This window comes from Candidatus Gastranaerophilales bacterium, assembly GCA_028693235.1.
GTDB lineage: Bacteria > Cyanobacteriota > Vampirovibrionia > Gastranaerophilales > Gastranaerophilaceae > JAQUVW01.
In genome coordinates, this window is record JAQUVW010000006.1 from 1 (window position 1) to 52,448 (window position 52,448).

56 protein-coding genes and 1 tRNA gene are annotated in these 52,448 nt (G+C 34.4%); 31 read left to right on the plus strand and 26 right to left on the minus strand.

Annotated features, from left to right (window positions below; genetic code table 11):
• Window positions 1-661, plus strand: a 661-nt coding sequence (locus PHV37_09885; GenBank protein ID MDD3238390.1) for a glucosaminidase domain-containing protein, incomplete at its 5' end; no start/stop codon positions are given.
• Window positions 662-1,431: 770 nt separating this feature from the next.
• On the opposite strand, the gene PHV37_09890 is transcribed toward PHV37_09885, so the two are convergent.
• The 4 genes from PHV37_09890 to PHV37_09905 form a co-directional block, all read right to left on the minus strand.
• A tRNA-Leu gene (locus PHV37_09890) sits at window positions 1,432-1,515 on the minus strand.
• A 741-nt stretch (window positions 1,516-2,256) separates the two neighbouring features.
• Window positions 2,257-3,669, minus strand: coding sequence for a DUF4127 family protein (locus PHV37_09895; GenBank protein ID MDD3238391.1), 1,413 nt, complete (start codon window positions 3,667-3,669; stop codon window positions 2,257-2,259).
• Window positions 3,669-4,604 (minus strand): hypothetical protein, encoded by a 936-nt coding sequence (locus tag PHV37_09900; GenBank protein ID MDD3238392.1) that lies wholly within the window; start codon window positions 4,602-4,604, stop codon window positions 3,669-3,671. Before PHV37_09900 ends, PHV37_09895 begins: the two co-directional genes overlap by 1 nt.
• A gap of 173 nt (window positions 4,605-4,777) precedes the next feature.
• Entirely contained in the window at window positions 4,778-5,545 is a 768-nt protein-coding gene (locus tag PHV37_09905) for a WYL domain-containing protein (GenBank protein MDD3238393.1), read from the minus strand.
• 161 nt (window positions 5,546-5,706) lie between these two features.
• Between PHV37_09905 and PHV37_09910 the strand changes: the two genes are divergently transcribed.
• The 3 genes from PHV37_09910 to PHV37_09920 are packed head-to-tail and all read left to right on the plus strand — an operon-like array spanning window position 5,707 to window position 7,850.
• The gene (locus tag PHV37_09910) at window positions 5,707-5,985 is read left to right on the plus strand and encodes an ACT domain-containing protein (GenBank protein MDD3238394.1); all 279 of its coding nucleotides are present in this window, start codon (window positions 5,707-5,709) and stop codon (window positions 5,983-5,985) included.
• A 17-nt stretch (window positions 5,986-6,002) separates the two neighbouring features.
• Window positions 6,003-7,370 (plus strand): PFL family protein, encoded by a 1,368-nt coding sequence (locus PHV37_09915; protein ID MDD3238395.1) that lies wholly within the window; start codon window positions 6,003-6,005, stop codon window positions 7,368-7,370.
• Window positions 7,371-7,391: 21 nt separating this feature from the next.
• The gene (locus PHV37_09920) at window positions 7,392-7,850 is read left to right on the plus strand and encodes a dCMP deaminase family protein (protein MDD3238396.1); all 459 of its coding nucleotides are present in this window, start codon (window positions 7,392-7,394) and stop codon (window positions 7,848-7,850) included.
• A 210-nt stretch (window positions 7,851-8,060) separates the two neighbouring features.
• Here the strand turns inward: PHV37_09920 and PHV37_09925 are convergent, their stop codons facing one another.
• From PHV37_09925 to PHV37_09940, 4 genes are all read right to left on the minus strand, one after another.
• Window positions 8,061-8,531, minus strand: a complete 471-nt coding sequence (locus PHV37_09925; GenBank protein ID MDD3238397.1) for a YbaK/EbsC family protein — start codon at window positions 8,529-8,531, stop codon at window positions 8,061-8,063.
• Window positions 8,532-8,533: 2 nt separating this feature from the next.
• Window positions 8,534-9,562, minus strand: a complete 1,029-nt coding sequence (gene csaB, locus PHV37_09930) for a polysaccharide pyruvyl transferase CsaB (GenBank protein MDD3238398.1) — start codon at window positions 9,560-9,562, stop codon at window positions 8,534-8,536.
• Entirely contained in the window at window positions 9,555-10,496 is a 942-nt protein-coding gene (locus tag PHV37_09935) for a sugar kinase (GenBank protein ID MDD3238399.1), read from the minus strand. Before PHV37_09935 ends, csaB begins: the two co-directional genes overlap by 8 nt.
• Window positions 10,497-10,590: 94 nt before the next feature.
• Complete coding sequence (locus PHV37_09940; GenBank protein MDD3238400.1) at window positions 10,591-11,364, minus strand: tetratricopeptide repeat protein; 774 nt, start codon at window positions 11,362-11,364, stop codon at window positions 10,591-10,593.
• Window positions 11,365-11,645: 281 nt separating this feature from the next.
• Here PHV37_09940 and rplU point away from each other — a divergent pair, with 281 nt between their 5' ends.
• The 4 genes from rplU (at window position 11,646) to PHV37_09960 (ending at window position 14,022) form a co-directional block, all read left to right on the plus strand.
• Complete coding sequence (gene rplU / locus PHV37_09945) at window positions 11,646-11,999, plus strand: 50S ribosomal protein L21 (GenBank protein MDD3238401.1); 354 nt, start codon at window positions 11,646-11,648, stop codon at window positions 11,997-11,999.
• 34 nt (window positions 12,000-12,033) lie between these two features.
• Entirely contained in the window at window positions 12,034-12,288 is a 255-nt protein-coding gene (gene rpmA / locus PHV37_09950) for a 50S ribosomal protein L27 (GenBank protein ID MDD3238402.1), read from the plus strand.
• A 108-nt stretch (window positions 12,289-12,396) separates the two neighbouring features.
• Window positions 12,397-13,659, plus strand: coding sequence for an ATP-binding protein (locus PHV37_09955; GenBank protein ID MDD3238403.1), 1,263 nt, complete (start codon window positions 12,397-12,399; stop codon window positions 13,657-13,659).
• 9 nt (window positions 13,660-13,668) lie between these two features.
• Window positions 13,669-14,022, plus strand: a complete 354-nt coding sequence (locus PHV37_09960) for a response regulator (protein ID MDD3238404.1) — start codon at window positions 13,669-13,671, stop codon at window positions 14,020-14,022.
• 145 nt (window positions 14,023-14,167) lie between these two features.
• Here PHV37_09960 and PHV37_09965 read toward each other — a convergent pair whose 3' ends face one another.
• The 3 genes from PHV37_09965 to PHV37_09975 form a co-directional block, all read right to left on the minus strand.
• Window positions 14,168-14,299, minus strand: a complete 132-nt coding sequence (locus PHV37_09965) for a hypothetical protein (protein ID MDD3238405.1) — start codon at window positions 14,297-14,299, stop codon at window positions 14,168-14,170.
• An 85-nt stretch (window positions 14,300-14,384) separates the two neighbouring features.
• Window positions 14,385-15,038, minus strand: a complete 654-nt coding sequence (locus PHV37_09970; protein MDD3238406.1) for a hypothetical protein — start codon at window positions 15,036-15,038, stop codon at window positions 14,385-14,387.
• Between the two features lie 4 nt (window positions 15,039-15,042).
• Window positions 15,043-15,606: a hypothetical protein gene (locus PHV37_09975; GenBank protein ID MDD3238407.1), complete on the minus strand. Its 564-nt coding sequence runs from the start codon at window positions 15,604-15,606 to the stop codon at window positions 15,043-15,045.
• Window positions 15,607-15,717: 111 nt separating this feature from the next.
• Here PHV37_09975 and PHV37_09980 point away from each other — a divergent pair, with 111 nt between their 5' ends.
• The 4 genes from PHV37_09980 to gltA are packed head-to-tail and all read left to right on the plus strand — an operon-like array spanning window position 15,718 to window position 20,169.
• Window positions 15,718-16,752: a PfkB family carbohydrate kinase gene (locus PHV37_09980; protein ID MDD3238408.1), complete on the plus strand. Its 1,035-nt coding sequence runs from the start codon at window positions 15,718-15,720 to the stop codon at window positions 16,750-16,752.
• 10 nt (window positions 16,753-16,762) lie between these two features.
• Window positions 16,763-17,392 carry a DUF4330 domain-containing protein gene (locus PHV37_09985; protein MDD3238409.1) on the plus strand — a complete coding sequence of 210 codons (630 nt, stop codon included), beginning with the start codon at window positions 16,763-16,765 and terminating at the stop codon, window positions 17,390-17,392.
• Window positions 17,393-17,417: 25 nt separating this feature from the next.
• Window positions 17,418-18,791 carry an O-antigen ligase family protein gene (locus PHV37_09990; GenBank protein ID MDD3238410.1) on the plus strand — a complete coding sequence of 458 codons (1,374 nt, stop codon included), beginning with the start codon at window positions 17,418-17,420 and terminating at the stop codon, window positions 18,789-18,791.
• Between the two features lie 4 nt (window positions 18,792-18,795).
• On the plus strand, window positions 18,796-20,169 hold the full coding sequence (gltA, locus tag PHV37_09995; protein ID MDD3238411.1) for an NADPH-dependent glutamate synthase: 1,374 nt from the start codon (window positions 18,796-18,798) through the stop codon (window positions 20,167-20,169).
• A 90-nt stretch (window positions 20,170-20,259) separates the two neighbouring features.
• On the opposite strand, the gene hydF is transcribed toward gltA, so the two are convergent.
• From hydF to PHV37_10015, 4 genes are read right to left on the minus strand one after another with little or no spacing between them, the layout of a single operon-like run.
• A complete protein-coding gene (gene hydF, locus PHV37_10000; GenBank protein ID MDD3238412.1) occupies window positions 20,260-21,462 on the minus strand; it encodes a [FeFe] hydrogenase H-cluster maturation GTPase HydF in 1,203 nt (400 codons plus the stop codon).
• A gap of 17 nt (window positions 21,463-21,479) precedes the next feature.
• Window positions 21,480-22,478 carry a lysylphosphatidylglycerol synthase transmembrane domain-containing protein gene (locus PHV37_10005; GenBank protein MDD3238413.1) on the minus strand — a complete coding sequence of 333 codons (999 nt, stop codon included), beginning with the start codon at window positions 22,476-22,478 and terminating at the stop codon, window positions 21,480-21,482.
• 7 nt (window positions 22,479-22,485) lie between these two features.
• Window positions 22,486-23,451 (minus strand): alcohol dehydrogenase catalytic domain-containing protein, encoded by a 966-nt coding sequence (locus PHV37_10010; GenBank protein ID MDD3238414.1) that lies wholly within the window; start codon window positions 23,449-23,451, stop codon window positions 22,486-22,488.
• Between the two features lie 36 nt (window positions 23,452-23,487).
• Window positions 23,488-24,042 carry a tetratricopeptide repeat protein gene (locus PHV37_10015; protein ID MDD3238415.1) on the minus strand — a complete coding sequence of 185 codons (555 nt, stop codon included), beginning with the start codon at window positions 24,040-24,042 and terminating at the stop codon, window positions 23,488-23,490.
• A 428-nt stretch (window positions 24,043-24,470) separates the two neighbouring features.
• Here PHV37_10015 and PHV37_10020 point away from each other — a divergent pair, with 428 nt between their 5' ends.
• The 3 genes from PHV37_10020 (at window position 24,471) to PHV37_10030 (ending at window position 27,612) form a co-directional block, all read left to right on the plus strand.
• The gene (locus PHV37_10020; protein MDD3238416.1) at window positions 24,471-26,441 is read left to right on the plus strand and encodes an adenosylcobalamin-dependent ribonucleoside-diphosphate reductase; all 1,971 of its coding nucleotides are present in this window, start codon (window positions 24,471-24,473) and stop codon (window positions 26,439-26,441) included.
• 204 nt (window positions 26,442-26,645) lie between these two features.
• A complete protein-coding gene (locus PHV37_10025; GenBank protein ID MDD3238417.1) occupies window positions 26,646-27,317 on the plus strand; it encodes a helix-turn-helix transcriptional regulator in 672 nt (223 codons plus the stop codon).
• Between the two features lie 52 nt (window positions 27,318-27,369).
• Window positions 27,370-27,612 (plus strand): hypothetical protein, encoded by a 243-nt coding sequence (locus PHV37_10030; GenBank protein MDD3238418.1) that lies wholly within the window; start codon window positions 27,370-27,372, stop codon window positions 27,610-27,612.
• Window positions 27,613-27,726: 114 nt separating this feature from the next.
• On the opposite strand, the gene rpsT is transcribed toward PHV37_10030, so the two are convergent.
• Together rpsT and PHV37_10040 are read right to left on the minus strand one after the other, a co-directional pair.
• Window positions 27,727-27,996 (minus strand): 30S ribosomal protein S20, encoded by a 270-nt coding sequence (rpsT, locus tag PHV37_10035; GenBank protein ID MDD3238419.1) that lies wholly within the window; start codon window positions 27,994-27,996, stop codon window positions 27,727-27,729.
• 179 nt (window positions 27,997-28,175) lie between these two features.
• Complete coding sequence (locus PHV37_10040) at window positions 28,176-28,349, minus strand: hypothetical protein (protein MDD3238420.1); 174 nt, start codon at window positions 28,347-28,349, stop codon at window positions 28,176-28,178.
• 107 nt (window positions 28,350-28,456) lie between these two features.
• On the opposite strand from PHV37_10040, the gene PHV37_10045 reads away from it, so the two are divergent.
• Entirely contained in the window at window positions 28,457-28,660 is a 204-nt protein-coding gene (locus tag PHV37_10045) for a helix-turn-helix transcriptional regulator (protein ID MDD3238421.1), read from the plus strand.
• Window positions 28,661-28,753: 93 nt separating this feature from the next.
• A complete protein-coding gene (locus PHV37_10050) occupies window positions 28,754-30,334 on the plus strand; it encodes a hypothetical protein (GenBank protein MDD3238422.1) in 1,581 nt (526 codons plus the stop codon).
• Between the two features lie 31 nt (window positions 30,335-30,365).
• Here the strand turns inward: PHV37_10050 and PHV37_10055 are convergent, their stop codons facing one another.
• The 5 genes from PHV37_10055 to nagZ all read right to left on the minus strand — a co-directional run bounded on the left by PHV37_10055 (window position 30,366) and on the right by nagZ (window position 33,833).
• Window positions 30,366-30,836, minus strand: a complete 471-nt coding sequence (locus tag PHV37_10055) for a pyridoxamine 5'-phosphate oxidase family protein (protein ID MDD3238423.1) — start codon at window positions 30,834-30,836, stop codon at window positions 30,366-30,368.
• 75 nt (window positions 30,837-30,911) lie between these two features.
• Complete coding sequence (gene rdgB / locus PHV37_10060) at window positions 30,912-31,505, minus strand: RdgB/HAM1 family non-canonical purine NTP pyrophosphatase (protein ID MDD3238424.1); 594 nt, start codon at window positions 31,503-31,505, stop codon at window positions 30,912-30,914.
• Window positions 31,495-32,235, minus strand: coding sequence for an isoprenyl transferase (locus PHV37_10065; GenBank protein MDD3238425.1), 741 nt, complete (start codon window positions 32,233-32,235; stop codon window positions 31,495-31,497). The genes rdgB and PHV37_10065 overlap by 11 nt, the downstream gene beginning before the upstream one ends.
• A gap of 156 nt (window positions 32,236-32,391) precedes the next feature.
• A complete protein-coding gene (locus PHV37_10070; GenBank protein ID MDD3238426.1) occupies window positions 32,392-32,745 on the minus strand; it encodes a hypothetical protein in 354 nt (117 codons plus the stop codon).
• Window positions 32,746-32,816: 71 nt separating this feature from the next.
• Complete coding sequence (nagZ, locus tag PHV37_10075; protein ID MDD3238427.1) at window positions 32,817-33,833, minus strand: beta-N-acetylhexosaminidase; 1,017 nt, start codon at window positions 33,831-33,833, stop codon at window positions 32,817-32,819.
• A gap of 81 nt (window positions 33,834-33,914) precedes the next feature.
• Between nagZ and PHV37_10080 the strand changes: the two genes are divergently transcribed.
• The 4 genes from PHV37_10080 to PHV37_10095 all read left to right on the plus strand — a co-directional run bounded on the left by PHV37_10080 (window position 33,915) and on the right by PHV37_10095 (window position 36,085).
• The gene (locus PHV37_10080) at window positions 33,915-34,334 is read left to right on the plus strand and encodes a hypothetical protein (GenBank protein MDD3238428.1); all 420 of its coding nucleotides are present in this window, start codon (window positions 33,915-33,917) and stop codon (window positions 34,332-34,334) included.
• Between the two features lie 157 nt (window positions 34,335-34,491).
• Complete coding sequence (locus PHV37_10085) at window positions 34,492-35,193, plus strand: M48 family metalloprotease (GenBank protein ID MDD3238429.1); 702 nt, start codon at window positions 34,492-34,494, stop codon at window positions 35,191-35,193.
• Window positions 35,193-35,636, plus strand: coding sequence for a hypothetical protein (locus tag PHV37_10090; GenBank protein ID MDD3238430.1), 444 nt, complete (start codon window positions 35,193-35,195; stop codon window positions 35,634-35,636). The genes PHV37_10085 and PHV37_10090 overlap by 1 nt, the downstream gene beginning before the upstream one ends.
• Window positions 35,636-36,085, plus strand: coding sequence for a hypothetical protein (locus PHV37_10095; protein ID MDD3238431.1), 450 nt, complete (start codon window positions 35,636-35,638; stop codon window positions 36,083-36,085). The genes PHV37_10090 and PHV37_10095 overlap by 1 nt, the downstream gene beginning before the upstream one ends.
• A 3-nt stretch (window positions 36,086-36,088) precedes the next feature.
• Here the strand turns inward: PHV37_10095 and PHV37_10100 are convergent, their stop codons facing one another.
• Window positions 36,089-38,377 (minus strand): hypothetical protein, encoded by a 2,289-nt coding sequence (locus tag PHV37_10100; protein MDD3238432.1) that lies wholly within the window; start codon window positions 38,375-38,377, stop codon window positions 36,089-36,091.
• 215 nt (window positions 38,378-38,592) lie between these two features.
• Here PHV37_10100 and PHV37_10105 point away from each other — a divergent pair, with 215 nt between their 5' ends.
• The 9 genes from PHV37_10105 (at window position 38,593) to PHV37_10145 (ending at window position 48,616) form a co-directional block, all read left to right on the plus strand.
• Window positions 38,593-39,825, plus strand: a complete 1,233-nt coding sequence (locus PHV37_10105; protein MDD3238433.1) for a hypothetical protein — start codon at window positions 38,593-38,595, stop codon at window positions 39,823-39,825.
• Window positions 39,826-40,035: 210 nt separating this feature from the next.
• Window positions 40,036-40,329: a hypothetical protein gene (locus PHV37_10110; protein ID MDD3238434.1), complete on the plus strand. Its 294-nt coding sequence runs from the start codon at window positions 40,036-40,038 to the stop codon at window positions 40,327-40,329.
• A 3-nt stretch (window positions 40,330-40,332) separates the two neighbouring features.
• Window positions 40,333-41,157: a 16S rRNA (cytidine(1402)-2'-O)-methyltransferase gene (gene rsmI / locus PHV37_10115; GenBank protein ID MDD3238435.1), complete on the plus strand. Its 825-nt coding sequence runs from the start codon at window positions 40,333-40,335 to the stop codon at window positions 41,155-41,157.
• 102 nt (window positions 41,158-41,259) lie between these two features.
• Complete coding sequence (locus tag PHV37_10120; protein MDD3238436.1) at window positions 41,260-41,496, plus strand: hypothetical protein; 237 nt, start codon at window positions 41,260-41,262, stop codon at window positions 41,494-41,496.
• Between the two features lie 49 nt (window positions 41,497-41,545).
• The gene (locus PHV37_10125; protein ID MDD3238437.1) at window positions 41,546-42,961 is read left to right on the plus strand and encodes a radical SAM protein; all 1,416 of its coding nucleotides are present in this window, start codon (window positions 41,546-41,548) and stop codon (window positions 42,959-42,961) included.
• Window positions 42,962-43,057: 96 nt separating this feature from the next.
• The gene (gyrB, locus tag PHV37_10130; protein ID MDD3238438.1) at window positions 43,058-45,505 is read left to right on the plus strand and encodes a DNA topoisomerase (ATP-hydrolyzing) subunit B; all 2,448 of its coding nucleotides are present in this window, start codon (window positions 43,058-43,060) and stop codon (window positions 45,503-45,505) included.
• Between the two features lie 83 nt (window positions 45,506-45,588).
• On the plus strand, window positions 45,589-46,650 hold the full coding sequence (locus PHV37_10135) for a tetratricopeptide repeat protein (protein MDD3238439.1): 1,062 nt from the start codon (window positions 45,589-45,591) through the stop codon (window positions 46,648-46,650).
• Window positions 46,651-46,664: 14 nt separating this feature from the next.
• Window positions 46,665-48,155 carry a GGDEF domain-containing protein gene (locus PHV37_10140; GenBank protein MDD3238440.1) on the plus strand — a complete coding sequence of 497 codons (1,491 nt, stop codon included), beginning with the start codon at window positions 46,665-46,667 and terminating at the stop codon, window positions 48,153-48,155.
• Window positions 48,156-48,229: 74 nt separating this feature from the next.
• A complete protein-coding gene (locus PHV37_10145) occupies window positions 48,230-48,616 on the plus strand; it encodes a septum formation initiator family protein (protein MDD3238441.1) in 387 nt (128 codons plus the stop codon).
• A gap of 94 nt (window positions 48,617-48,710) precedes the next feature.
• Here the strand turns inward: PHV37_10145 and PHV37_10150 are convergent, their stop codons facing one another.
• From PHV37_10150 to PHV37_10160, 3 genes are all read right to left on the minus strand, one after another.
• Window positions 48,711-48,866: a hypothetical protein gene (locus tag PHV37_10150; GenBank protein ID MDD3238442.1), complete on the minus strand. Its 156-nt coding sequence runs from the start codon at window positions 48,864-48,866 to the stop codon at window positions 48,711-48,713.
• A gap of 156 nt (window positions 48,867-49,022) precedes the next feature.
• A complete protein-coding gene (locus PHV37_10155; GenBank protein MDD3238443.1) occupies window positions 49,023-50,021 on the minus strand; it encodes a ribose-phosphate pyrophosphokinase in 999 nt (332 codons plus the stop codon).
• A 42-nt stretch (window positions 50,022-50,063) separates the two neighbouring features.
• Complete coding sequence (locus PHV37_10160; protein ID MDD3238444.1) at window positions 50,064-51,368, minus strand: sugar phosphate nucleotidyltransferase; 1,305 nt, start codon at window positions 51,366-51,368, stop codon at window positions 50,064-50,066.
• 538 nt (window positions 51,369-51,906) lie between these two features.
• Between PHV37_10160 and PHV37_10165 the strand changes: the two genes are divergently transcribed.
• On the plus strand, window positions 51,907-52,448 hold a 542-nt coding region (locus PHV37_10165), incomplete at its 3' end, for a hypothetical protein (protein ID MDD3238445.1).

The window sequence follows — 52,448 nt, forward strand, 5'->3', positions numbered from 1 at the left end:
TGAAAAAGACAAATTGCTTGATACAATGGCAAAAGAGCACCCTGAAATAAAGGATAAATTAAACAAAGTAGAAGAAAAAACAAAAGAAATAAAAGAAGAAACCGACAAGAATATCAAAGAACTTGAAACAACAAGAGATACAAAAACCGATGGACTGAACGGTGAAATCCAAACTCTTAAAACAGAGCTTGCTCAAGCTGAACAAAAAGAAAAGACGGATAAAGTTATCGGTGATAATTCAACAACAGACGGCAAATTGTCTGAAAAATTAAACTCTGTTCTCAAAGGTGTTTTAGAAGGAAAAGCTGACCTTATACAAAAAGTGGCTGAAGAAAATGGTGTTGAGCCGGCACTCTTAGCGTCTATAATCTGTAATGAAACCGGTTATGGAACTTCATCAGCAATAAAAAACAAAAATAACCCCGGTGGTTTGATGGATCCATCAACAGGTTGTAGCACTTTACAAGAATTTAGCAGCTTAGAAGACGGCTTGAACGCAATGGCTTCAAATCTAAAGAAGAACTATATTGACCAAGGTTTGACGACTCCAGAAACAATCGGTCCTAAATATTGTCCAGTAGGAGCTGCAAATGACCCCACAGGTTTAAATAGCAATTGGATTCCAGGTGTAAAAAAATTATATAACGAGTTTTTAGGTTGATAAATATTGTAAAGTTTGAAACATTTGTATTGATATCGAATAAACTTTGAGATGGAGATGTCAAAAATATTTTATCGTGCCAAGTGAACCGAAGTAATCGTTGGAAACCTGCTACTGTTTTGAATTTCCCCCATTCTCTCTCAGATGAACCCGTTTGTCGTAAATTTCAGATTTGCGTCGGTCTTGTGTTGCTGAGTTGTCATATATAAAAAACGCATATTAGTCTTTAACCTTTGATATGTTTGAGTTACAGACACTTACTGAGGTGCCTTTTGATATTTTTGAATTACCCTAACAATTACCTGAAGTTAAAACTTCCTGCCGAAGTAGGAAGTGCGTCGAGAAAGGCAACAAGAGGGTTTTACCTAGTTTTAGTTGGGATTTACTTTCTTCTCACTTCGGGTAATTTAAATGAGTAATCTCAAAGTAATTGTAAAGAATAACTTGATTTCGTCAAAAAAACGACTCGCTTGGTGTGGGGTAGCGGATTACGGGCAGAGTGCGAATGGGCAACGCGTTAAGTCTTGCCGTGCAGACACGTTTAAGGCGTGCAATCAAGAATTGTTATAAATTCCAATTTTCTAGTGCAATTCTGTGCAAGAAAACGGAAGTTTCGGAACTTTTCTCTCACTAAATCTCAACACTGAAAACAAGCCTCAATTAGCATAAACGAGTCACTCTTGCCTCTAAAATTCCCATCAAAATGCCCTAGAAAGGTTATACCCTGACACACAACAGCAAAAAAGAAGTCGTAAAGACTTCTTTTTTAATGGTGGGCGTGAAGAGACTCGAACTCCCATGCCAAAGGCGCTAGATCCTAAGTCTAGTGCGTCTACCAATTTCGCCACACGCCCATTTTGTATTTGTTTTTTATCCTTAAATGAGAAACCGTAATGCTTTTTGTCAATACTCAAGCTGATTTTCATTTTTAGAAAATTCTATAATCTTTATATTGATAAAGATTACCCTTATAATTTAACCCAATCAAGAATTTGCGTCAAGTAAAATTTAATTCAGTTGTAATTAACCAGTTAAATGATATTAGATTAAGCGTGAGATGGAGTTGTAATTAAAATTTAGTAATTTTATAGTGTGCTCATTTGTCAAGACAAATTTTTACTGCTTGCTTGAATTCTTGAACTTAGATTTTATCCGGTGTTGAATTATGCTGCTTGATTATTTCCGAACCTTGAAGATATTTTCCTCACTAAAACAGAAATATTTGCCGGCGGCACCTGATATTTTGAGGCTATCTCAGCTTGTGTTCGTTTTTGCCTAAGAAATTCGAGTACTACTTTTGTCTTAACTTCAGCTGTGTATTTTTTACTTTTCTCTTTTCCATAACTTAACCTTCCTTAAGCGTCAATTTTTATTTAAGCGAACTCTCTTTTTGTGTCCAATTTTATGGGATTAGCATAATCTTCAAGCAATCACCTCAATGTAATCAAATTTGTTGCTCTCAAATATATTGCGTCATATTTAGAAGCCAATTTCAGAATGAGATGGACACCAAACCTCAACGCTCTAAATTAGCCCCATTTGTCATAAATGTGCGATATTTCTTGGAAAACTTCTATCAAAAAGTGCAAGAAAGGTTATGTCAGTATTATTTCTATTTCAAAAGTTCTATTCCATGGGAATGAGTATTGATAGCTATTTGCAACTTTCCCAAATTTTTTTTCGAGTTTAGCTTCATATTTTTGCATTTTTCTTGCTATATAGTCTTTTTCGATGGTGTTGAATTTGTCTTTGATTTTTTTTCTTAAATTTGCTTGATAAGCCCAGTCGTCTAAAAATCGAATTGTTTGTAATTTTTTAAAGGCATCGAGGTTTGGATTTTGGGTTGTGAATTTTGTTATTGCGGCACAAATCGCACTTCCGAGGGTATTGCCGGTTGTATTCCAAGCGGCAAAGCCGTAGAAGTTGTTGCAATCGATATCATTCTCCAATAGCGAATCGACAAAACTATTATCAGCACCGTTTGCGTTTAATATGTCAGCTACAAAATATTTAGAGCTAGCAGGCTTAAAACCTCTGTTGTTAAGGGGCTCGTAGGTATCCATCACAAGCTCACCCTGCTCATTTTTGAAGTTATTAACATACAATATTAAATCGGCAGAATTTGGGGTTGAATATGTCCCTCCTGCGAGTTCAATTTGTGATTTTACAGATTCTATGACAGAAATATCTTCATATTTTGAGATTTTGCCTATAGAAATCGGCATTAAAAATGAAGGTGCGATTTTGATAATTTTTCCGTTGCTAATTGCCCGAGATAATAAAGCGAGAGGTATTTCATCAGCACCTGTTTTGACAAAGGCATTGATTTTTTTGTCTAAAATATTTTGTTTCAGGATGTTAGCTTCTTTTACGTTTAATCCGAATTCTGCACAATCGTCTTTTGAAAAGACCAAAGTATCAAATAATCCTGTTTGAGCGTATTCAAGGTAGAGTTTGTTGATTTTAAAGTTTCTGTTTCTTGTCATTAGATAGTCATCAAGGATATCTTGAGGGATTTTTGTTGAGATGCAGTTGCATTTTTGGTTCAAATATTTGTCATGAGTAACTTCCATTTTGTGGAGATTGAATGAGTATTCAAATATATCTTTGCCAAAACTAGCCCAATAATCTTTTTCTTCTTCGTTAAAGTTGTTGTTTGAAATTCGCATTATAGAAGAGAATGCGTATATTTTGCAATTTCTATTTTTCAAGATTTTATAAAGCAGCTCAATTCTGCATTTTATGGCTTCAAATGAGTCAGAGCTTCTTCTTGAGGGAACGAGTCCTCCATAGGCGATTGTATCGAGCGACAATATAATTGCGTCAATATTTTGAGTTTTTTCAAGCCAATCTAATATTGCGAAGGCGTTGGCAGAAGATGTCAAGCCTCCTAAAAATTTTTTATCGGGTAGAATGAGCTCAATATCAGGATTAATCGCCGAGATTTGTAGAGGCAAATCGTAGCAAACAGGTCTGTTGTCAATAGGGACAAGGGCTATCCTTTTCATTAATCAGCTCCTTTAAGATTAAAAATCATTTTGTCAATCATCTCAGCGAACTCAGTTTGAGCTATTGAAGAATGTAAAATTTTACAATTTTCTCCGTATTTAAGCAATCGTCTATATAGAATATTTTTGTCTTCTTGGTCGTTGGAAATTATTAATTTCCCATAGCGAGAATCAACAATTCTTTCGCCGTCTTTGAGTTTGTAGGAACGGGCTAAAGTGTCTTTCAGCTCAAAAACAACTGAGTTTGTAAGGATTTGAGCACCTGCTTTTTGAGGTAATTGGACTACTTTTACTATGTTGTTTATTAAGAGTTTTTGATTTTGGTTAAGTACGGGACTGTATGCAAGAAGGTAAGTTCTTTTATCTTCAAAAATTACGGACTTGGGTTCTACGATAAAGATTTCCGTGAGTTTTTTTGATTGGCTTACGTAGCTGACTTTTAGTTTTTGTCCGTCGATACAGTAGGCTTCAAACTTTGCGAGCAAGGAAGATTGGCAAAGTCTTTCTATGTCTGATTTTATGACAGAATTAGAAAGCATGGCTTTGTAAGTAGTTGATGTTTGATAAGAAAGACTGTTTTCTATTTTTTTAAGAATTTCATTAAATAGAGTGTTTGTTTTTGCGTTCAGCGAAAGTTTTACATAATTTTGCAGGATACATAGTGCCTTGATTTCGTTGGGCTCCAAATCTATTTCTATGGGCAATTTTTTCAATGAATATTTGTTATCTGATTTTCTTTTTACAACAATGAGCCCCATTAAATCAAGAGTTGCAAAATATTTATGTAGAGTTTCTTTAGCGTAAATATTTTCTATATTTTCTTTGTTTTCGAGTTTATGCATAATGTCTTCAATTGAAGCAGCACCTTGCAACAGTATTTTCAATACTTCAAGTACTCGGAGACCGGAATCATTTTTTTTGAGTATTTTAGGCATTTGAGTACTCCATTTTTATTTTTTTTAATTTTTTTAAGACGGTTTCTTTTAAAGATTCCGGTGCAATACTGTGCAAATCATTACCAAAGCTGAGAAGTCTTTGAATAAATCTAAATTCGTTATCTACAAGAGTATCGACGATGATTTGATTTTCATCTTGATGAAATATTGTTTCATTTGGTTTTTTTTTCGAAAGTAAGAACAGAATCGCCTTTGATTGTGTATTTTGCCAAATAGCTTTTTTGTACGTAAGCACCGGGTTTGATGCCTATACCTTTAATTTGTTTGATTTTGTCCAGTCTTAAATATGCAAATTTTTGATATTTTTCGCAGTAACATTCGACATATAATTTTAAATTTTCATAAAAGACTTTTTTGGGTATTATATATAAATCTTCAAGCCCGTTTCGTACAGAATTATATTCTATCAAAACATTTTTGCCTAGGACAGAATGATTGTTTAATGTTTCCAAAATTGATTTATTAACCTCAGAAAGCGGTTCATTATCTTTAAATGCTTCAATTGTAGTGTTGTCGTGAGATTTTAATGCGATTTTGTTAAAAAGATTATTGAGATCAAGTATGTATTGCCAATCCTCAATATTTGTAAGATTTCTTCTTAATGTATTAAGGCAATTAATTTGTTCTTTAGAGAAAAACAAACCGAAAGGGTGAAATGTTAAAGAATAATTGAAATTGTTTTTTTGAGTAGGACGAGAGATGATGCATCCTGCTGCTTTTAAAGTATTTAAAGTTACACGCAGGGTATCTTCTGAACAAGCACGAGAAGTGATTTTATCATTTTTAAGAATTTGTAGAATTTCACTTTTTGTATGAGGACTTTCAATCAAAAATCCCAGCACAAGCAAAGCCCTATATGCGGTCATACTGATATTGACTTCTTCAGAAGTATTTGTTTTTGAAAAACTGTTTTTAGCCATGTTAATCCTGGCAGTTTCATATCCAGACTTATTTTACCCAATAGTAAAAAATAAGGCAATTATGTAATAGCAATCTGCAAAAAGTAATTTTAATAAAAGACCGGATTATGATACAATGTAGACAAGGATGTGAGAGAAATACAAATAATAGTGAGGCGAAAATGGATAACGAAAAGATTATAGTGACGCTTTCAGGCTGCGACAGAATTGGTATTGTTGCTGAGCTTACGGCGGCGTTAGCAAAATACAGTGTTAATATTGAGGATATAAAGCAAACTATTATGCAGGATTATTTTGTGATGTTTTTGCTGGGTGATATCAGTAAGTCTGAATATTCATTTAAAGATATAAAGCAAGGGCTTCTTGATGTTGGAGAAAAGCTCGGAATGGAGCTTTGGGTTCAAAAGAAACAAATATTTGATAATATGCACACAATTTAGTTAGACAGGAATAAAAAATGAGTTTTATAAGTTCTGATTCGATTTTAGAAACTATTAATATGATAAAGGTGCACAACCTCGACATAAGAACGGTTACTTTGGCGTTGAGCTTGAGAGATTGTGCTAGTGAGGATGTAAAAGTTACCGGTGAAAAAATTTATAATAAAATTTTACGGTATGCAAAAAATCTACGAGTTTATGCAGAAGAAATTGAAAATGAATATTCAATTCCAATTGTAAATAAAAGGATTGCGGTTACTCCTATTTCTTTGGTCGGAGAATCTTGCAAAAATCCTGATTATGTATATCTCGCAAAAGTTTTGGATAAAGCAGCAGAAGAAGTCGGCGTTGATTTTATTGGCGGATTTGGTGCTTTGGTTGAAAAAGGCTGCACAAAAGGTGACTTGATGCTGATAGATTCAATTCCTGAAGCTTTGACCCAAACAAATAAAATCTGTTCTTCAATAAATGTTGCTTCATCAAAGGCCGGTATTAATATGAATGCTGTTTTGAAAATGGCTGAAATTGTTAAAAAAACAGCTGACTTGACTGCAAATGCCGATGGATTGGGAGCTGCAAAACTTGTTTGTTTTTGTAATGCACCGAGTGACAATCCTTTTATGGCTGGTGCTTTTCACGGGATAGGTGAACCCGAGTGTGCTTTAAATGTCGGAGTTTCAGGACCTGGTGTGGTTAGAGCTGCAGTTGAGGCACTTCCAAAGGATGCGGATTTGAGTGAAGTCGCTAACAAAATTAAAAAAATTGCATATAAAATCACCTCAACAGGCGAACTTATCGGGCGTGAAATGGCTGAAAAATTGGCTATTCCTTTTGGTGTTATTGATTTAGCCCTCGCTCCTACTCCTGCTATCGGGGATAGTGTTGCAGGGATTTTTCAAGCTATGGGGCTTGAACATGCAGGTGCCCATGGTACTACTGCCGCTCTTGCGATGCTCAATGATGCCGTAAAAAAAGGTGGAATTATGGCAAGTTCACATGTCGGCGGACTATCCGGTGCTTTTATTCCGGTTTCTGAAGATGCAGGCATGATTGAAGCTGCGAAAAAAGGTGTTTTGACTTTCGATAAACTGGAAGCTATGACCTCAGTTTGCTCTGTTGGGCTTGATATGATTGCAATCCCGGGGGATACTCCTGTCGATACTATTGCGGGGATAATCGCTGACGAAATGGCAATCGGTATGATAAATAAAAAAACCACTGCTGTTAGAGTAATCCCTGTTCCTAATAAAAAAGTCGGTGATTATGCTGTTTACGGCGGATTATTGGGAGAAGCACCGATAATGCCTGTAAACGGGCTTTCTTCAACAGGATTTGTAAGAAGAGGTGGCAGAATTCCTGCTCCGATTCATAGTTTAAATAATTAGTAAAGAGTAAAGGCAAAAAATATGGTAAAACCTTGGAATGATTACTTTTTAGAAATAGCAAAAACATGTGCTTCCCGTTCAAATTGTTTAAGAGCTCAAGTTGGGGCTGTAATTGTCGGTGATGACAAAAAAATCAAAGCAACAGGTTATAACGGCACCCCTTCAAAAGTTATTTCTTGTGCAGAAATCGGCAAGTGCTATAGGATTGAAAACAATATTCCGTCAGGAACAAGATACGAAACTTGCAGAAGTATTCACGCAGAGCAAAATGCTATAATCCAAGCAGGGCAAGACCGTTGCAAGGACGCTACGATGTATATATACGGTCACAATTTTATTTGTATTTTGTGCAAAAGATTTATTGTTCAATCAGGTATCAAAGGCGTTTACCTCAAAAAAAATGACAATTCTGATGTGTCTTTCGTATCAGTTGAAGATATAAAAAAAGAGCTTTCAGACGTTAGTATTCCTGTTTCTTAGGCTCTTTTGAAAAAAATTGAAACTGTTTGCTTTTGACAAAATCAGCGTTAATTATTACAAATACTGATTTTTCAGAGGTTTTGTCATAAATATTTTTGTATTAATTTTTGCCAAACTCTTGTGATAACTGCTTTTTCAAGAAAATACACATAGTGTATCAGGTAAAAGTCTTCAAAAAGCCTGCTATAAGAAGGTTCTGCTTGCCAGAGGCTAGCTCCAACCTTTGCAGATGTCAATCCACGATTTTGAATTTGAATATTTTTCAAGTTCGTCCATTGTCAACTCGATTGCACTGTTACTGCTTCCGCAGGCGGGAAAAATTGTATTAAAACGTTTCATTGAAATATCAAGATACACGTCAACGCCATCTTTTATTGCAAACGGGCAAACTCCACCAATCCCGTGTCCTATAAGGTTTTCCACTTCTTCAAAATGGAGCATTTTGGCTTTTGTGCCAAAAAAAGATTTGTATTTTGGATTATCTATTTTTGTGTCACCTGCAGTGACTATCAAAATCGGTTTTTCGTCTATTTTGAAAGATAATGTTTTAGCAATTCTAGCTGGTTCACAGTTTAAAGCGTGGGCTGCAAGCTCTACTGTGGCACTGGATTCGTTGAATTCTAAAATTTTATCTTCAACATTGAATTTTTTAAAATAATCTCTTACTTTTTCAATTGACATTTTTATTCCTCGATAATATCGAAAATCGGTTTGAAATCGAAATGTTTTTCTTCGATTTTTTTCTTCACTTTTTCGCAATCAAACATTTTTAATCCTTCGACTGCATTTTTTAAATTATCTCCATCAGGAAGTGAGATGTAAGGTATTTCGAGCTCTTTTGCAAGTTTTTCAACCTTTTCATCATAGCTTACCGGGAGTGTGGGGATACCGTATTTTAAAGCCAAAATGCAGGCGTGATAACGCATTGCGATTAAATAGTCAAGATTCATAAAAGAATCAATCATTTCTTGATTTGTTCTTTGATAGATAATTACAGGTTTTGTTTCTTGGTCTAATAAAGACAAGAAATTTTTAAATTTTGTGCAAACTTCATAATCCTGTGAGTCTTGGAAGGAATAAAGATATATTTCATATCCTTTGAAGTTTTCATTGACTTTGCGAGCCAAAGAGTTGATGAACTCATCAGATAGGGTTTTCCAATCTCTGAGCTGAATTCCTATTCTGTTTTTCGGTTCTTTTTCTAAAAGCTCTAAGCTCCACATCGGGTCGTTTACAAGCTCAGGATTTATCCCCCAACCTCTTAGCAAGTACAAACTTTTTTCATCTCTTACACTTGCGTAAGAAACTTTTTTCAAGAGTGTTTTTGTGATAAATCTTGCAATCGGGTTGTTAATAGGTCCGATTCCTTGTGCGAAGATTATAACTTTCTTTTTATAAAACAAAGCCATAAAAATAACCCATAGATAATATGCAAGGCTTTTTACGCTGGTGGCATCTTGGAGAAGGCTTCCGCCACCTGAAATTAACACATCAGAATCTTTTAGGGTATCAATAACTTTTGGTACATTAAAATTTTTAACTGATTTGACATCATATCTTTTTGCGGTTTTTTCAGGATTTGATGAAAGCACTGTTATTTCGAGGTTCTCGATATCCATATTTTTTAAGTTTTTTACGAGAATACCTAAAATTCCCTCATCGCCAAAATTGTCGAAGCCGTAGTAGCCGGAGATTACTATTTTTTTACTCATGATTGCCCTTATAAATTGAGTAGACATCTTTTTTGAACGGAATTGATTTTATAGCTCCAATGCCTTGAGATTGCAATCCTGCTACGATTGCTGCGATATGGGCTGATTCAAAAGGGGTAAGCCCTGATGCAATTCCGTGCATAAACCCGCCGTTAAAGGCATCGCCGGCACTTGTCGTGTCAACAATCGTATCTGCATAAAATTCCGTAAATAAAACCTCACCTTGATAGCCGGTATAATATCCTTTTTCTGCGTGCGATTTCACGACTATTATGGAAACTCCTCTGTCCCAGAAATATTTCATTAACTTATCAATCGAGCATATTTCAAGTAATTTTTCAGAATCGTATTTTAAGTTCAAAAACAATATATCGATATTGTCTTGGACTTCTTCAAAAGCTTGTTTGGCTTCTTCTTTAGACCACAATTTTGGGGCATAATTCGGGTCATAAGCTGTCATTACATTGTTTTGTTTTGCAATAGTGAAAGCTTTGTTTACAGCTTCTTTTGCTGAAAGCGAAAGCGATTGAGTGACTCCTGTAGAATAAACAATACCTGCATTTTGGATGTATTCAGCTGATATGTCATCAATCGAAAGATTGGTTGCAGCTGTTTTTTTTCTATAGTAGGCAAATTCTTTTTCTGAGCCCGTCGGGCGAGCAATAAAATAAAGTCCGTTGAAGCCTTCAATAAGTTTTATTTGAGAGATGTCAAGCCCTTCAGCTTGCCAACTGTCGAGCAAAAAATCTTTAAAATGGTCCATTCCGACTCTGGTAATGTATCCGACTTTTGAACCCATACGTAAAGCCGCAATAGCACTAACCAAAGTGTCTCCGCCATAATATTTATCCAAAGTGTCTGAATAAGTAAGGCTTTTTTCGCTCGATAGCTCTATAAGGCTTTCGCCTATTGATATTATGTCTAATTTTTCCATTTTTTAAAGCTTCTATCGCAGTAAAACTTGACGTCTCTGAATAAGTTAGCAGAAAACTGCAAATTGGTCAAATTTTATCGCATTCATGCCACTTTTATACTACTTTTAAAAAAGTTTCACGTGGAGTGTATTCATATTTTATTACCGCAAGTCGTTTTTTGACATCTTTTGAGTTTTTAGAGCGAGGTTTTAGTTTTAAAAACTTCTTATAATATCTCACGGCGTCGACTTTTTTGTCGAGTTTATCGCAACAAATCCCGATTCCTAAATAAGCTCTGTAATAATCGGGGTTTATTTTTAGTATTTGTCTAAATGTTTGAGCCGATTCCAAATATTTTTCAGAATTCATATATAAAGCAGCTTTTTGTGCGTAGGCTCTTATAAAAGATGGCGAGGTTTCTATGATTTTTTGATAAATCATTAATGCCATATCCTCTTCTTCAATCATCTCATGAGCAATCCCCAGTTGGATTTGAACATCAATATTAGATGGGTCGAGTTTTATTGAGTTGACGAAACTTTTTATTGCTCTACACATTTCTCCGTTGACTAAATAACATATCCCTAATTCGTAATGGATTTTTGCGTCAAAAAGGCTCAATGCCTTCGCCTTTTCGAGTGCATCAATCGCTCTTTCGTAGTCCCTCAAATGTTTATACGCAATCCCTAATCCATAATACGCTTTTGCGTTATTCCTCTTGACCAAAATAGAATTAAGATATTCTTTTACGGCTTCTTTGTGCAAATTGTTCAATCTCAATGCGTCGGCTTTGACAAATAATTCGTATGCCAAGCCCTCATTAGGCTTTGAACTTTTGTGTGTTATTGTACTGAAGTCGGGCTTTTTTCCCTCGTATCTTAATGCCAAAATTGTACTCTCCCCATCTGTCTATTAATATTCTATTTGTTATCCCGATGGAATGTATCAATCTCGGGGTCAATTTTTATTGACCTTTTGGTCAATCTTCTTGCGAAGTTTCTACCTCTCTGCTTATTAATTTACGTAACAGGCATGCTGAGCAGGATTGACAATAAATTTTGTCAACGATACACTATTGTAGTGGTGATTTTTGTCGCCATAAAGTGTTAGATAGGTCGGCCGTTCTTAAAGTCTTATGGCTACGGTCCCTTAAATGAAAGGATACTCAAATGTACGCAATCGTTGAAACAGGCGGTAAACAATACCAAGTTGAAGAAGGCCGTTATGTTGATGTTGAATTATTAGGTTCTGAAGCTGATTCTAAAGTCGTTTTTAAAGAAATCGTTATGATTGTAAACGGCAAAAAATCTAAAGTAGGACAACCTTATGTCGCTAATGCTAGTGTCGAAGGCGTTGTTGTTAAAAATGACAGAACTAAAAAAGTTATTGTCTACAAACAAAGAGCTAAAAAAGGCTACAGAAAAAAACAAGGTCACAGACAAGGTTTTACAAGAGTTATGATTAACAAAATCAGAACTACTGCAGCTAAAGCTAAATCTGAAACTGTTGGCGAAGAAGCATAATTACACATAATATAATTACAAGGAGAATATAAAAATGGCACATAAGAAGGGCGTCGGCTCATCAAAAAACGGTCGTGACAGTGAAAGTAAACGACTCGGCGTTAAAAAATTCGGTGGAGAAATCGTTTCTGCCGGCAATATTATTGTTCGCCAAAGAGGTACTAAAATTCACCCAGGTAACAATGTAGGTATCGGCAAAGATGATACTCTATTTGCTCTTGTTGACGGTGTGGTTAAGTTTGAACCTCACAGACGTGACAGAAAACAAGTCAGCGTTTACGCTAACTAATTTAATTTTAAATTGATTTTTAAATAAAATACCTGTCTTTATTAAGGCGGGTATTTTTATTGTTAAAAGTTTGCCTTGTTTTTTCTTCAAGAATATAATTTTATTATTATGGAAAATAAGTATAAAAAAGCTGTATTGAATTTTTCTCAAGTCCTTAATTCGGCACTTGAGTCTGAAAAAAGTTTTTCTAAATTATTAGATTCACTCAACGAAATTATAAACTTCGATTATGGTGCTTTGTTTTATGTTAATGCTGACAGATTGAATTTGAAAGCAGACAAACAATTCGGGCAAAAAGCTCCTTACAGCGGTGAAAAATTGTATTTTGACGTGTCTGAAAAAACTCGAGAAGATTTATATTCGGCAAAATTACTTTCATTTGGTGTAAATTCATATATTGCAAAAGACTTGGAGTTGGATAAAGGCGTCGGAAATTATATCCTCGCAAAATTGATTATTAGAGAAACCATCTTCGGGTTTATTCTTATCGCTAAATTTGACGGGTCTAAATTTAACGACGACGATAGAGAAATATTGAACTCGTTTTCTTCTGTTGCCGCCTACTCAATTAAAGACAGTGAACTTTCAAATGTTTTCAAGCTTCAACTAAAGGCACTTCAAGAAAGTATTGTTGAAAAAACTCAGGCTTATAAAACTATAAAAAAACAAAATGAAAAAATCCTTGAAGCTGATAAGGCTAAAAATGAGTTTATCGCTAATATTTCCCACGAATTGAGAACTCCTCTTAACGCAATTATCGGATTTTCTGATGTTTTGAAGTCTAAATTGTTTGGAGATTTGAATGATAAACAATCAGAATATATTTCTGATATAAACGCTTCCGGCGTACATTTGCTCGGTATGATTAATGAGCTTTTGGATTTGGCTAAAATTGAGGCTAAAGTGCTTAAGCTTAACAAAAAAGATTTTTCTGCTTCTCAATGTATTAACGAGGTCATTAATATTATCAGACCGCTTGCTGATAAAAAACATATTTCTGTTGAGAAATCGATGGAAAATGATTTGATGCTAAATGCGGATTATCAAAAACTTCAACAAATTTTGTTTAATCTTTTGAGTAATGCGATAAAGTTTACGCCTGAAAACGGAAAAGTTGAAATAATTCTGGCTCAAAATGCCAAAAAAACTATCATTAAAGTGAAAGATAACGGGTTTGGTATAGACAAAAAATATCAAGGAAAAATTTTCGGTAAATTCGTTCAGCTTCATAGTGCCTATACTAAATCAGAAAGTTCTACAGGATTAGGGCTTACTATTACTAAAGAACTTGTGGAGCTTCACGGTGGCAAAATATATATTGAAAGTAAGGTCAACGAGGGCAGTACTTTTATTATAGAATTGCCTAATTAGGAGTATCAAATGAAAAAAAATATTTTGGTCGTTGAAGACAATGAGCTGAATATGAAGTTGATGGTCGATATCCTTACTCAAATCGGATATTCCGTTCAAAAGGCTTTTGATGGCGAAATGGCTCTTGATATTCTTGAAAAAAATGATTTTGATTTAATGCTTTTAGATATCCAACTCCCAAAAAAATCAGGCTATGATGTTATCAAAGAAATGAAAAAAAAGGTCCCAACAGTTATTGTTTCAGCTTGTTGCACTGAAGATGAAATCCTTAAAGCTAAAGACAAAGGCTGTTTGGATTACATTACAAAGCCTATTAATATTTCTGAATTTATACAAAAAATCAACGCTTATTTTTCAAAATAAGCGTTGACCAAACCCTAATCTAGTAGCTGTTTTAAACGGGTGCTCATGTGATTTTTGATTTCGCATGTCACCGTGAGATTCTTGTTCGAAAAGTAATTAATTCCTCAAATAGAATCGTTTATCGAATTGCTTTTGGCAATGGTTTTTATGCCAGTTTGCTTTCTGTTTCTTCGATTTTCTTTAACACTGTATCCACATAACTACGGAAGGCGTTTAAAAACAGCTTTATTTCGGATTTAAAACTATAATATCCGGGCCATACTGAATAATATTGCATAACTCATTCTCCTATACCTTACTTTATATAGGTCGGTGTTTTTTAGTTCAAACTTTATAAATATAGAATAAATGTAACTTTTTTGTTACAAAAGTGTTGAATTGGGCTCAAGTCCTAATACTTCTAATTCTTCAAATTCATATAAAGTTTTGTAGTCGATGTTTTCTTCTCCGAAAGCTAATTTGTGGGCTAAAAATGCACCCATAATAGCTTCAAGTTGTGCAACGGGGAGCATATTTGTCGGTAGCTCTCTCATTCCATATTCCATTTTTAATGTGTTTTGAATTGCTTTGCAGTCAGTAGGCGTACGGTTTTTAAAGGGAGCGGAATGTCCCATTTCCTTTTTTACGTTGTCGAGGTCAAATCTGAAAATATCAAGACCTTCTGTATATAAATTCTTTAAAAATTCAGAGCCTCTTGTCGAAAATCTGTCAGACCAGTTGTTTACGTTTTTAATAGGTGAATTCAAATTGACAGGCTGGTATGTACGAGAGTTGTATTTCCACTTGCTGCTAATCATAGTTTCATTTTCGGGGATTGAAACAGTGACTATAGAGTTGTGTTTTGATGGTAATGTTGTTAGAAAAAATTCAACATCTGCCATTGAAAACAGTTTATCGAGTTTTATAATTTTTAAATTCTTGTCAAGCACTGCGGCAGCTGACTCTGTCGTTGAAAGTGCGGAAAGCGAGATTCCGATAAACGAAATCTTTTCTTGTTTATTTATATCCCTTTTCATTTGTTTAATATTTTTCCATTGCTTTTTGTTGGTACAATCTCTCAAAGTTTACTTGCATATATTTATAGCTATTGATAGTGCTTTTTATTGACGAATTGACTATGAAAAATATAATAGGAAATCCTATTACTATCGTCAAAAGAATTATCAAAAAGTGACGTAAGAATTTTGCAACAACTTTTTTACGTTGATTTTTTGCTTTATTGTCAATTTCCGATTTTAAGAAACCGTTAATTAATTTTGAACGGCTGTCGGTAGATAGATTTTCAAAATAATCTACGTATTCTTTTTTTACATTGATGACAAATTTTTTATAATCTTTAGGTGCAATTTCAATATTGTTCTCATCAAGAACTTTTTGCATATCTTCAGAATTTTCAGCTTTTTCTTCCTTTGGCTTTTCTGCATCTTGCGGAGTTTCAGGAGAATGACTTTTGATTAATTGTTCAATCAAATCTTGTTCACTCGGAAGTTTTTCAGCTGTATATTCTTCTTGATTTTGGTCACCAATTTGCATAGATTCTTCTTGTGGTTCTTGACCTTCAGGTAGTTGTTGATTGTCGTCCATTTTAGTCCTTTTTGAAATTTTGTATCGTTATTGTTTTCAATTAGTTTGTGATAATATAATTATAGTATATTATAGGTAGCTATTTTAATCAAACAAATAACGGAGATTTTAATGTTTTCATTTGATAAAGAGGATTTAAAAGCTAAACTCGCAAAAATTATGGAACCCAGTGTATTGGTAGTAGGTGATTTAGCTATTGATGAGATGATTTATGGCAATACTGCGAGAATGTCAAGAGAAGCTCCCGTCTTAATTTTGCGTCACTACGATACAAAAGTTATATTGGGTGCTGCTTCTAATGCTGCTCATAATATTTCGGCTTTAAATAATGGAAAAGTCAGTGTTATCGGCACTTTCGGAGATGATTTGTATGCTCCTATCTTGATTGATGCTTTTAAAAAAACAGGCGTAAATACTGATTACATGGTTCAAGACAAAGATAGAGCAACTACTGTTAAAACAAGAATTTCAGGCTCTTGCTCTCAATCTATTACTCAACAAATCGTTAGGATAGACAGAGAAACTACTGCTCCTTTGTCTGCTGATATTGAAAATAAAATTATTCAAAATCTTGAAAAAGCTATACCTCAGCACGATGCGGTCATTTTATCAGACTACAATATCGGAATGATGACGCCTAATGTTATTTCGCAAACTATTTCGATAGCTAAAAAATACGGCAAAGTCGTTGTTGTAGATGCTCAAAAAAACTTGGAAAGATACAAAGGTGCAACTGCGATGACTCCAAATCAGCCAGACACCGAAGGCTTTATCGGTTATTGCATTAAAGATGAAAATTCACTTGCTCAAGCAGGAAAAGATATGCTCTCTAAAACCGAAAATGATATTGTTCTTGTTACAAGAGGTGGTGACGGAATGTGCGTTTTTGAACAAAACGGCAAGATGTCCAAAATTCCTGTGTTTAACAAAACAGATGTATTCGATGTAACAGGTGCCGGTGATACTGTTGTAGCTTCATTTACTTTGGGCTTGGCTGCAGGTTTGGCTCCTAAAGAAGCTGCTATCGTTGGCAATTTGGCTGCCAGTATTGTTATAAGACATTTCGGCTGTGCTACAACAAGCGTTTCTGAAATATCAAAAACTTTAGACAAATTAAATATGGATGACTTTACTATAAAAGTTTAGGAGAATAAAAATGAACTTTAAAGAATTTAAAAAAACTGATTGGTTGATTATTGGCTTGGTTATAGCTTTCATAATCATTGCTGTTTTAGCATTCGTCGGCAAAAATACTTTCCTCTCAAAATCACCTGTGAATTCTGAAGAACAAGTCGCTTTCCAAGTGTTTTTCCGTGGTATAACTATTACCGACCAAGATAGCCCATTCAAACCTAATGATGAAACCTTCATCACTATAAGAAATGTGCCTTATGCAAAATTGAAAATTTCTGATGTTAAATTTGACAGAAGAAAAATCGCTCTCCCTGCTCCAAGTACAAAAGAAAAAGTTATGATTGTTGATGATGTTTCATCTCCTTTCCAATTCGATTTCTTAGTTACTTTGGTTGATAAAGCAAAAATTACTGATGACGGTGCTGTTGTCGGTGGCAATAAATTGAAAATAGGCGTACCTATTATTTTAGAGGGCAAGAATTATAAATTGAACGGTACCATTTCTAACGTTCAAGTTTTATCTCAAAATCAACAAGTTCCTCAAGGAGCTCAAGGTGCACCTCAGGCTAATGCTCCACAACCTCCTGCTCAAGGACAAAGACCTATGCCTCCTGTGCAAGGTCAACAACCTCCTATGCCTGTTAAAAGATAATCACATAAATTAAGATTAGAGAAAAATGAATACTGTTAATTCTTCAATTTTAAATACGATAAACAATTCTTTTGCCTTTGTGCAAGATAAGTTTCAAAATATAGTCGAAAATAGCTTTATACTAAGGAAAATAGATGCAATTATATTTGCATTTATTTCTTTGGTATTGATTTCTTCATTGTTTTTGCCCAGTGAAATGATTGGGCTTGTTGCTTGTGTTGTTATTGGGCTTACCGTTTTTAAATTGTTTTTGATAAAGGGACAAAACATAAACCTTGCTGTTTGTAATGTTTGGATATTCGGTTTTATTGCTTTTTCAATTTACAGTGTAGCAAATTCAACAGAGCCGAGTTTAAGTTTATATGGCTTTACAAAAACCCTAATATATATGGGGTTCTATTTTTCTTTAATTCAGTTTTTCAGATATAACAAAGATAAATTTTTACCTGTTATATATTTAATCGGAATATTGGTTTCTATTGAAGCTGTAATAGGTTTGTTTCAAAACACATTGGGGCTTGAAAATATCTCAACTTGGCAAGATACCAGCTATGTGAACCCAGAAGATGTATTATCAAGAGTTTATGGTACATTGCAACCGTATAACCCCAATCTTCTCGCTGGGTATATGATTTCAGGTTTTTCTGCAATTTTAGCGTTTATATTTGTTTCTTTAAACAATAAAAAATACCAATCTGTTATATTGGGCTGTGTGCTTGCTTTGCTTTCTTGTTTAACCATATTTTTTACAGGCTGCAGAGGGGCTTATGTCGCTTTATTTGCTATCTTTATAGGCGTTGTGCTTGCTTCTTGGCAAGTGATTTTTAAAGAATGTTTGTTCGGCGAAAAACTTAAATCGTATTGGAAATATGTTGTTTCTTCTGTCGGTGGGGCTGTTGTGCTTGTTATGGTTTGCACGCCTGCTATTTTAAAAAGAATTTTATCTATTTTTATTTTAAGAGAGGATTCTTCAACCTCATTCAGAATGAACGTTTACAAATCAAGCTTGCAAATGTTTCAAGACAACTGGCTTTTAGGTATCGGAACAGGCAACAAAACTTTTAGAGAAGTCTATGGGCTATATATGGTCTCAGGCTTTGATGCGTTAAGCTCTTACAACGTGTTCCTTGAAATCGCCGTAGAGAGCGGAATTTTCGCCCTTATTGCTTATGTTGGCTTCTTATTCGTGTTATTAAAAAATGCGGTTTTAGATTTTATAAATTCAAAAGAAATTTTAACAAAAATATTAATTTTTACTACGGCTATAAGCGTAGTCGGTATAATGGTTCACGGCTTATTTGATACTATTTATTTTAGACCTCAGGTTCAGTTCGTTTTCTGGACGATGGTTTCAATTTTGGTTGTGATTTTGCAAAATAAAGAAGAACAAGAAGGATAGATTAATGGAAAAACCTAAAAGACAAAGAGTTCAAGAACAAGATAAAATTCAACGTAGAAGCAATTTTGACGCTGTTGAAAGTAATTTGACTTCGGAGCAAGCTAAAATAGAAGCAAATCGCTGCTTATCTTGCAAAAACGCAAGATGTATTCAAGGTTGCCCCGTAAATATAAATATACCAGAATTTATAAAAGCTATAAAAGAAGATAATCTTGAAAAAGCCGGTGATGTAATTAGAGAATCAAGCTTCTTGCCTTCTGTTTGCGGACGTGTTTGCCCTCAAGAAAGACAATGTGAAGGTAAATGTGTAATGGGTATAAAAGGCGAAGCCATTGCAATAGGTTGCCTTGAAAGATATGTCGGCGATAATACGGACGCTAAAGTCGGAGAGATTAAAAATTCCGGCAAAAAAGTTGCTGTAATAGGCTCAGGTTGTGCGGGAATTTCTGCTGCTGCAGATTTGAGAAAAGCCGGTCACGAGGTGACTGTTTTTGAAGCTTTGCACAAATTAGGCGGCGTTTTAAGATATGGCATCCCTCCATTCAGACTTCCGAGAAAATTCTTAGATAGAGAAATTGAATCTTTGAAAAAAATCGGTGTGAAATTTGAAACAAATGTCGTTGTAGGAAAATCCATCACCATCAAACAACTAAAAGATGACGGTTTTGATGCAATTTTTATTTGCTCTGGTGCCGGACTTCCAAAAATGCTTGGGGTTCCGGGTGAAAACTTGAACGGCGTATATTCAGCTAATGAATTTTTGACCCGTGTAAACTTGATGCAGGCAAACGAACCATCTACACCTACACCTATAAAAATTGGTAAAAAAGCCGCTATTATTGGTGGGGGCAATGTAGCGATGGACGCTGCTCGTGTCGCTGTAAGAGTCGGGTTCGAAAATGTCTATATCGTCTACAGAAGAACAGAAGCTGAATTACCTGCTCGTTTGGAAGAAATTAGACACGCTAAAGAAGAAGGTATTGTCTTTAAATTGCTTCATAGCCCTACTGAAATTATGGGTAAAGACGGATATGTTGCAGGCATGAAGCTTGATGTAATGGAGCTTGGTGAACCTGATGAATCAGGTCGTCGCCGTCCTGTTAAAACCGGAAAAGTTGATGAAATGGATATCGATACTGTTATTGTTGCATTAGGTACCGGTCCAAATCCTATCATTCAACGTTCGGCTGAAGCTGATAACATGGAGCTTGGAACTGACAATAAAGGTTATATTGTAATTGACGCTGAAACCGGAAAAACAAACCTTGAGGGTGTTTTTGCAGGTGGTGATGTCGCTCCGAGTGGTGTCTCAAATGCAATCAATGCTATGGGGGCAGGTAAAAGAGCTGCAAAAGCAATTAATGAATATTTAGCATAGTTATTTTAATTATAAGTCAAAAAGAGCTCCATTGGGGGCTCTTTTTTCGTTGAATTTTAACATATCAGGCTCAATGTTTGGCAATAAACTCTATTTCATAAACATTTCGGTTGCTCTATCAAGTATTCCGAGGCAGTAGGCTATTGTTACTCCGTAGTTTGTAATCGGGACATTTGCGTTTTTGCATTTCAAAATTCTTGAAAGTATTTCACGCCTGTTTGTCATGCAGCCGCCACAATGAATTATGAGTTTGTAGTCTTTAATATTTTCTGCAAATTGATGTGAAGAATAGTATTCAAATATCAGATTTTTACCTGTCTTTTTTCTTAAAAAATTAGGAATTTTTACTTGCCCGATATCATCTGCAATTTGGTGGTGTGTGCAACTTTCGCAGATGAGGATTTTGTCCCCGTCTTGGAGTTCTTTTATTGTTTTTGCACCTTCTATAAATGTTTTTAAGTCACCTTTTAGTCTTGCAAAAAGTATTGAAAAAGAGGTCAAATTTATATTTTCAGGCACAATATCATTGACTTCTTTGAACGCTTGAGAGTCCGTTATCACAATTTTGGGAGGTTCTTTTGTCATTGAAAGAGCCTTTTTTAGGCTTTTTTCAGTAACGACTATTGTTTGGCAATTTTTATCCAGCAATTCCCTCAAAACCTGAACTTCAGGCAATATAAGTCTTCCCTTTGGTGCTTCTTTGTCAATAGGTGTCACAAGAATTGCATTTTCACCATCTTCAATAGCACCTTCTACTACAGATGGCGGGGTGATAAATTCTTCAGGCACATTGTTTATAAGCTCTTGTTTTATTTTTATAATTATATTTTCATCACTTTGGGCTGATGTTTTAACAATAGAGTTAGTTTTTTCTTTAATATAGTCAAATTTTTCTTGAGATATTTCTTTCAAATCAGTTTTATTAATCACTGCGATTGTAGGGATTTTTATTTCTTGAAATTTTTTAAATAATTCATTTTCAAATTCGTCCCAGCCATCTTTATCGCAGACTATAATTGCGATATCGGTTCTATCTATGACTTTAAGGGTCTTGTCGACTCTTTGTTTTCCGAGTTCTCCGATGTCGTCAATCCCTGCTGTATCTATAAAAACAACAGGTCCTAATGGGAGCATTTCCATTGTCTTTTCAACGGCATCTGTCGTTGTACCTGCTACATTTGAAACTATTGAAATATTTTGGTGTGTAAGTTTATTGATTATTGAGGATTTCCCAACATTTCTACGACCGAATATACCAATATGTAATCTGAGTGCTTTTGGTGTTTTTTGCATTATTTTCTTCTTTCCTTTTATTTTTTAACGATTTCTTTTACATTAAATCCGTTTCGTAGGAAGAAGTATGTCGCTATCACGCTCACAATTATAATCGTAATAAACTGTTGTGTAAAGGCAACGGCAAGAGCTTGTGATTTGTTTATGGAATACATAGCTAAAGCCATTATATAGGCATATTGATAGGGTCCTATATAAATCGAAGTTGAGGGAATAATGGTTGATAGTGCCGTAAGCCCTATGACAAAAAATGTCGCAATCAGTCCTGCTTTTAGGTTGAAACCTACAAAGAGTAAAAGAGGCATAAGACATTCAAGTCCCCACACTGCAATGCTGTATAGCCCTATTTTAATTGCTTTTTTCGGCTCTAAAATATTTTTAAATCCTGTTATAAACGAATTTACCAACTCCGACATTCTTTCAATAAAAGATGTTGCAATTTTTTGAAATTTTTGAGGTAACAATTTTGTTTTGTTTTTAAAGAAAAGTTTTATAGCTTCTGTTTTATTGTATTTTAAAATTAGTAATGAAACAAAAAGGGCGGTAAAAAATATTAATCCGCCTGTTATTGTCAAATCTACAATCCAACCTTTTGTTTGAGAAAATAAAATGGCAATGATTAAAAGCGAAACCACTGTTATACCGTCAAAAATTCGTTCTAAAACTATTGAGCCTAAAACTTCCATTTTGCTGATATTTTTGGCTTCTCCAAGATGGTAGGCTCTAAAAAAATCACCTGCTCTTGCGGGCAAAAATATATTCAACGCCGCACCTGTTGTATATATTTGCCAAAGTTCGTTTTTATTGCAACCAGAGGCGTTAGGCAATATTTGTTGCCACCTTGCACCTCTTACAAAATAAGAAAATGTATAAACGGGCACCAGTAGCCATAAAATATTCAAATTAAATGACTTAATCGTATTTAACATGGTTTTAATATCGATATTTTTAAACACCAATATTAAAAATAATATCGTTACTGCAAGAGCAAGAACTCTTTTTTTTGTTAATTTCATTTCGCTTTTATTTACTTATTTTAATAAGAATTTTTATTGTATCTTTGTCTTTGTTTTTTTCAAAAGCTTCAAGTGCATCATCCATATCGTATATGCCTGAGACAAAAGGTTTGAAGTCTATTTTTTTTTGTTCTAAAAATCTTAAAGCAGGTTTGAATTGTCCGCATCTTGAACCTAAAACTGTTATTTCGTTAATTACAATCGGGGCAAAATTAAATTCTTTAGAGGCCGCAATGGTACTTTTGAGAACCAGTATTCCTCTTGGTTTTACAGATGCAATAGATGTCTCAAATCCGCTCAATGAGCCTGTCGCTTCTACAACTACGTCATAGATATTGCCTTCTGTCAAATCTGCAAGCAATTTAGTTTTTACGTTTTGTTCTTTTGCTATATCAAGTTTGTTTTGGTGTTTGCCGACGAGAGTAACGTCAAGCCCAGCAGAAGTTAATGCTATAGCTGTTGTAAGCCCTAGTTTGCCGTCGCCCAACACCATCACTTTTTTGTATGGTGGAATATGTAATTGTTCAAGTATTTCAAGCCCTGCAGCTAAAGGTTCGACAAAAACAGCTTCTTCATTGGGTACATTTTCAGGCACTTCAATCAAGTTTGAAAGCGGCATTGTGACGTATTCTGCGAAACATCCATCTTTTTGCCAAATCCCTAAAGTGCTTCTATTCGGGCAATGGCGTTGCAAGTCTTTTGCACACCATTCGCAGTTGTTACAGCCGAGGTTGATTTCTCCTACAACACGTTTGCCTAAAAGTGATTTATCTTTATCGTTTATTTTTTCAACTATTCCGACAAACTCGTGTCCTAGAATCCCATTGTAGCCCATATAGCCTTTGGTGATTTCGTAGTCTGTGTTACAAATCCCTGCAAGCACGACTTTTACAAGTGCTTCTCCTTCTTTAGGTTCAGGAATTTTATAGTTTCTATCAAGTTTTAATTCGCCATCAAATACAATTGCTTTCATATCAACCTCACTTTCTGTTTAATCATATCATCAATATTATGAATTAATAAGTTTTAATGAGTTTGATTTTATTCTGTTTTGCAAAGCGAGTTTGATGTTCAAAGCTGTTTTTTGTGGGATTAGGTTGAAAAAATCTTCCATTGTAAGAGCTTTTTCTGCCTTTTTTATAAACAATCCAGCTTTTGTATATTTTTTTTCATTTAGTAAATTTGATATTTTTATCTCATATAGTGATGAGTATAATTCTTCATTGTCACAGTTGATATTTGAAAAAGCTCGATCGCAGTATAGGATAGCTTTTTGAGGGTTTGAGATGTAAGAATAACAATTTGCAATTCCGCCTAAAATTTTTGCGTTATCAGGTCTTAATTCGTTTGCCTGCAAATAATAATTGAGTGCTTCTTTCGTTTTGCCTTGTATAAAGCGTATGTCGCCCATTAAAATAAGGCTTTTAGCGTGATTTGGAGTCAGCTTTAGTGCGGTGTTTAAATTTCTTACAGCTTTTTTTAGTTTATTAAAATAGAAAAAATTGTCTTCTGCTTCTCGATATAAAATTTCAGATTTTATATTTATAACATCTGCGTTTATCATTTATAAAATTATCCCCAAGTGATTATTAAAGTATAAAAAAGTTTACTTTATTTATTTTAAAATCTTGTGCCGAATAGGTCTACATCTCAACTGCTACAAGCGTCATGGAAAAACATGCTAAACCCATGTGTGTCATGGATTTACATGATATAAAATTTAACTTTACATAATGTTACGCAAAAACTTACGTAGCAAGCCTTTTGCCCCAAAATCCATGTGGCACATGGATTTACACTTAGTTAAAATTTGTTAATATTTTCCTTTAGATTTCCTTTAAATAATCTTCGCATGACTTCGTAGTTTACCCACATTGGCTGATTGATTGAAAATTGTCAAATGCTTTTTTCCTACCAAATAACCTTTTACGGGCATGGGGTTTTTAAGGTACAATATTTTCAATAAGTATAATATTAAGAAGGGGTTTAAAATTGTCTTTGAATTTACAAGAAAAAATAAGTTTGTCACCTAATGCGATTAAAGTTTTAGAAAAAAGATATTTAAAAAGAGGTTCTGACGGTGCTCCTGTAGAAACCCCGCAGGATATGTTTTTTAGAGTGGCTTCTACGTTAGCTTCTGCAGACAAGTCATTCGGGGCAACTGATGATGAAATCAAAAAAACTACAGAAGAATTTTATAGCTACATCACAAATAGATATTTCATGCCTAATTCACCGACTTTGATGAATGCAGGTCGTGAATTGGGGCAGCTTGCTGCTTGTTTTGTTCTTCCTGTTGAAGATTCTTTGGAAGGTATTTTTGAAACAGTTAAAAATACTGCTTTAATCCATAAATCAGGTGGTGGAACAGGTTTTTCTTTTTCAAGATTAAGACCAAAAAATGATGTTGTTCGCTCAACAATGGGTGTTTCGTCAGGTCCTGTAAGCTTTATGGAAGTATTCAATGCTGCAACTGAAGCCGTAAAACAAGGCGGAACTCGTAGAGGTGCAAATATGGGCATTTTGAGAGTTGACCACCCTGATATTTTGGATTTTATCAATTGCAAATCTGATAATAATAAATTGAATAACTTCAATATTTCCGTAGCTATAACAGATGAATTTATGGAAGCTTTAAAAGAAGGCAGAAATTATAATTTAATCCACCCTAATACTAAAAAACCGGTTGGGTCAATGAATGCAAAAGCTGTTTTTGACTTGATTGTTGAAGGTGCTTGGAAAAACGGTGAGCCCGGTATAGTTTTCATTGACAAAATGAATTATGATAATCCGACACCAAATATTGGTGCTATAGAGTCTACAAATCCTTGTGGTGAAGTTCCTTTGCTTCCTTACGAAGCTTGCAACCTCGGCTCTATCAATCTCGGTTTGATGATTAAAGATGAAAACGGAAAAAAAGTTGTAGATTGGGACAGATTGAAAGATACTACCAAAATGGCTATCCATTTCTTGGATAATGTTATTGTAATCAACAATTATCCGTTGCCTCAAATTGATGAAATGGTAACAAATAACAGAAAAATCGGTTTAGGCGTAATGGGTTGGGCTGATATGTTAATGCAAATGGAGCTATCTTACAGCTCTCCGGAAGGCACTAAACTTGCTTCTCAAGTTATGGAGTTTATCGATTATCATTCAAAAGTTCAATCTATTGAATTTGCTAAATCTCGTGGCAAATTTAACAATTTTGAAGGCAGTATTTATGACGGACAAAACTTCTTATACAACAAGTACAAAGGAAAATCTGCAGGAATTATCACCGATGATATGTGGGCTGATTTAGATGAACAAATTGAAAAATTCGGTATAAGAAATGCAACAACAACTTGCATCGCTCCAACCGGTACTATATCAATGATAGCAAGTGCTTCAGGTGGGGTTGAGCCTTTATTCGGTTTAGTGTTTATGCGTGACGTTATGGACGGAACCAGAATGCCTGAAGTTAATCCGACTTTTGAAAAATATGCAAAACAACATAATTTCTACTCAACCGCTTTAATGGAAAAAATATCTGAAGACGGAACTTTAGCTCACTGCGATAATGTATCCGATAAAGCTAAAACAATATTTGTAGCAGCACACGACGTTACCCCTGAGTGGCACGTGAAAATGCAAGCTGCTTTCCAGCTTCATACCGACAACGCTGTTTCAAAAACTGTAAACTTTGTCGAATCTGCAACAAGAGAAGATGTCGCTGAATCATATATGTTAGCTTATGATAATAATCTTAAAGGGATTACCGTCTATAGAAATAACTCAAGACAATTCCAACCAATGAATCTTGAAAAAAAAGCTGATGATAATATGCCAAAAGTGGAAGAAGTTGTTTCTCAAGAAAATCAAGAAGGTAAAGAACACCGATGCCCTGAATGTGGCAAGGTTTTGGGGTATGGCGAAGGCTGTTTTATCTGTTTAGAATGTGGTTATTCAGGTTGTTCGTAATTAGCCTTTTTTGACAATTTTAAGAAATGTAAAATACTTATTAGACAAGGGAAAGAAACTGAATTTTACAGGTTTTTTCCCTTCTCTATTTTGATTTATTTTGCATTATGTAATATAATCTTGTATGTATTATTGCTGTTATATTTGAAATAATGAAAAATTTTTAGTGTGAAGAAAATTGGAAAAGAATAGTGAGGAAAAAACATGTTAGAATTTAAACTCCGTTATAGGGAATTAAGGAAAACTCTCGGTATTACATTGAGAGAAATGTCAAGTGATTTATCAATACCTTTGTCTTCAATCAGTAAATATGAACAAGGTTTGATTAAGCCAGGTGTTGAAATATTATCCAGAATCGCAAAAGCATATAAAGTGAATCTTAATTGGTTGATAACCGGTGAAGGTCCAATGTTTTTATTGCAAAATGAATTATTGATGATAGGTGGTACTGACGCTCTTCGAGTTCGCTATGCTAAATATGAAGACAAAGTTAAAATCCATCCTTTGTCAAATGAGCTCGTAGATGAATTTAAGCCATTGAAAAAAGATTTTGCAAAAAATCCTGTTGAAACACTTAAAAAATTAGTTAAAAAGTTAAATAAGCCTATTTGCGTAGAATTTTCCGGTACCGATAATCAAGATAGTTTGAAATTATATTTTCCGGATGGAAAAATTGAAACTCATATTAAAGATGAAACTATTAAAAAAAGTGATGTGTTTAACGATTTGCGTTCAAAAATTGTTTCTATCTCAGATGATAATAACAAACTTGATTTCGTAAATACGGCAATAGATGCTTTAGGAAGCAAAAGCTCTTTCTTCCAATTAAAGACTCTTATGCAAGGTATGGAAATTATAGTTAAAGAACGTGCTTGATATAAAAATATCAGCATAGTATATTAGTTGTATAAACAACTAGGAGAATCTTATGAATCAAATTATAAAAATCGCATGGGAATTGAACGAAAATACAGGCAATCGCTATCAATTAGTCTATGAGATTGCTGAATTAGCTAAAAAATTGGTTGATGAAAATCAATCAAAAAGAATTAAAGATGAGTTCGGTTATGATGATTTTGCATTTGATAATTCTATAAAAAAAGAAAACCCGGTTGAACATGCTATTATGGTAAAAGCTTCTGAAGAAGATGATGGTGGTTTAGTCGGCTAAGTCTTAGATAAATATTCAAAGAGGAACTCTTGATTGAGTTCCTCTTTTTTGTATATATAATATGCAAAAAAATACCTCCCATTGGGAGATATTTTTTAAATAGTAATCAATACTCTATTCAGCTAAAAGTTTGTTGATAGCTTTGGTTAGTCTTGATTTTTTTCTTGAAGCTGTATTTTTGTGCAAAATACCTTTAGAAACCGCTTTGTCGCATAGTTGATAAACATTGCTTAAAGCAGAATTAAGTGCTTCTTGATCTTTGGCTTGTGCAGAAGATAAAGCGGATTTAACAGCAGTTTTGATTGTTGATTTGAAAGCCACATTTTTGTCGTGGTTTTTTGCTGCTACTAAAATTCTTTTCTTCGAAGACTTGATGTTTGCCATTGTTGTTGTTCCTTTCAATTATTAGGTTGTTTTTCGCAAAAACAATCCTTAAATGAATCAGATTGTGATTTGCGTTAGGCAGCTCGTGCCACCCCAACCAAAATTGAGGATGGTGAGTATTATCATTATAGTATTTAAATATTTTATGTAAATATCTATTTAGATAATATTAACTGAAATTAATTTTCAGGATTATCTTTAAGCAGTTTTTTTAAGGTTTTCAATTCTTTTTGGCTAAATATTCCTTTGTTTTCCAAGGCAGAGTGAATTATTGCCGAAAAACTTTCTTTTACGTGAATTTTTTCATTATTAATTTTATCATTTTGTTTATTATTGTCGTTATTTTGCGTCATAAATTCTCTTTATTAATTAATATTAATTCTAATGAGTCAAATATGAATTGTTTATATCATTTGTGATAGAAAATGTCAATTGCAAATTCCTTTGATAAAATTATTGAATGATTAAGAATAATTTATCCCGAATTATGGGTGAAAAACGAATTAAGATATTTGAACTGGAAAAGACGACTGGTGCAAGCAGAAGCACATTAACAAGATTATATTATGACAGAGCGAATTCGATAAATTTAAAAACATTGGAAAATTTGTGCAGGGAGCTTAATTGCACTCCTGCTGACATATTTGAATATATCGCTGATTAATTTTGTTACATACGTTACATTTCTTCTTCATTTAGGCAAAAAACATGGTTTACATTCTTTCTAATGTCTGTTGGACTATTAATAAAGTATTGTATGAATATTTCAAATCAAATATTAAATTTTGTAAGTCAGCCAAAGCCGAAAAAAATAATTTCCCATCTTGTAAAAGACGGTGCGTTGTTGCCTGTAATTTTGTTGGAATCGACCGTTACTTCAGGAAGAACGCTTCAAGCCTATAAAAGATCCGGTGCACCTGAAGCAAGAGAACGCTTTATTGAAGAATCTACAGGTGCTGTCGTTTGGCTATTCGGTGTTAAGACTTTTAATAAAATAGGCGATTTCGTTACCAAAAAGTTATTTAAAATGCCTCTTGTTGATTTTTCAGTCGGCAAGGATCCCTTAAGAACCCCTTTTGCTAATGCTTTGAAAACTTCTAAAGAAATGTGTAAAAATGCTCCCGGAAAATTCAAAGAACTTTCTGCGACTCAACTTGCCTCTATAAAACTTGGTAAAATAGCTTTGAGTGTTGCTGCTGCTACCTCTTTTATCGGGTTAGTTATGCCTAAGGTAAACCATAAAATTACTAGAAAAATGCATGAAAAACAGCTTGCAAAAGAGGCTCAAAATGCTAAAAATAATTCTCCGGTTCAAGAAGGCTTAAAGCTCGATGGGATAAACACATTTAAAAATAAATTATCTTCTGATAAAAAGCCGTCTTTTAAAGGTGGCGGGTTGGGAGAAGGTATCGCTAATTTTGCTAACTTGCTTGAATATAACCCGATTGCTCGTTTGATTTCTACTGATGTCGGAATTTTAGCCGGCCGTACTGCTAATGCAAGAAATAAAGATGAAAAAATTGAAATCGGTTTCCGTGACGCATCTTCAATCTATTTCTATATGTTTTCTACTAATCATGTCACAAAACTTTTGGAAAAAATTGGAGATTATGGAAAAGTTTCACGCCTAGACCCTTCTTCTGCTTCGGTTGCACATCAAATGCTTGTTGAGTCTTTGAAAAATTCCAACGGCAAAATGGACCTTGAACAATTTAAAAAGTCTATTACCGCTAATATTTCATCAGAGAATAAAGCTTTATTAGAAAAAGTTCCATTTAAAGATGATGTTATTACGTTAGATAATTTGAAAAAAGTTATACCTGAAAAATTCCATAAAAAAGCTTTGGAAATGTCAAAACTTCAACCGCAACAAGCCATAAATGATGAACTTATAAGTGTACTTTCTAAAAAACAAGTGGTTGACGTTCTTTCTGAAGGGGCTGTAACTGAGCCGAAATTCTTGCTTGAAATGTATAAAACCGCTTTTGGCAAAGAGCTTTTGGACCCGCATTCATATATTCCTATGAAAAAAATCAACGCATTTAGAGATAACATAGATTTTTATCTTGAAGGAATAACTACTTTCGTTAAAAAAGGTAATGCAAAGCAGGTCACAAATGAAGTTGTAGATGCAATTAATAACAAAAATCTATTAAAATCAGGTGGCTTCTTTGCTGCAGGCTTCTTGATTTCAGCAGCTTTCTTGTCTACGATTATTCCGAAAACTCAATATTTGATTACAAAGTTAAGAACCGGTAAAAATGAGTTCCCGGGTATTGAAGCTGAAAGGCAAGAAGATGAAAAAGAGCTTGCTCAAAAAAATAAAAAAAGTGCATAAAAAGCGGGAAGTGAATCTTCCCGCTTAAATTTTAGTTATCTAAATGAACAACCATTTTTTCAAGTTTTGGAGTATAGTATTTTGCAACTACGGGCGAAAATTTTAGTACTGTATAATCAGGGTCTTCCACTCCTTTTTTGAAATAGTGTGCCCATTCTGCTTTCCAAATTTTTTCTTTAAGTTTATTGTCGGTAACGATTTCAGTTGTTCCGAAAAGGGTTATTGAGCTTTGAGTTTTCGGACAATAAAAATAAAGCGATGAATGTTTGCTGTCTTTTATTTGTTCCATTTTTTCAGAGGATAAAGAAGATACAATAAAGTTTGATAAGTCATCTTCTGTATCTAAAAATTCAACAATATCAGGTTTGTGTTCTTCTGAACGCATATTTGCCATTGCTCTTGTTTCACCTGAATCATAGTCTTTATTATAGGTGCTAAAGTACATTGTGTCGCAACATTCAATGATTTTTTTTGCTTCTTTTAAAAATTCTTTTTGTTCCATATTTATTCTCCTTTGATTTTGAGAATAAAATAAATATAATGATTTTATATTGCCTTGAAAGCTATATTGATAGGGCTATATATTATTAGAAATCCAATCAAGCATTGGTATAAGGGCATTAGCTCGGTGAGAGATTTTATTTTTCAGTTCTGAATTCATTTCAGCCATTGTTTGGTTGTATTCTGGAATATGAAAAATAGGGTCATAACCAAAGCCGTTGCTGCCTCTTGGGGTGTCGATAATCAGTCCTTCGATTTTTCCTTCTGTTTGGTGGACGACATTTCCTTTTGAGTCAACGAGAACCATTACTGATACAAAGTGGGCGGTTCTTTTTTGTAGTGGAAAATGTTTTAATTCTTGTAACAATTTTTCTATTTTTTCTTTTTGAGAGCCTGCATAACGAGCCGAATAAAGCCCGGGGGCTCCGTTTAAGACATCAACGCAAAGCCCTGAATCATCAGCAAGACAATAGCTATCAGATAGTTTTGCAGCCTCGTAAGCTTTTATGTATGCGTTTTCAAAATAACTTGTTCCGTTTTCGACAGGATGGAAATCACCTTTAACTATATCAAATTTAATAGTTTCAATATTGTTTATGGCAGCAATTTCCTCAAGCTTGTGAGGATTTGCAGTTGCTATTATGATATTTTTTTGTAAATTATTTACCAAATCGTCTGTTTCTGTTTTTAAATTCTATAATCGCATCAGATAGGGCATCTTTATCAAATTCCGGCCAATATTTATCTGTGACATAAATCTCCGAATATGCAAGTTGCCACAATAAATAGTTGCTTATTCTCATTTCGCCGCCTGTTCTTATTAAAAGGTCTGGGTCCGGAATATTTGAGGTGTATAAATTTTGTGAGATAGTTTCTTCTGTAATATCTTGAGGTGCGATTTCTTTGTTTTCAACTTTCTTTGCTATTTTGCACATTGCATGAGTGAGCTCCAATCTGGAGCCATAGTTGAATGCGATTTGAAGCTTTACGCCTGTATTGTTTTTCGTTTTTTCTGTTGCATTATTTAATATAGGCAACAATTCTTTTGGTAATTCTTGTATGTTGCCGATAAAGCTAATGCGAACATTATTTTCATGCATTTCGTTAAGTTCATTTTGAAGCGTTTTTGCAAGAAGTCCCATAAGAAAGCTGACTTCTTCGGGTGCTCTATTCCAGTTTTCTGTTGAAAAAGCATACACAGTTAAATATTTTATGCCAAAGTCATCACAAGCTCGCATTGTATCTTTGAGGGCATTTACGCCTTTTTGGTGCCCGAATGCTGTCGGAAGATGTTTCTCTTTAGCCCATCTGCGATTTCCGTCCATAATTATGGCTACGTGTTGTAAGTTTAATTCTTTTACGGTTTCTGTTATTTCAGCATATTTAGTTTGTGTAATCACGATTATAAATTCCTTTATTGATATTGGAAATTATAATCTAAATAAAAGAATATTGATAGAGCTTTAAATGAAAATGTTGCTAAATGTGTAGTAGGGAATGAGCAAAAGTCATTCCCTACAGTGCTGTGAGGTAGTTATTGGCAAAAGGAAGGTTTTTTATTTGTTGTGGTGCATCTTTTTATTCATTTTATGCATGTCATTTTTCATGCCTTTATCCATTTTTTTAGCATCTTTTCTTACGTCAGAGCCTGCTTTATGAGTATCTTTTTTGATATCTGAGCCAGCTCTATGGATGTCCTTTTTAACATCAGACCCCATTTTTTTCATGCCCGTGTCGGCTTTGTGCATATCTTTATCGATTTTGTTGTCGATTTTGTGCATTTCAGACGGCTTGCTGATGGGTGGTGTCATCGGTTGTGGGGTTCCTGTTTTTGTTGCGGTTTCTGCTGCAAATGCAAGGTTTGCTCCTGTGAATCCTATTACAAGGGCTAAAGCTAATAATTTTTTCATAACAATCTCCTTTGAGTTTTGTATTATCTTTCAACGTTCAAATAATACTCTTAACTCAAAAAGAGGGTCAATTAGACGCCATGGCGATAGTCGGTCAGGTATTTTGACTTAGTCGATAGGATTTTATCAACGCTTTTATCAATCAAAGTGATATCTATTTCGCCTTTTAAAACAGCTTGTTCAATACAATCTATTAAGTTTAAAACTTTTTTGTCGGTATTTCTAAATATAAACATATTTATGCCGGCATTTATTGCTTTTTTGCAAGCTTGAAGAGGGGTAAACCCTTGTATTGCACCCATTACCATGTCGTCAGAAATTATTAATCCGTTATAATTCATTTTATTAATCAAATAATTTTTAATGATATTTTCAGACATAGAAGCGGGTATATTTTCTTTGTCAAAAGCCGGATAATGCACGTGGGCGACCATGATTGCAGGAATTTTGTTTTCCGTAGCTTTTTTGAACGGGTAAATATGGTCAGATTCAAGCTCTGCCATTGATAAACTGATTTGAGGAAGTGCTTTGTGTGAATCTATAGAGGCATCTCCATGCCCGGGGAAATGTTTGCCAACTGTAATTATCCCGTTTTCTAAATATGTTTTGTTTACTTCAAGCGAATATTGAACGACTTCTTTCACTTTGTCTGAATAAGCTCTGTCACCGATAACAGGATTGTTTATATTAGTGTTTACGTCCAAAACAGGGGCAAAATTCATATTTATGCCAAATGATTTTAGCTCTTTAGCCATTTCTTTCGTTTGTTCTTTTAAAAAAGGAATTCCTTTTTTGGCAGCAGCCCTTGCTGATAAGTATTTTTTGCCGTTATGAATACTTTCGGTTCTTTCTACTCTGCCACCTTCTTGGTCAATGCTTAAAAAAGGTTCAAAGCGGGTATTGTTTTTTATTGTATATATAATTTTTTTGAACTGCTCAGTTGATGTGATATTTTGCGAAAAGAAAATTACACCGCCCAGATTATTTTTCAATATTTGTTGAAAATCCTTGCATTTATCAGGGTTATCTCCAACAAAACCGCAAATAAACATTTGTGATATTTTTTCTTTAAGTGTCATTTTTTCCATAAAATAATCATACATTTAATTGAGTACAAAAGTCAAAGAGTTGTTGTACTATGTAGTAAATTGATTTAGGGAAATTTTGCAATGAAAAAAATTATAGCATTATTAGTTGTTTTCGGGTTTGTATTCTGTCTTGCCAATGTTGACAGTGTTTTAGCAGCCAGAAAAAGTAAAACTGCCGATACGGGAATTTCTCAAGAAGAAGTAACTACACTTTCAGGCAATTTAGATAAATTGACCCAAAAGCTTTATGCTGGTTCATTGTTTTCCCCTCAAGAAAATGCCCAAATTATGCAGATTAAAATGAAGCTTGATGACCAAATGTTGGTTGCTTCTGATCCAATGTATGCTCCTTTGTATTACAAGCTTGGAAAATTATTAAAAGCTCGTGGGTATAAAGATGACGCTGTTGAATGCTTCCAAACTGTATTAGAAAATTTTGCAGATACGGCTCTTGCACCGAAAGCTCTTAATGAACTTAAGGCTATGGGGGTTCAAATATAGGCTCCTGGCGGTGAAGACGGGGCTGACGCAGGAACTGATGAGTCTGCTGTTTAATAAAGAATATAAAGAGGAAGCAATGTTTGCTTCCTCTTTATTTACACATTATGGGAAAAATTGTATAATAATTCTTGTATATATGATTTTTAAGGATAAATGTATGAAAAAGTTTTTATTATTGTTATTGGGGCTCTTTTTTACTGTTAATTTGGCGTTTGCTGACGTGATTGTTGAGTCTAATGTTAATATGGATAACTTTTGGCAAAAAAATGGAAAAGCTGAGCAAAAAATTCTTGCTGTAAGCTCAAAGATTATTAATGCAAACAAGTTAGATAAGAGAGTTCCCGTACTTTATGACAGAACTCCTAAAGTTATCAACGCATTTGCCTATTTGAGAACAAAAGATGTCCATATATCTCAAGGATTTTTGCCTTATGTGGATTCAGATGACGAACTTGCATATATTATTTCGCATGAAATAGCCCACTCTCTAGATGCTTATGGCGGTTGCTTCAAATGGATTTCTATGAAATTTAATAGTAAATCATACGAATACAAAGCTGATTTAATCGGTTTGGATTTGATGGCAAAAGCAGGTTACAACCCTTTAGCAGGGCTTATTGTTGCAAATAAAGTATTCCCTGAACCTCAATCAGATTGGGGATTTTGGAATACTCATCCAATCGGCTCAAAAAGATTGATGAAAATGTATAAGTATATTTATAATAAATATCCGCAAGCCTTGGATTCGCAATTGGATTCAAATATCTATTATGTCAACTTTAAATATTCATCTGCCAAAGATATCAGAGCTTTTGAACAAAAAATGAAAGCTAAAAAATATAGAAATGAAGAAATATAATGAAAAAATTTCTTATATTTTGGTCATTTATAGCCATTTTCCTTGCTCAGCCTGCTTTTAGTAAGGATATACCCGTTTTGCTTTCCCCCGAGGTTACCTTATCTACTACTTCTGATGTCCCTCAAGAAGGCGATATTATTAAATTTAAAGTAAAACAAACAGTTACATACAAAAATCTTACAATAAACAAAAATGCTGTCGCTTCTGGCATGCTTGCCTCAAGAGAAGAAAATGATTATTATGGAAAAGTCGCAAGTCTTTATATTGACCAATTGAGGGTTTGTGGCTCAAATGGCGAGAGTATTAAACTGAAGGGCGTCATTTTGAAAAAAGGAAATGACCATCCGAATTTGTCGGATTGGGGATTCTTTTTAATTCGTGGGGGAGAAGCTTTTTTACGTCCCAAAAAAGATATTTTTACAGTTTTTTTAGAGGTTAATTAATGAAAAAAATTTTTATATTAATAATGTTGTTCTTTGTTGGAGTTCCAGCTTTTGCAGACCGGTTGTCCATAAAAATCACTCCTGCTGAAAAAATATTAACAACAAGGGACCAATTAGAAGTCGGTGATGCCGTTCCTTTTAAAGTAGTTCATGATGTCTACAAAGATGGCAATTTGTATATTAAAAAAGACACAAAAATTTTAGGATATGTTGATTTTTACCACGAAAACGGCTGGTGTGCTGATACAGCAGAAATAAGTATGGTAAATTTCGTGACAAAAGATGTTGATGGAAACAAAATAAATATTGTTTCTCCTGTCAAAATGGACGGCAATACGTTCAAGAAAATCCCACCAAAAAAGTTTTTGGTATATATTGCTCACGCAATCAGGGGCAATGAGATAAAAATTGCACCTGAAGAGGGCAATTTTAATCTTTTCTTTATGTAGGTTTTATCTTAATAGTTTGAAGATTTTATATTCACTGGGCTTTAGTTCTTCAAAGTATAAGGTGTTATTTTCTGTTGCAATATCTTGTTCTATAAAGTCTTTTTGTTCAGGATTGTAGACGATTTCGGTTTTGATTGTATAATCCCCGGGAACCTGTATTGATTTGTTATAAACAGATTCTCCCTCTTTTATTGAGCATTCCATTGAGCCGTCTTCAAGTTGGTGTGATATTTTTTCTGTAGGCGGTTGATAGTTTGCAACAATGAGCAATGTTTCTTTAGATGGGTCTTTGTTAATCATCCAGCTGACAAAGCCTTCATCTTCTTGGGTTATAATTTGGGCCTCCCCGTCACGAGTCAAATCGCAATTTAAAGCAAATCTATTTATAGCGTCAAATTTTTCATAGAATTCATAGTTTTTTGCTCTCGGTAGGGAAATTTCAGAACCTATAGTGCTTTCTATACCTATTCTTGTAAATGATTCATCTCCGTCAACATACATAGCAGGGCGTTCGGCGGATTTTCCTCCGGGGATAAATTTTATTTTGAACCATTTGAACAATGCACCTTCTGCACTTAATTGACCTGGGTATTGGTCAATAGCTCTAAATTCACCGTCTTGGTTATTGTAGGTTTTTAATATTGAAAGTTTAGGTTTTTTTACATTTTCAGCATTGAATTCTTCTAAATCTTGGTTATCTTCAATGATTTTGTTCGGATTTTTTTCGCATTGGGCGATGATGTCATTTCCCCACAAAATATCAAACGCCATTTCCTCGTGGTACTCTTTATAATAGTGTCCGCCGAGCATATATTCTGCTAGTACGGCAAAATGCGGTTTTTTCTCTTTTAACGCTTTGTTAGCTTTTCCGAGAACAATTCTTGGTGCTCTGTAGCTTATCGGGACACCTGCTTTTTCTGATACTTCGTCAACAACGTGGTCGATGTGGTCGACTCTAATGCCGTCAAAGTTGTAATCTTCTTGAAGTTCCTTGAGTTTGTTGATGTAAAAATCGATTACGGGGTGGTTATATTCGCCATTTTCTAAGAAAACGAAATAGTATGGAGTTTGACAGTCTAAATTTGCAAAATGTGTTACATTTTCATCTAAATAATTAAAATGCAAGAATGATGGGAAGCTTCCGCAATCAGCCATTTTGTCAAAAATTGGAATGCCTGATGAGCACCATGCTCCACCCGGTGCAGGCCATAAGCCTTCTTTTATCAAATCTTGAATTGCTTGTCCTTGATTTGTAATATCGCTTTCAGTGGCGATTTTATTGGGCTTTACGCCGTGAGCATTCGCAATAATATCTTTCGCTCTTTTATGAAGCTTGATTTGTTCAGCTTTTGAAAGCATTTTTGTAGAAAGCATTTTTTTCTTTTCTAACAAAGAGTCGTTCATTTTACGATAAATTTCTTTATAAAATTCACCGACATCATCAGAGCCGTTTTTGAGTGCATTTTTATAAATTGTTTTTACAATTTCAACATCTTCCGGGTCATAGTCATTATTTAGGTCGAAAGCTATCTTGTCAGCTTCTTTCGAAATTGATTCTATGAGCTGATTTACATCAAACCATCTTGCAATTTGAGGGTTTGACAATACAAGTTTCGAATATCTTCCTGTTTGGGGCAAAACATCATATATAACAGGGTGTCCTGCAAGTTGAGCAATGGAGATAAAAAGTTGAACTTGAGCTTTTGCGTCAAGGTCTAGGGTTGATTTTATATCTTTGTCTTCAAGGTTCGGGCTTACGCTAGAGCTTGTCGGAAGGTACGCACAGCCGAATTCTCTCGGATGGAACGGGATTAAATACATCGTTGTTGCCAAAACGCTGTTGTCAATACTTCCTGAAGGCAAAATCAATATTTGTCTTAGCCAATCTATAAATTTTCCTACTTCATGAGTTTTGTTTCCATCGCCCAATGCTGCCAAATTAACAAGTTTTATGTTGTGTTGTTCTCTTTTTATCCAGTCAGAATTGTTTATATTAGCTCTTGAAACGGGACTTATTTCTTCATTCGTAAAGTTGAAAGAGTTGTTTTCAAAAATATTATTAAGGTTCCATTTGACTTCAAGTCCATATAAAACTTCAGCAGGTGAAAGTTCTTCTAATGCTTTAATATGTGGATACGGAAGATATCCGAATTTTTCTATCGTATCTTTTAGGTAAGTTTTTCTATCATCAGAAATAGAATTATAATCATATAAATCTTTAAGCTTTTTGTATTGAGCATTAATTTCCTTGCATTTATCGGGTGTCGCTTTTTTAAACAAAAAAGATAGCATAACTTTCTCCTGATTAATAGTCACAAATTTCCTTTTGGAACTCAATTGTAGCACTTTTTTAAAGATTTTAAAATACTAAAAATAGACCAGATGGTCAATGTCGATAATTTGACCTGTAGATTGATGTCAATACAACATTTAACCTTTATATTTAAAGTGTGGTTCAGATAGAACACAGAAAATAGTTGAGTAAAGTCCCGAGGAGTGTAGGGTATATGAGAGGTAAATCGAATATCGTAAAAACGTTAAAAGCAATGATTTTAGGGCTTGCTTGCGTTTGCATTACTAATTTAGCTGCAATGGCCGCTGATAATACGATTTCAAATGTTGAGATTAAAAACGGAGACAATGGCTATCAAATTGTTTTAAAAGCAGATAAATCAACTGATGTTCGCAAAATAGTTGAATCTGAAAACGATATATCTCTAATCGTCAAGGGGCTTTTACCCAGTGATTCTATAGGAACCACATATAACAATGTTCCTGATGTAGACAACGTTATGATTCAACCGGAAGGTGACGATTCTACAAGAATTACAATTCAGGGAAAAAATATTTCAGCAAACACTGTAAGCTTTGTTCCTGTGGCTTTGGCTCAAACTACTTCTAAAAAACTAAATACTGAAAAATCAATTGAACTCGGTAGACCAGTTGACTCTTATGCTCCAATTTACAATCAAAATGAGAATTTTGATGATGTTGAGCCGAATGGTTTATTTGAAACGGCTATGTCTATGGCTGCCGGTTCTGTTTTGGCTGCGAAACCTGTCTTGGGGTCTATTTTTAGGTATGTATTTGGTCTAAACAAAAAGATTTTAGCAATGGGAGCTTTGTTCTTGTTGATAATTGCTTTTGGTTTGAAATTGTTAAAATCATCTTCAAAAGAAGAAGAAATGAAAATAGGTCTTGCTCAAAGTTTGAAATCAAGAGAAATGGATATGAGAGAGCAACTGTCTTTAGCTTCTCAAGCTCCTACTTTAAGAAATCAAGCTCTTGGCGACAGAGTTGTACAAAACAATACGCCATCTATTAACTATGGATTGAAAGCTTATCAAAACAGCCAAAGAAATCCTTACACATCACAAATAACAGGACTTTCATCAAGGAAACCATTGAGAGCTTCTGCTCCGACTAAAAAAGTTCAACCACCTATTCAAAAGCCAGCATATAAAGCACCTCAAAGGCTCACCAATGCTCAAAGAATGGAACTTGCAAAAAAATTACAAATGCAAGGTGGGGCAAAACATTTGAATTCTCAAAAAGTTGCTCAAAAGCCTGCGATGGCTCAACCCATTAAGCCTGAACCATTAAAAGCTATAGGTGGCACCAGAAATGTTGATAGTTTGAAATTTTTAGAATCAATGTCAAGAATATATGAAAAAAACGGAAGAGCCGACCTTGCTCAAGAATTGAAGTCTAATCTTCAAAGAGTTCAAGCAAACGGTTAGCTTTAAAATAGATTAATTTAGACGATACTCAACATATTTAGCAATGCTTTAGCATTGCTTTTTTATTGCTCCGCTGTTGCTTTTCAGGAGTTTTGTAAACAATCATGAACTGACTTGCAATGTGGTATGTTTAGCTATATTATATGTATATGTTGTGCAACAAATTGTTGAGCAATTGTAAGTATATTAAAACGAGATATTGGGGTAAAGTTGCAAACTATAGAGGCGAAAAAGCTTTTTAATAACAGATTTTGTATTGATGATATTTCTATTGATTCGACTGATGAAATATTTATAGATTTCTCGAACGTTACAGCACTTGAACTTAGAGATATAACTACTCTTTTGGATATACAAAAAGTTGCAATTCTAAATAAGAAAAAAATTAAAATAGAAAATGTAAAACCAGAAGTTAGCCAGATACTTGAAATTACAGGACTTTATAAAACATTTGCAAATTTGATGACAAATCCTATTCTCGTTTCAAAAAGGATTAGTATTTAACTGATGGAAAATGCTTCATTCTATGTAGTTGCAACCCCTATCGGCAATCTTAAAGATATTACTTTAAGAGCTTTAGAGGTGTTGAAATCAGTGGATTACGTGGCTTGCGAGGATACTCGTGTTACAAAAAAACTTCTGGAAAGGTATGATATAAATGCGAATTTGTTTGATTATCATAAGTTTAATGAACGCCAATGCAGTGAAAAAATAATAAATTTTTTACAAAACGGGCAATCGGTAGCACTTGTGTCAGATGCCGGTACGCCAGGGGTTTCAGACCCCGGGTGCGTTCTTTTCGATGAACTTGAAAAATGCAATATTAAAATAAATATGATACCCGGTGCAAGTGCGATTACAACTTTTTTATCAGGCGTTAGCAGAGATGAAGAACCGTTTGCCTTTGCCGGTTTTTTGCCAAAAACTGAAAAGCAATTAGAGGATTGTTTGCTCAAATATAAAAATATTAATACTGTTTTTTATGAATCGCCAAACAGATTGTTGGAAACGCTCAAAGCTGTCAAGATTGTAAGAGGTGGCGATGTTATCGTTGCTATTGGCAGAGAACTTACAAAGGTGTATGAAGAAGTCAAAAAAGGGACGGTCGACGAGATTATCGGTTATTTCTCCAGTAATGTTTTAAAAGGTGAAATCGTTGGAATGATTTATAAAGAAAAAACGCACGATGTTGATTATTCTGAGTTATTTGAAAAGGTTTCGCTCTTGAAGAAAGAAGATTTTTCGGATAAAGATATAACAAAGATTTTGGTTTCGCTTTTTGATGTTAATAAAAATAAATTAAAAAAAATCTTAATAAATGGTATAAAATAGTCAAAAATAATATTTAGAAGACTTTTTAATATTATGAAAATACAGATGTTAAATCCTTTATATCATGCAAGCGTTTTAAAAAGCAGGGTAATAAAAAATGCCATGTTAAAAGCAGCAAAAAATTCAGATTACTTCATAAAAACGCCCAAAGAAGTTGCTGATATGAAAAAGCAGGTCAGTTATTTGATAAATGCAAAAAACTGGCATGAAGCAAAATTACAGCATTTGGAGCGAGGAGATAATTCTTTTTTGGCTTCTGAAACTTGTTTGAAAAATATTAGAGAAATGATTGAAAATCTTCAAAAACAAATAATGGATGGAAAGCAAATTCGTCGATAAATGTTCGATTTACTTTTATAATATTTCATTTCTATGTTAAAAATATGTTATGAAGAAAGTTTTATTAATATATCCGCCATCTCCTCCGATGAATAGAGAGGGAAGATGTCAGCAATTGTTAGACAATTTGGTTATAATCCCCAAATTGCCACCGATTGAGCTTATGTATTTGGCTGCGGTTGCCGAAAATAACGGTTTTGAGTGCAAAATTAAGGATTATTCTTGCGAAAATGAAACACTTGAAGATTTAAAAAAAGATTTACTCGAATTTAAACCGGATATTGTAATCTCAAATGTCGCAACGCCTACGGCAAACAGTGATTGCGTGGCTTTTGATGTTGTAAAAAGTATAAATAAAGATACCCTAACGATTGCAATGGGAGCGTATTTTTTGCTTTATGCAAAAAATTTTCTTAATAAACAGCCCTCAATAGATTGCATAATAAAGGGTGAAACAGAGGCAACTTTTGATGATTTGTTGAAAAACGGTATTTCTAAAAGCATTAAGGGGCTTTTGTTTAGAGAAAATCAAGAAGTTATAGAAAATGAGGAAAGACCCTTTATTCAAAATCTTGATGAGCTTCCCTTTCCTGCGAGGAATTTGGTGGATAACACTAAATATACAAGACCCGACAATTCAAATATCCAAACAATAATAAAAGTTGCAAGAGGTTGTCCTTTTCATTGCTTTTTTTGTTTGGCAACGCCGGTTTCTGGTGCAAAAGTCAGAATGCGTAGCCCACAAAATATTATGCAGGAAATAAAAGAATGTGTTGAAAAATACAATATAACAAATTTTGTGTTTTGGTCTGATATATTTGACTTTGATAAAGCTTGGGTGCTCCGTTTGTGCGATGAGATTATATCATCAGGAGTCAAAATAACTTGGAGTTCAAATACACGTGCTGATTTATTTGATGAGGAACTCGCAAAAAAAATGTACAAATCAGGATGCAGGCTCGTAAGCATGGGGTTTGAAAGCGGTTCGCAAGAAATATTGGACAAAATGGGAAAAGGTTTGACCTTAGAAAAGTCAAAAGATGCAATAAAAGTTGCAAAAAAAGCAGGGCTTGAGATATACGGCTATTTTGTTTTGGGGCTTCCTTGGGAAAATAAATCTCACATAAATGCCACAATAGATTTTTCAATCAAGTCAGAATGCGACTATGTAAGTTATTATGTTGCAGTACCTTTTAAAGGAAGCAGATTCTATGATTACGTAAAACAAAACAATCTTGAAGATTTGTCTCAATTATCTGTTTACAAAAATAGTTACTCGACAGCTACGATAAAAACCCATTTTTTGTCAAAAGAAGAAGTTGATGTTTTATATAAAAAAGCTATGAAGAAATTCTACCTAAGACCCAGTTATATCTTGAAAAAACTAATGACACTCAAAAGCTTTCAAGAGCTGAAAAATTATATCAAAGCAGGGCTCTCTGTCCTTAGAAAAAATGCCATGTAACTTACTCTTGTTTGTGTTACAAACCCTTAAATAATTAGATAAAATGTTGTTTTTGTATTACAATGTATTTATATAGTTAGAAAATTGGGGTAAGGCATGGTAACACAATCAAATACAAATTATGATTCCAGTAATATTAGAGTTTTGGAAGGCTTAGAGGCTGTAAGATTAAGACCGGGTATGTATATCGGTTCTACAAGCCAAAGAGGTCTTCATCACTGTATATATGAAATCGTTGATAATTCAATCGATGAATCTTTAGCAGGATACTGTAAACATATCAAAGTTACAATAAATAAGGATGAAAGCGTCACTGTTGAAGATGATGGGCGTGGTATTCCTGTTGATATCAAAGCTGAAACAGGTAAATCTGCTCTTGAAATTGTTCACACTGTATTGCACGCAGGCGGAAAATTCGGCGACGGCGGATATAAAGTGTCAGGTGGTCTTCACGGCGTTGGTGCGTCTGTTGTAAATGCACTTTCTGAAAAAATGGTCGTTGAAGTTTCAAGAAGCGGATTTGTTCATAGACAAGAATACCTTAGAGGCGAGCCTATTGGTCCCGTTGAGAAAACTAGAGAAACTGAAAAAACAGGTACTAAATCTACTTTTTGGCCTGATCCTGAAATCTTCACCGAAACTACTCAATTCGATAGAGATGTAATCGCTACAAGACTCAGAGAAATGGCTTTCTTGAACAAAGGCTTGAAAATTTCCTTTATAGATGCAAAAACAGGTAAAGAAGAAGTTTTTCACTTTGAGGGCGGAATTGGTAGCTATGTTGAATTCTTGAACAAAAATAAAGAAGTTATGTTTAATCCTCCTGTATATATGGACAAAACAGTCGACGGAATGAATGTTGAAATTGCAATGCAATATACAGATGCTTACAATGAATCTGTTTTGAGCTTCGCAAATAACATCAATACTCACAATGGCGGTACTCATTTGACAGGTTTTAGAAACGCTATTACACGTGTTTTGAACGATTATGCGAGAAAAAACAACATATTAAAAGACTCTGAGTCTAATCTTTCCGGTGATGATGTTAGAGAAGGTTTGACCGCTATAGTTTCTGTTAAACTTGCAAATCCTCAATTTGAAGGTCAAACTAAAGAAAAATTGGGGAATGCAGAAGTTCAAGGTGCTGTAAATGATGTGGTTAGGGATAAGTTTCAAGAATGGCTTGAATTCAACCCTAAATATGCAAAAACTATCATTGAAAAAACATTGCAAGCTCAAAGAGCAAGAGAAGCTGCAAGAAAAGCAAGAGAACTTACAAGAAGAAAAACTGTTCTTGAAAATTCAACGCTACCCGGTAAACTTGCTGACTGCTCTAGCAGAGAACCTGATAAATGTGAGCTATATATAGTCGAGGGTGATTCTGCGGGAGGTTCTGCAAAACAAGGCAGAAACAGAAAATTCCAAGCAATTTTACCTTTGAGAGGTAAAATCTTGAATGTTGAAAAAGCAAGATTGGACAGAATATACAACAATAACGAAATTCAATCCATGCTCCAAGCTATCGGTGTAAATATCAGTAAAAACCACGAAGAAGTCGAACTCGACAAAATCAGATATCATAAAATTATCATAATGACCGATGCTGATGTTGATGGTGCTCACATTAGAACTTTGATGTTGACGTTCTTCTTCAGATATGCTCGTCCGCTTTTAGAAAACGGATATGTATATATTGCACAACCGCCTTTGTATAAAATTACAATTGGCAAAACATCAGAATATTTATACGACGACAGAGCGTTGGATATCATGCTTAATGAGCGTGGTGTTAAAGGGCTCGGACTATTTGATAAAGCAAAAGCAAAATCTTGCACAAACGAAGAATTGGTTACTTTGCTTGGAAATATGTCAAGTTACTATAATTCCTTTAACAGTCCTATTATTAATGCTATTCCTTCTGTCGTAATAAGAGGTTTGGTTCGTTCTGAAGCTGAGGTTGATGATTTTTCTGACAAAGAAAAAATGGAAAAAATTAACGAATATCTTCAACATTATATTAAAGACCACGCTGATAACTACGGTATCGAAGATGCAAAAAATTACATTACAACGTTGAAATATAATGCCGATACTGCAAAATACGGTATTAATCTTGATTTAGGCGAAGGTGCTGAACCAATTTTGCTTACTTCAAATCTTGTTAAATCAACTGAGTACAAGAAAATCAAAGCTTCTTATCCTTTAATTAGAAATTTCTTGATTGAAGAAGAAAAAACATTAATACTAGATTTGGGCACAGAAGAAGTTAAAATTACATCTTTTGCTGATCTTCAAAGAATAATTGAAGAAAGAGGCAAAAAAGGCATTGCTCTACAAAGGTTCAAAGGTTTAGGTGAGATGATGCCTCAGCAATTGTGGGAAACAACAATGGACCCTGCGGGCAGAACTTTATTAAGAGTAAAAATGGAAGATGCGATGCTTTGCGATCAATTATTTGATATTTTAATGGGTGATAAAGTTGAACCAAGACGTGATTTCATCGAACAAAATGCAGTTTATGCGACAAATATTGATACTTAATCTGCAATAAATAAAAATATGATAATTTGAGGCTCTAATCATATTAATAGGGTCTCAAATTATTTCAATCGAGGCGATTATTTGTGAATATTATATTCAATTTATTAAAAAAGACAGTTACAAAAGTTGTGCTATTGATAATAGTTTTACTTTTTTTGCTGTCTTTGTTCGTATTTTGGGGATGGTATGAAAAACAATATAATAAAGTTTGGGGATATTATTTCGTTTACAAAGGCGATAAAGCTTATAGTGCCTCAAAATATCAAAAGGCTGTAGACTACTATTCAATGGGGCTTCGGAGGTATCCGGAACATTCAAAGGCAAGATGTAATCTAGGTAATATTTATGTTGCTTTTGAAAACTATTATGCCGCAACTGATGAGTACGAACAGGCTCTTAATTACGCTCCTGATTATCTCGCTTGCAGGATGGATTTAGGGATAATTCTTTCTGAAAGAATGGCAAATTACGACCAAGCTATCCAAGAGTATGGCAAAATCATAGAATCTCACCCTTTTTTGATACATTTACCTTTTATATATAACAACGTAACAAGCGTAAAACTCAATAAGGGTATTGCCTATTATAATACAGGGCTCGCTTATAGAGGCAAATCTATTTATATGGGCGAAAAAACATTAGCTTCCCATCAATATCTTATGATGGCAAAAGATGCTTACATGCATGCTAAAAAAATTCTAAAAAAAGATTATGATACTCACTATAATCTTGCTTTGACAAACCATCTTTTGGGTAACTATCGCGATGCTGGTCTTGAATACTGCAGAGCTATTGAATACGCACCTTTGAATTATGAAGCTCACTATAACCTTGCTTTATTGCTTCGCTCGATGAAACTTTATAAAGAATCTTTGATTGAGTTTGAAAAAGCAGGCATGATTTTGGATTCATCAGGTGATACGACCAAAACTAATTATATATATGGCGTTTTGAGTGAGGTTAAGCAACGCATAATAAATCAAGGCGATATGGAATATTTAAAGGAAAGAACTGACTTCACTGCGACAGAACCTGATAAAATAGAGTATAAAAACGGCAAAGTTATTGTAAGCAAAGAGTCGAATAAAGAATTTATGGAACACTTAAAAAGTTGTCCATATCAAAAATATTTCAAGGATATGTAAGGTAATTAAGTAAAATGATTGAACAAAAATCACTAACACAAAATGATATAGATTTTTTAATGTCGGTTTCAAAAGCCTTGATGGTTGAAGATGAACCGATGGGAATTGTATCTGTTTTAAATAAAATATTTAAAAATTATTTTCCGATTAAACATGTCAATTTCTATCTTTGGGATGAAACATACGGTAGACTTCGAGATTTTCAAAAAGATTGGGTCGCTCCTACAGCTGCTCAAGATGATGAAAAAGAAAGAATATTTAAGACTTTTCATAAGGATAAAAAGCATAGATTTTATTTTAATTCTGAGCTTGTAGATTTTAAGCTTAAATTGCAAGATTATGACAAGGTGTGTGCTTCTTTATCCGAAGAAGAAAATGTTATTTATTTTCCATTAATAACACGGAGCGGTGCTTTTGGCGTTATTGAACTTTTGTTTAACAAACTTGATGAAACAATTGTTTTTAATACAAATTTCTTAGATGTTCTAAATATTGCTCTAATGCAGGTATCAAGCGTTATTTTGAATCATATTTTAAAAGACCAAATGGAAATAAGTTTGAACTTCTATGCGGCAATGAAGGATATTGCAAAAATCATCGAGAGCCAATATGAGCTAGCGTATATCATTCCGCTAATTGGTGAGATGATAGATAGATTTATCTCTGCTCATTTGATTTATATTTTCGTAAAAAACAAAGAAGGAAGATATGAATTGTTGTGGCCAAACGCCTGCAAAGACAGGGAAGTTACGGCTTTGCTTGAACGAATAAATCTTAGAACAGAATATATAATATCTGAAAACCATAAAATCGGGGTTTTCCCTTTGATTAGTGAAAATACAATTCTCGGTGCAATAGTAGCTTATAGTAATGTAGACAAGCTTATCCAAAAAGAAATTGAATATCTTGTCCAACTATCCAAACAATCAAGCGTTACTCTCCAAAGAGCAAATGTTTACGCAGAAGTCTTGAAACACGCAACTTTGGACGCTTTGACAGGGCTTAACAACAGACGTCAGTTCGAAATGCGTTTAAATCAAGAAATAGCTACCAGCCGAAGAAAACATAATCCTTTGTGTTGTATGATGCTTGATGTCGATTATTTTAAAAAAGTCAATGATACATACGGACATGCAGCAGGCGACTGCGTATTAAAAGCTGTTTCAGGTTTAATATCAAGAGAAATTCGTGAATATGATATTGCTTCAAGGTACGGCGGTGAAGAATTTTTCGTGATTTTGCCTCAAACTACCTTGGAAGAAGCAAGCTTTGTTGCACAAAGACTTCGCCGTGCAATAGAAGAAGCTCAAATGGACATTACTGAGGCAAAAGTTCCGAATACTGATTTTTTGAATATTACAGTAAGCATAGGCGTGAGCGATTTCGACGGAAAAGAGTCGCCCGAAGAATTTTATCACAATGCTGATAAAGCTTTGTATGAAGCTAAAAATCGTGGCAGAAACAAAGTAGTTGTATTCAACAGGCAAGATGATACACAAGGATAGTGGAACTTCAAATCTGTTTAATATATAATCTTATTGTAATGTTACTAAATAATGCTTAAAGCATAGGGGTTGATATGAAAAATCCTAATTTGAAAGAGCAAACTCAAGTGAAAAATCAAAAACGAAAAAATTCAATCAGAATTAAATACTCATTTTTGACTCTTATTTTATTGATTTGTCTTGCACAAATCGGTATCGGTGCATTTATGAATATTACAAAAAGTATCAATTACAACGGCAAAATAAAGAAGATGAACCAGCTTAAAAGTGAAGCAGTTGAAGAAAATAAAAAATTAAAATCAGAATTAGAAAATATTAACTCATCAAAAAGCTTGGAAGCAATTGCCAGAAATAATTTAAAGATGGCAGGTGATGACGAAGTTTTGGTTATTATTAATCGAAGCGAAGCTGTTTCTCAAAAGAATGCCAATACAAAAAAAGGAAAACCCGTTAAACAATAATTTAACGAGTTCCTTTTGTGAACATAAGTTGGTTAGACTTAGTATTTTTTATAGCTATCGAAATAGCAAACCGATATTGTGCGAAAGTCGAAGTTTATTTAACAGCGACAAGTCTTGCACACACTCCCGCTTCTGAGTTTATCATTTTAGCACTGGCAATAGCCATTGCTCTTCTTTTTTTAGCACCTCTTAGTAAAAATTCAACGCCGTCAGATATATTACTTGTTGGGTTTGTAATTTTTTTAATCATTGCACACATCCTTTTATCTCGTATTATATCTATCGACTTTCAGTTACAATCTCTTTAGCGATAAGAAAAACATGTTTACAATACTTTACAAAACAGAATATAAAAAGACCCTCTTTCAAAAAGAAGGTCTTTTGTTATAAATATAAATAAATTAAATTAATTTTTATATTCTTTTTCAAACCCGAATAATGAGCTTACAGACTCATCGTCATGGATTCTGGAAATAGCTTCCCCTAAAATAGGAGCTACACTGAGTTGAGTAATTTTAGACGGCAAAGTAACATTTTCAAGCGGAATAGAGTTTGTTACGATAACTTCTTTGATAGGAGCTTCTTCCAGTCTGCTCAATGCAGGACCTGAGAAAACAGGGTGAGCTGCACAAACGTAAACTTCTTTAGCACCTTCACGTCGTAACAATTTAGCGGCTTCGCATACGCTACCTGCGGTGTCGATAATATCGTCAAACATGATACAAATTTTGTCTTTAACGTCACCGATAACGTGGGTTGCAACGGCTTCGTTGTGTTTATCACGTCTTTTGTCGATGATAGCAAAAGGGCAACCCATTTCTTTTGCAAAATATCTGGTTCTTGCAACGCCACCAGCATCTGGGCTGACAGCAATCATTTCGCTTGCAGAAATATTCATTTTTTTGACATAATCAACAATAACAGGAGTTGAAAATATGTGGTCAACCAAAATGTTGAAGAAGCCTTGAATTTGACCTGTATGCAAATCCATAGCCAAAATTCTGTCTGCACCTGCTGTTGTTAAAAGGTCAGCAACAAGTTTAGCTGTAATAGCTTCTCTGCCTGATGTTTTTCTATCTTGACGAGCATAGCCATAATAAGGAATAACTGCAGTAATTGTTTTAGCACTGGCACGTTTAAAAGCATCAATGATAATTAAAAGTTCCATTAAATTTTCATTAACGGGGTTGCAAAGAGGTTGGATAATAAAAACGTCATCGCCTCTAATACTTTCCTGAACTTGGACGTAAATTTCGCCATCTGCAAAATTTTTAATAATCATTGGTCCTACTGTAGTTCCGAGGTAATCAGCTATTTCTTCCGCCAATTTTGCATTTGAACGGCCTGCGAATAGCTTAATGTCATGAGTTGGATTAATAGTCTTTTCGCCTTGCGGGAATACCATTTGAAGTTCCATTCTTGCCTCCTAAAGCATTTTTTATTTGGATTAGTGTATAATTTTTGCGAGTTTAGATTTTACCCAGTTTTGAATTACTCTTAGGGGTGCTCTTGTTATAGCGAGGGCACCTGCTTCAATGTCTTTGGTGATGATGCTTCCTGCACCGATTGAAGCATTTTCGTGGATAGTGACGGGGGCAACGACGACAGTATTAGAGCCGGTGTTAGCTCCGTCTTTGATGATGGTTTTACTTTTAATTTTGTTAATGGGGTTGTAGTTTGCGGTAATAGTTCCGGCACCGATATTCACGCCGGAGCCGATTTCGCTGTCGCCGACGTAGCTTAGATGGCAAACATTGGTGTGGTCTTTTATTGTTGATTTTTTAATTTCGACAAAGTTGCCGATTTTAACGAAATCACCGATAACGGCCCCTCCTCGAAGGTGAGAGAATGGACCTATTTTGCAGTTTGAACCGATAGTGTTTGTGCCTGATATATATACATTCGGTAGAATAGTTGTATCGGCACCGATAGTGGTGTCAGGGGATATGAATGTCGAATCAGGGTCAACAATTGTAACTCCATTTTCAAGATGTTTGTTGATTATTCTTTTATTTAAAATTTTTGTAGCTTCGGCGAGGTGAGTTTTAGAGTTAATGCCGAAGATTTCTTCGTTATTTTTCAATACATAAGATTGAGATTTAAGACCGTGAGTGACAGCCCATTGAACGATATCTGTAAGGTAGTATTCACCTTGAGCGTTATTGCATTGGAGTGTTTGGAATGCAGCAGAAATGGTTTTCCAGTCGAGGCAATATATTCCTGCGTTGATTTCTTTTATATTTTTTTGTTCAGGAGTGGCGTCTTTTTCTTCAACGATAGCTTGAAGGCCGCCACTTTGATTGCGAACGATTCTACCGTAGTTTGTCGGATTATCGAAAAGAGCAGACATAACAGTTAGAGAAGCATGTTTTTTTCTATGAGTTTCAATAAAGTCAGTGATTGTTTCAGGAGTAATGAGAGGGGCATCTCCACATAGAATAATAACTTCGCCCGAAAAATCCTTAAGGTCATTATACGCCTTGTGAACAGCGTCCCCGGTGCCTAGTTGAGGCATTTGTAGAATACATTTAGCATTTGTATAATTATCATTGACGTATTTTTCAACGAGTTCAGCTTTATGTCCAACGATGACATAGTTTTCGTCGACGATTTTAGTGTTATTGACAGCATCCAAAACATATCCGAGAAGTGGTTTGTCAAAAATAGGGTGTAAGACTTTAGGCAAATCGGATTTCATGCGAGTACCTTTACCCGCAGCAAGAATAATCGCACGTGTGTTGTTATTAATCATGGTTCCATTCTCGTTGACTACGAATACATCATCTCATGAAAATGTAAAAAAACGCAAACATAAAAATATTTTTTGATTTTTTTTTACAAAAATAAAAAGAGGTAAATAACAGAAAGGTTTCCAAAAAATTCGGTTTAAATCTAATAGTAAAAAATCATACTTTTGTATGATATTTTTAAGAAATGTAACATAGTTGCCAAGGTTTAAATGGTCTTATAGCTTAGTGGTGTCATGATTTTCAGGTTTTGATATGCTTCAAAACATGTGGTGGTCATGGATTGCAGGTTTTAAATCATGAAAAACATGACACCACATGGGTTTTGAGGATTTAAAATCTGAAAGTCCATGTGTCGCTTGGATTTATACCTGTTTTATGATGGCAGTATGCAAAATGTATATTTACATTAAATGGATGATTTTGTATCATGGATTAATAGCTGCTAGAATGTGTGTTTAACCTGATTTTTGTAAAAAGGAATGCATTTGTCTGGCTAGCGTGGCGTGCAAAGTTGCACAAAAGAAAGTTTATGAGAGCACAATGAAGAATATTAAAAAAGATTTTAAATGCCGTTTTAGGCATAAAAAAGCATTTTCTATTGCAGAAGCATTAGTCACATTAATGATAGTTAGCTTAATGCTATCTGCCATTGTCCCTGTTGTGGCGAAAAAGTATACTACAACGGATAAAGAAATTTGGAAATATACAGAGAATAACTCTGACATATATTATGGTTTAGGCGACTCGCAAACTGCAGTAATTGGAGCTAACAAAGCTCCTTTACAAAGCTATACAACAACTACTACGGACGCTGACGGGAACACTACAACTTCAACTACAACGGGATCCTCTGGTGCAAGACTTTCTATAGTGACTCCTGCTTCTACTACAACCAGTCCGACTATTCAAAGGTCATTGATAGATTTTTCAGAAAAAACATCAAGCGGAACAAAAAATATCGGAAAAATTTCATTTGACACCCATTTGAATACCGCCGTTGGTAAGGGTGCTTTATTGTCAAACACAACAGGCATTGCTAACACAGCTAACGGAAATGGTGCACTTTTTGCTAACACAACAGG

Coding starts and splice junctions, on each gene's coding strand:
- PHV37_09990 (MDD3238410.1), top strand. CDS start 17,418: ATGAATACTGTTAATTCTTCAATTTTAAATACGATAAACAATTCTTTT.
- PHV37_10145 (MDD3238441.1), top strand. CDS start 48,230: ATGAAAAATCCTAATTTGAAAGAGCAAACTCAAGTGAAAAATCAAAAA.
- PHV37_10010 (MDD3238414.1), bottom strand. CDS start 23,451: ATGAAAGCAATTGTATTTGATGGCGAATTAAAACTTGATAGAAACTAT.
- gyrB (MDD3238438.1), top strand. CDS start 43,058: ATGGTAACACAATCAAATACAAATTATGATTCCAGTAATATTAGAGTT.
- rsmI (MDD3238435.1), top strand. CDS start 40,333: ATGGAAAATGCTTCATTCTATGTAGTTGCAACCCCTATCGGCAATCTT.
- PHV37_09895 (MDD3238391.1), bottom strand. CDS start 3,669: ATGAAAAGGATAGCCCTTGTCCCTATTGACAACAGACCTGTTTGCTAC.
- PHV37_10015 (MDD3238415.1), bottom strand. CDS start 24,042: ATGATAAACGCAGATGTTATAAATATAAAATCTGAAATTTTATATCGA.
- PHV37_10025 (MDD3238417.1), top strand. CDS start 26,646: ATGTTAGAATTTAAACTCCGTTATAGGGAATTAAGGAAAACTCTCGGT.
- hydF (MDD3238412.1), bottom strand. CDS start 21,462: ATGCAAAAAACACCAAAAGCACTCAGATTACATATTGGTATATTCGGT.
- PHV37_10120 (MDD3238436.1), top strand. CDS start 41,260: ATGTTAAAAGCAGCAAAAAATTCAGATTACTTCATAAAAACGCCCAAA.
- PHV37_10095 (MDD3238431.1), top strand. CDS start 35,636: ATGAAAAAAATTTTTATATTAATAATGTTGTTCTTTGTTGGAGTTCCA.
- PHV37_09960 (MDD3238404.1), top strand. CDS start 13,669: ATGAAAAAAAATATTTTGGTCGTTGAAGACAATGAGCTGAATATGAAG.
- PHV37_10030 (MDD3238418.1), top strand. CDS start 27,370: ATGAATCAAATTATAAAAATCGCATGGGAATTGAACGAAAATACAGGC.
- PHV37_09985 (MDD3238409.1), top strand. CDS start 16,763: ATGAACTTTAAAGAATTTAAAAAAACTGATTGGTTGATTATTGGCTTG.
- PHV37_09925 (MDD3238397.1), bottom strand. CDS start 8,531: ATGTCAATTGAAAAAGTAAGAGATTATTTTAAAAAATTCAATGTTGAA.
- PHV37_10160 (MDD3238444.1), bottom strand. CDS start 51,368: ATGATTAATAACAACACACGTGCGATTATTCTTGCTGCGGGTAAAGGT.
- PHV37_10040 (MDD3238420.1), bottom strand. CDS start 28,349: ATGACGCAAAATAACGACAATAATAAACAAAATGATAAAATTAATAAT.
- PHV37_09980 (MDD3238408.1), top strand. CDS start 15,718: ATGTTTTCATTTGATAAAGAGGATTTAAAAGCTAAACTCGCAAAAATT.
- PHV37_09965 (MDD3238405.1), bottom strand. CDS start 14,299: ATGCAATATTATTCAGTATGGCCCGGATATTATAGTTTTAAATCCGAA.
- gltA (MDD3238411.1), top strand. CDS start 18,796: ATGGAAAAACCTAAAAGACAAAGAGTTCAAGAACAAGATAAAATTCAA.
- PHV37_09900 (MDD3238392.1), bottom strand. CDS start 4,604: ATGCCTAAAATACTCAAAAAAAATGATTCCGGTCTCCGAGTACTTGAA.
- PHV37_10100 (MDD3238432.1), bottom strand. CDS start 38,377: ATGCTATCTTTTTTGTTTAAAAAAGCGACACCCGATAAATGCAAGGAA.
- PHV37_09920 (MDD3238396.1), top strand. CDS start 7,392: ATGGTAAAACCTTGGAATGATTACTTTTTAGAAATAGCAAAAACATGT.
- PHV37_09970 (MDD3238406.1), bottom strand. CDS start 15,038: ATGAAAAGGGATATAAATAAACAAGAAAAGATTTCGTTTATCGGAATC.
- rpsT (MDD3238419.1), bottom strand. CDS start 27,996: ATGGCAAACATCAAGTCTTCGAAGAAAAGAATTTTAGTAGCAGCAAAA.
- PHV37_10005 (MDD3238413.1), bottom strand. CDS start 22,478: ATGAAATTAACAAAAAAAAGAGTTCTTGCTCTTGCAGTAACGATATTA.
- PHV37_09955 (MDD3238403.1), top strand. CDS start 12,397: ATGGAAAATAAGTATAAAAAAGCTGTATTGAATTTTTCTCAAGTCCTT.
- PHV37_09910 (MDD3238394.1), top strand. CDS start 5,707: ATGGATAACGAAAAGATTATAGTGACGCTTTCAGGCTGCGACAGAATT.
- PHV37_10055 (MDD3238423.1), bottom strand. CDS start 30,836: ATGGAACAAAAAGAATTTTTAAAAGAAGCAAAAAAAATCATTGAATGT.
- PHV37_10140 (MDD3238440.1), top strand. CDS start 46,665: ATGATTGAACAAAAATCACTAACACAAAATGATATAGATTTTTTAATG.
- PHV37_10045 (MDD3238421.1), top strand. CDS start 28,457: ATGATTAAGAATAATTTATCCCGAATTATGGGTGAAAAACGAATTAAG.
- PHV37_10050 (MDD3238422.1), top strand. CDS start 28,754: ATGAATATTTCAAATCAAATATTAAATTTTGTAAGTCAGCCAAAGCCG.
- rplU (MDD3238401.1), top strand. CDS start 11,646: ATGTACGCAATCGTTGAAACAGGCGGTAAACAATACCAAGTTGAAGAA.
- nagZ (MDD3238427.1), bottom strand. CDS start 33,833: ATGGAAAAAATGACACTTAAAGAAAAAATATCACAAATGTTTATTTGC.
- csaB (MDD3238398.1), bottom strand. CDS start 9,562: ATGAGTAAAAAAATAGTAATCTCCGGCTACTACGGCTTCGACAATTTT.
- PHV37_10085 (MDD3238429.1), top strand. CDS start 34,492: ATGAAAAAGTTTTTATTATTGTTATTGGGGCTCTTTTTTACTGTTAAT.
- PHV37_10150 (MDD3238442.1), bottom strand. CDS start 48,866: ATGATTAAAAAAATTACAAACCCAACAAGTAATATATCTGACGGCGTT.
- PHV37_10070 (MDD3238426.1), bottom strand. CDS start 32,745: ATGAAAAAATTATTAGCTTTAGCCCTTGTAATAGGATTCACAGGAGCA.
- PHV37_09975 (MDD3238407.1), bottom strand. CDS start 15,606: ATGGACGACAATCAACAACTACCTGAAGGTCAAGAACCACAAGAAGAA.
- PHV37_10155 (MDD3238443.1), bottom strand. CDS start 50,021: ATGGTATTCCCGCAAGGCGAAAAGACTATTAATCCAACTCATGACATT.
- rpmA (MDD3238402.1), top strand. CDS start 12,034: ATGGCACATAAGAAGGGCGTCGGCTCATCAAAAAACGGTCGTGACAGT.
- PHV37_10090 (MDD3238430.1), top strand. CDS start 35,193: ATGAAAAAATTTCTTATATTTTGGTCATTTATAGCCATTTTCCTTGCT.
- PHV37_09915 (MDD3238395.1), top strand. CDS start 6,003: ATGAGTTTTATAAGTTCTGATTCGATTTTAGAAACTATTAATATGATA.
- PHV37_09905 (MDD3238393.1), bottom strand. CDS start 5,545: ATGGCTAAAAACAGTTTTTCAAAAACAAATACTTCTGAAGAAGTCAAT.
- PHV37_10105 (MDD3238433.1), top strand. CDS start 38,593: ATGAGAGGTAAATCGAATATCGTAAAAACGTTAAAAGCAATGATTTTA.
- PHV37_10080 (MDD3238428.1), top strand. CDS start 33,915: ATGAAAAAAATTATAGCATTATTAGTTGTTTTCGGGTTTGTATTCTGT.
- PHV37_09935 (MDD3238399.1), bottom strand. CDS start 10,496: ATGGAAAAATTAGACATAATATCAATAGGCGAAAGCCTTATAGAGCTA.
- PHV37_10125 (MDD3238437.1), top strand. CDS start 41,546: ATGAAGAAAGTTTTATTAATATATCCGCCATCTCCTCCGATGAATAGA.